Source organism: Variovorax sp. OV700, assembly GCF_900099805.1.
GTDB lineage: Bacteria > Pseudomonadota > Gammaproteobacteria > Burkholderiales > Burkholderiaceae_C > Variovorax.
The window spans coordinates 1-44,695 of the sequence record NZ_FNDR01000022.1; the positions used below are offsets into that span (position 1 = coordinate 1).

The 44,695-nt window shown below is 62.4% G+C and carries 38 protein-coding genes, 3 pseudogenes and 1 riboswitch; of the genes and pseudogenes, 24 read left to right on the forward strand and 17 right to left on the reverse strand.

Going from position 1 to position 44,695, the window contains the following annotated elements; genetic code table 11:
* Positions 1-723: pseudogene (locus BLR24_RS30835) on the forward strand (hypothetical protein); the annotation flags it as partial.
* Here the strand turns inward: BLR24_RS30835 and BLR24_RS29575 are convergent.
* Positions 707-1,936, reverse strand: a complete 1,230-nt coding sequence (locus BLR24_RS29575) for a diaminopropionate ammonia-lyase (protein WP_093024146.1) — start codon at positions 1,934-1,936, stop codon at positions 707-709. The pseudogene BLR24_RS30835 and the gene BLR24_RS29575 sit on opposite strands and share 17 nt — an antisense overlap.
* A 200-nt stretch (positions 1,937-2,136) precedes the next feature.
* Here BLR24_RS29575 and BLR24_RS29580 point away from each other — a divergent pair, with 200 nt between their 5' ends.
* The 6 genes from BLR24_RS29580 to BLR24_RS29605 all read left to right on the forward strand — a co-directional run bounded on the left by BLR24_RS29580 (position 2,137) and on the right by BLR24_RS29605 (position 9,496).
* Positions 2,137-2,604: an Lrp/AsnC family transcriptional regulator gene (locus BLR24_RS29580; RefSeq protein ID WP_093024210.1), complete on the forward strand. Its 468-nt coding sequence runs from the start codon at positions 2,137-2,139 to the stop codon at positions 2,602-2,604.
* Between the two features lie 247 nt (positions 2,605-2,851).
* Positions 2,852-3,964 carry an ABC transporter substrate-binding protein gene (locus tag BLR24_RS29585; RefSeq protein WP_093024148.1) on the forward strand — a complete coding sequence of 371 codons (1,113 nt, stop codon included), beginning with the start codon at positions 2,852-2,854 and terminating at the stop codon, positions 3,962-3,964.
* A 64-nt stretch (positions 3,965-4,028) separates the two neighbouring features.
* A complete protein-coding gene (locus BLR24_RS29590; RefSeq protein WP_093024150.1) occupies positions 4,029-5,783 on the forward strand; it encodes an ABC transporter permease subunit in 1,755 nt (584 codons plus the stop codon).
* Positions 5,784-5,785: 2 nt separating this feature from the next.
* Complete coding sequence (locus tag BLR24_RS29595) at positions 5,786-6,934, forward strand: M24 family metallopeptidase (protein WP_093024152.1); 1,149 nt, start codon at positions 5,786-5,788, stop codon at positions 6,932-6,934.
* Positions 6,931-8,049, forward strand: coding sequence for an ABC transporter ATP-binding protein (locus BLR24_RS29600; protein ID WP_217636354.1), 1,119 nt, complete (start codon positions 6,931-6,933; stop codon positions 8,047-8,049). The genes BLR24_RS29595 and BLR24_RS29600 overlap by 4 nt, the downstream gene beginning before the upstream one ends.
* A 13-nt stretch (positions 8,050-8,062) precedes the next feature.
* Positions 8,063-9,496 carry a M20 family metallopeptidase gene (locus BLR24_RS29605; protein ID WP_093024154.1) on the forward strand — a complete coding sequence of 478 codons (1,434 nt, stop codon included), beginning with the start codon at positions 8,063-8,065 and terminating at the stop codon, positions 9,494-9,496.
* On the opposite strand, the gene BLR24_RS29610 is transcribed toward BLR24_RS29605, so the two are convergent.
* Together BLR24_RS29610 and BLR24_RS29615 are read right to left on the reverse strand one after the other, a co-directional pair.
* Positions 9,493-10,566 (reverse strand): molybdopterin-dependent oxidoreductase, encoded by a 1,074-nt coding sequence (locus BLR24_RS29610; protein WP_093024156.1) that lies wholly within the window; start codon positions 10,564-10,566, stop codon positions 9,493-9,495. The two genes, BLR24_RS29605 and BLR24_RS29610, sit on opposite strands and share 4 nt — an antisense overlap.
* A complete protein-coding gene (locus BLR24_RS29615) occupies positions 10,559-11,599 on the reverse strand; it encodes a carbon-nitrogen hydrolase family protein (RefSeq protein WP_093024158.1) in 1,041 nt (346 codons plus the stop codon). Before BLR24_RS29615 ends, BLR24_RS29610 begins: the two co-directional genes overlap by 8 nt.
* Before the next feature lie 220 nt (positions 11,600-11,819).
* On the opposite strand from BLR24_RS29615, the gene BLR24_RS29620 reads away from it, so the two are divergent.
* The 4 genes from BLR24_RS29620 (at position 11,820) to BLR24_RS29635 (ending at position 16,113) form a co-directional block, all read left to right on the forward strand.
* Entirely contained in the window at positions 11,820-13,178 is a 1,359-nt protein-coding gene (locus BLR24_RS29620; RefSeq protein WP_093024161.1) for a CmpA/NrtA family ABC transporter substrate-binding protein, read from the forward strand.
* Between the two features lie 2 nt (positions 13,179-13,180).
* Positions 13,181-14,032 carry a nitrate ABC transporter permease gene (gene ntrB / locus BLR24_RS29625; protein WP_093024163.1) on the forward strand — a complete coding sequence of 284 codons (852 nt, stop codon included), beginning with the start codon at positions 13,181-13,183 and terminating at the stop codon, positions 14,030-14,032.
* Positions 14,033-14,043: 11 nt separating this feature from the next.
* On the forward strand, positions 14,044-14,886 hold the full coding sequence (locus BLR24_RS29630) for an ABC transporter ATP-binding protein (protein ID WP_093024214.1): 843 nt from the start codon (positions 14,044-14,046) through the stop codon (positions 14,884-14,886).
* 285 nt (positions 14,887-15,171) lie between these two features.
* Positions 15,172-16,113 (forward strand): LysR family transcriptional regulator, encoded by a 942-nt coding sequence (locus BLR24_RS29635; RefSeq protein WP_093024165.1) that lies wholly within the window; start codon positions 15,172-15,174, stop codon positions 16,111-16,113.
* A 128-nt stretch (positions 16,114-16,241) separates the two neighbouring features.
* Here BLR24_RS29635 and BLR24_RS29640 read toward each other — a convergent pair whose 3' ends face one another.
* From BLR24_RS29640 to BLR24_RS29665, 6 genes are read right to left on the reverse strand one after another with little or no spacing between them, the layout of a single operon-like run.
* Positions 16,242-17,330: a phenylacetaldoxime dehydratase family protein gene (locus BLR24_RS29640; protein WP_093024167.1), complete on the reverse strand. Its 1,089-nt coding sequence runs from the start codon at positions 17,328-17,330 to the stop codon at positions 16,242-16,244.
* Positions 17,331-17,353: 23 nt separating this feature from the next.
* Complete coding sequence (locus BLR24_RS29645) at positions 17,354-18,058, reverse strand: ABC transporter ATP-binding protein (protein WP_175543384.1); 705 nt, start codon at positions 18,056-18,058, stop codon at positions 17,354-17,356.
* A gap of 27 nt (positions 18,059-18,085) precedes the next feature.
* Complete coding sequence (locus tag BLR24_RS29650; protein ID WP_093024216.1) at positions 18,086-18,856, reverse strand: ABC transporter ATP-binding protein; 771 nt, start codon at positions 18,854-18,856, stop codon at positions 18,086-18,088.
* The gene (locus tag BLR24_RS29655; RefSeq protein ID WP_093024171.1) at positions 18,853-19,857 is read right to left on the reverse strand and encodes a branched-chain amino acid ABC transporter permease; all 1,005 of its coding nucleotides are present in this window, start codon (positions 19,855-19,857) and stop codon (positions 18,853-18,855) included. Before BLR24_RS29655 ends, BLR24_RS29650 begins: the two co-directional genes overlap by 4 nt.
* Before the next feature lie 22 nt (positions 19,858-19,879).
* Positions 19,880-20,761, reverse strand: coding sequence for a branched-chain amino acid ABC transporter permease (locus tag BLR24_RS29660; protein ID WP_093024173.1), 882 nt, complete (start codon positions 20,759-20,761; stop codon positions 19,880-19,882).
* A gap of 24 nt (positions 20,762-20,785) precedes the next feature.
* A complete protein-coding gene (locus BLR24_RS29665) occupies positions 20,786-21,979 on the reverse strand; it encodes an ABC transporter substrate-binding protein (protein WP_175543383.1) in 1,194 nt (397 codons plus the stop codon).
* A 437-nt stretch (positions 21,980-22,416) separates the two neighbouring features.
* Here BLR24_RS29665 and BLR24_RS29670 point away from each other — a divergent pair, with 437 nt between their 5' ends.
* From BLR24_RS29670 to BLR24_RS29710, 9 genes are all read left to right on the forward strand, one after another.
* On the forward strand, positions 22,417-23,895 hold the full coding sequence (locus BLR24_RS29670; protein WP_093024218.1) for an aldehyde dehydrogenase: 1,479 nt from the start codon (positions 22,417-22,419) through the stop codon (positions 23,893-23,895).
* 39 nt (positions 23,896-23,934) lie between these two features.
* Positions 23,935-25,398 carry an FAD-dependent oxidoreductase gene (locus BLR24_RS29675; protein WP_093024177.1) on the forward strand — a complete coding sequence of 488 codons (1,464 nt, stop codon included), beginning with the start codon at positions 23,935-23,937 and terminating at the stop codon, positions 25,396-25,398.
* Between the two features lie 52 nt (positions 25,399-25,450).
* Positions 25,451-26,650, forward strand: a complete 1,200-nt coding sequence (locus BLR24_RS29680) for an ABC transporter substrate-binding protein (protein WP_093024179.1) — start codon at positions 25,451-25,453, stop codon at positions 26,648-26,650.
* A gap of 7 nt (positions 26,651-26,657) precedes the next feature.
* Positions 26,658-27,515, forward strand: coding sequence for a branched-chain amino acid ABC transporter permease (locus BLR24_RS29685; protein WP_093024181.1), 858 nt, complete (start codon positions 26,658-26,660; stop codon positions 27,513-27,515).
* The gene (locus BLR24_RS29690) at positions 27,508-28,470 is read left to right on the forward strand and encodes a branched-chain amino acid ABC transporter permease (RefSeq protein WP_093024183.1); all 963 of its coding nucleotides are present in this window, start codon (positions 27,508-27,510) and stop codon (positions 28,468-28,470) included. The genes BLR24_RS29685 and BLR24_RS29690 overlap by 8 nt, the downstream gene beginning before the upstream one ends.
* On the forward strand, positions 28,467-29,225 hold the full coding sequence (locus tag BLR24_RS29695; protein ID WP_093024185.1) for an ABC transporter ATP-binding protein: 759 nt from the start codon (positions 28,467-28,469) through the stop codon (positions 29,223-29,225). The genes BLR24_RS29690 and BLR24_RS29695 overlap by 4 nt, the downstream gene beginning before the upstream one ends.
* Positions 29,222-29,938, forward strand: a complete 717-nt coding sequence (locus tag BLR24_RS29700) for an ABC transporter ATP-binding protein (protein ID WP_093024187.1) — start codon at positions 29,222-29,224, stop codon at positions 29,936-29,938. Before BLR24_RS29695 ends, BLR24_RS29700 begins: the two co-directional genes overlap by 4 nt.
* A gap of 73 nt (positions 29,939-30,011) precedes the next feature.
* Positions 30,012-30,725 (forward strand): IclR family transcriptional regulator, encoded by a 714-nt coding sequence (locus BLR24_RS29705; protein ID WP_254787654.1) that lies wholly within the window; start codon positions 30,012-30,014, stop codon positions 30,723-30,725.
* 138 nt (positions 30,726-30,863) lie between these two features.
* Positions 30,864-32,042, forward strand: coding sequence for a PLP-dependent transferase (locus BLR24_RS29710; protein ID WP_093024191.1), 1,179 nt, complete (start codon positions 30,864-30,866; stop codon positions 32,040-32,042).
* Positions 32,043-32,383: 341 nt separating this feature from the next.
* On the opposite strand, the gene adk is transcribed toward BLR24_RS29710, so the two are convergent.
* The 7 genes and pseudogenes from adk to BLR24_RS29735 all read right to left on the reverse strand — a co-directional run bounded on the left by adk (position 32,384) and on the right by BLR24_RS29735 (position 37,278).
* Positions 32,384-33,040, reverse strand: coding sequence for an adenylate kinase (gene adk / locus BLR24_RS29715; protein WP_093024193.1), 657 nt, complete (start codon positions 33,038-33,040; stop codon positions 32,384-32,386).
* Positions 33,037-33,141: a transporter permease gene (locus BLR24_RS30540; protein WP_254787656.1), complete on the reverse strand. Its 105-nt coding sequence runs from the start codon at positions 33,139-33,141 to the stop codon at positions 33,037-33,039. The genes adk and BLR24_RS30540 overlap by 4 nt, the downstream gene beginning before the upstream one ends.
* Positions 33,142-33,299: 158 nt before the next feature.
* Positions 33,300-33,434 (reverse strand): annotated as a pseudogene (locus tag BLR24_RS30545) (LysR family transcriptional regulator); the annotation flags it as partial.
* Between the two features lie 138 nt (positions 33,435-33,572).
* Complete coding sequence (locus BLR24_RS29720; RefSeq protein WP_093024195.1) at positions 33,573-34,508, reverse strand: transporter substrate-binding domain-containing protein; 936 nt, start codon at positions 34,506-34,508, stop codon at positions 33,573-33,575.
* 37 nt (positions 34,509-34,545) lie between these two features.
* Entirely contained in the window at positions 34,546-35,532 is a 987-nt protein-coding gene (locus BLR24_RS29725; protein WP_093024197.1) for a molybdopterin-dependent oxidoreductase, read from the reverse strand.
* Positions 35,529-36,254 carry a cyclase family protein gene (locus tag BLR24_RS29730; protein ID WP_093024199.1) on the reverse strand — a complete coding sequence of 242 codons (726 nt, stop codon included), beginning with the start codon at positions 36,252-36,254 and terminating at the stop codon, positions 35,529-35,531. The genes BLR24_RS29725 and BLR24_RS29730 overlap by 4 nt, the downstream gene beginning before the upstream one ends.
* A 124-nt stretch (positions 36,255-36,378) precedes the next feature.
* Entirely contained in the window at positions 36,379-37,278 is a 900-nt protein-coding gene (locus BLR24_RS29735) for a LysR family transcriptional regulator (RefSeq protein ID WP_093024201.1), read from the reverse strand.
* A gap of 106 nt (positions 37,279-37,384) precedes the next feature.
* On the opposite strand from BLR24_RS29735, the gene BLR24_RS29740 reads away from it, so the two are divergent.
* Both BLR24_RS29740 and BLR24_RS29745 read left to right on the forward strand, forming a co-directional pair.
* On the forward strand, positions 37,385-38,710 hold the full coding sequence (locus tag BLR24_RS29740) for an amidase (RefSeq protein ID WP_093024203.1): 1,326 nt from the start codon (positions 37,385-37,387) through the stop codon (positions 38,708-38,710).
* Positions 38,711-39,949, forward strand: coding sequence for a RidA family protein (locus BLR24_RS29745; RefSeq protein WP_093024204.1), 1,239 nt, complete (start codon positions 38,711-38,713; stop codon positions 39,947-39,949).
* Between the two features lie 78 nt (positions 39,950-40,027).
* On the opposite strand, the gene BLR24_RS29750 is transcribed toward BLR24_RS29745, so the two are convergent.
* Positions 40,028-41,305 carry a hypothetical protein gene (locus BLR24_RS29750; RefSeq protein ID WP_093024206.1) on the reverse strand — a complete coding sequence of 426 codons (1,278 nt, stop codon included), beginning with the start codon at positions 41,303-41,305 and terminating at the stop codon, positions 40,028-40,030.
* Between the two features lie 209 nt (positions 41,306-41,514).
* Positions 41,515-41,778: riboswitch (cobalamin riboswitch) on the forward strand.
* A gap of 241 nt (positions 41,779-42,019) precedes the next feature.
* On the opposite strand from BLR24_RS29750, the gene BLR24_RS29755 reads away from it, so the two are divergent.
* Both BLR24_RS29755 and BLR24_RS29760 read left to right on the forward strand, forming a co-directional pair.
* Positions 42,020-44,149: a TonB-dependent receptor gene (locus BLR24_RS29755; protein WP_254787658.1), complete on the forward strand. Its 2,130-nt coding sequence runs from the start codon at positions 42,020-42,022 to the stop codon at positions 44,147-44,149.
* 64 nt (positions 44,150-44,213) lie between these two features.
* Positions 44,214-44,695 (forward strand): annotated as a pseudogene (locus BLR24_RS29760) (hypothetical protein); the annotation flags it as partial.

Consider the following 44,695-nt stretch of genomic DNA (forward strand, 5'->3'; position numbering starts at 1 on the left):
GGCCTGATGTCGATGAATCCTTACGGAGTGTTCTCTTCACGGGGACTTTCGGCCGCCGAGCGCGACCGCTGGCTCGGTGCCGACCGGGGTGCCGTTGTGACGCCGCAGCTAGCCCTGGCTGCAGTCGCAAGCCGGGAGGCCGGTGCGCAGGCGTTGGAGCTGGAGCGGCTTCGAATCGACGGGCAAGTCTGGTACCGCATCCAGGGCACGCAACGGCGGTGGTGGGTGCGCGCGGACGATGCGAGCGCTGTGCCGGCGGTGGAATCGGTGCTGCCGGACGGATTGGTGTCGGGCACCCTGCAACGCCTACGCGGCATGGACCGCCCCCCTTCGAGCGTGACGCGGATCGATCGCTACGACGATGTCTACTACGCGAAGAATCCGGCCTCGGTGGAGGCGCTGGACACCCGGCCGCTGCCCGTCTGGCGCGCCCATTGGCCCGACGGCACGGACCTGTATGCCGACGCCACCTCGGGCAAAGTGCTGTTGCGAGTCAACCCGTCAGGCCGTTGGCAGCGGCTTCTTTACCAGGGATTGCACAGTCTCGACTTCGAGCCTCTGCGCACACGACCCTGGTTGCGCGAAGCGCTTGTGCTGATTCTTTCCCTGCTCGGCACGGCCCTGTGCATCACATCGTGCGTCATTGGATGGCGCGCTCTATCGAAATCGGCTACGCGCCCTCCGCCGGGCAGGATGCGGTACTCGATCAGGTGCCCTGGCTGAGCCTCACTCTGCTTCTTTGGCGTGCCAGCACTTGCGCTTCAGACTGTCCAACCAGCGCCTGATAGGCGGCAGGGGCAGTGGCACCTTCCGTACTGATCAGCAGCACGCGCGCATCGGGCCCCAGCCCAACCGTGGCAGCTTGTGCCGCGTGGCTTCGGAGTTCAACGAGGCCTGCGAGGCCGGCTGCGCCTGATTCACCAGAAACCACAGGGAGATCCGATGCATTGCCGATCGCCAGGAGCCGCATCGCAGCGACCGCATCGTCATCGGTGATGGTCATGAAGTAGTCAGCCCCGGACACAAGAAATCTCCATGCAAGTGGAGATGCTTCGCCGCAGGCCAGGCCAGCCATGACCGAGTCGACCGAGCCCGTTGCCTTGGACGCAACGCCGCGCAACGCACTTTGAAAAAGACAGTCAGCCTGTACCGGCTCGACGATTACCACCGTGGGGCGACGCTCCCCATAGCACTCCCAAAAGTAGCTCAGGATTCCTGCCGCGAGGCCGCCAACCCCACCCTGAAGAAAGACATGCGTGAACGGCACCGCTTGGTCGCTACCCGAGGCTTCAACAATTTCGGCAGCGACAGTCCCGTACCCTTGCATGACATCCCGCGGGACCTCTTCGTAGCCGTCGTATGAAGTGTCTGAAACAACATGCCAATCGTTGGCCTTGGCGAGACGAGCGGCTTCCTCGACAGAAGCGTCGTAGTTCCCCTGGACGCGCATTACCTTGGCGCCAAACTTGGCGATCGCCTGCTCCCGTTCCTCGCTCACATTCGCATGGAGGACGATCACGCAACGGCAGCCCATGGTCTGCGCTGCCGCCGCAAGGCCTTTGCCGTGATTGCCATCTGTCGCGCTGATCACCGTGAAGGCTTCCAGCAACGATCTGTAGCCGCCCTTGAAAAGCAGCTTCGGATCCAGGTTGTGATCCGGCCACAGGCGAAGAATCAGCCGAGCCAAAGCGATCGGCGCCCCAAGCGCCTTGAAACTCCCGAGATCGGATCGGACGGACTCATCCTTCAGATAAAGCTTTCCGATCCCGAGGCTGCGAGCCAGGCCATTGAGTTCGTACAACGGCGTGAACCCCGGATTCAAACTGTTCCATGACGAGATCCAGTCGCGGCTTTCCTGGGCCTTGGCGATGGACATCACAGACTGGAGGTCACTGGGATAGGCACTGCGCGTGACGCGCTCATTGGCAATCAGCATCTTGGATTCCGTTGGTTGTTTTTCGCCCCCTTGGCTTGAACGCCAGGAGTTCATGAATCCTAGGACCGCTTCTTGTGTTGCTTGGCGCGATCTGGACAGCAAAAACAGGACAACGAACCAGATTCAGGGAGAACAATGGAAGGCTGTTGCGTGCCCGGGCGCTCCTCGCCTTGGCCATTGCGGCGCAGATAATGGATGTCATGCACCTCGATAACTACGACGTCAAGATCTTGGGCTTGCTCCAGAGGGACAGCAAGATTTCCCAGCGCGAACTGTCGGAGGCCGTCAATCTGTCTCCATCGGCGGTCAATCGTCGAATTGCAGCTCTCGAATCTGCGGGGGTGATCGCCGGCACCGTGTGTATCGTTGATCCTTCGTCCGTCGGACATCCCATCACGATCGTCGTTGAAGTCAAGCTCGAGAGCGAGAGGCTTGACTTACTCGACGAGGTGAAGACACGTTTTGCCGACTGTCCGCAGGTACAGCAGGTTTACTACGTCACGGGGGAGTACGACTTCGTGCTCGTGATAGTCGTCAAGGACATGACGGAGTACGAGCAACTCACCCGCGACCTTTTCTTCAGCTCTGGGAACGTCAAGGGGTTCAGGACCTATGTCGCCATGCAGCGTGTCAAGGTCACGCTGAACGTTCCTCTCGCTGAGCAATGACCTAAACAGTGCGCTGAGTCGTTTTTATAACGGGCATGCTGCTCCAGGACGGTGCCTAGCACCATACGTGCAAATTACCGGGCCACAACGCGTCGATCTTCCGCAACCACAAGGGGGATCGGTGATTTTCTCCGCCCTGTGCCCACCAGAATTCTCCTCACCGATGGCGGCGATGGGCGTAAAACCTAATTCATCACACCGGGGGCCTACAAAGTTCAGCAGACTGACCATTTAGAGGAACAAGCTCATGACCATCAATCGCCGCCAAATTTTGAAGGGTGTGGCAGGAGCCGGGGGGGCAGCCATTGCTCCGTCGTTCCTCGCAGTACCGGCACTGGCCCAAAGTCTCAAGGGCACCGGTGAGGTCGTCGTGTACGACGGCGGGGGATCGTGGGGGGAGGCCAAGCGAGTAGCGCTTTTCGACCCCTTCGAGAAGGAGACCGGCATCAAGGTCATCGCGCAGCCGCGTACTGACCTGGGCGCTGTTCGCGCAAGCGCGTTGGCCGGTTCCCCGCGGTACGACGTAACCATCTTGACGGGCGGCAACACCACGGCCTTCGAGCGCGAGAACCTCCTGGTTCCGATCGACTACGGGTACTTCAACAAGGCCGATCTGGATGCCTTCAACCCTGTTGCTACAGGCAAGTTCACCGTCCCTCACATCATCTACTCCCTGCTGATTGCGTACGATCCCGCGAAGTTCGGCAGCAACTCGATCTCTTCCTGGGCCGATGTGTGGGACACGAAGAAGTTTCCGGGCGGGCGCACCCTGTGTACGGGGACACGCGGGCCGGACGGTGCTGTCTTCGAGGCGGCTCTGCTGGCAGACGGCGTGGACCCCGCCAAGATCTATCCGATCGATTGGGATCGCGCATTCAAGAGCCTTTCCCGCATCAAGCCCGAGATCGTGAAATGGTGGAACAGCGGTGCCGAGGGCCCTCAGCTGCTGATCGACAAGCAGGTGACCGCCGGCAGCGGATGGAACGGGCGAATCTACGCTGCCAATGAGAAGAGCCAGAAGATTGGCTTCACCTGGAACCAAGGCATCCTGCAATACGACAGCTGGGTGGTTCTCAAAGGTTCCAAGAACGTTGACAACGCGAACAAGCTGCTCGCTTTCATGTCGCGCGCAGAGGTGCAGGCGAACTTCTCCAAGCACATTTTGTACGCGCCGCCGAACTCGCGCGCCTACGACTACATCCCTGCGGAACGCGCAAAGATGCTGCCGACGTACGCCGAATTCAAAAAGCAGCAGATCGTTCAGGACTACGCCTTCTGGAACGCGCTGGGCAAGAACGGTCGCCCCAACAACCTTACCGCGGTGGCGGAATGGGAGCGGTGGCTGGTCGGTGCGCGCTGAACGGTCCATCTGGGCGCATCGAATCGTCGGTTGCACACGGCTCTAGAGCCATTCGGAAGTTCTCATGAAGCTTGGTTGGAAAAGCGCACGCCATAGCCGTGCGCCAATGATCCTGCTCTTGGTCGTGCCGGCATTGGCGATTTTCGCGGCGGGATATCTCTTTCCGGTGGCCCAACTGGTACTCAAGAGCTTTCGCAACGAGAGCACTTGGTCGCTGCTGCACTACCAGGAGATCGCGAGCTCAGGGGTTTTTGCCTGGGTCCTGTTTCAGACGCTGCTGCTGGCGGTCGTGGTGACACTGGCCTGCCTGATCCTGGCCTATCCGCTCGCATATTCAATCTCTCGGTGCCCTCCGTGGCTGGCAAGCCTCCTCTTGGTACTGGTCACTCTCCCGTACCTGACCAGTATCTTGATCCGGACATACGCATGGACCGTCCTGCTGAGCCCTGCCGGCCTGATCAACCAGTTGCTGCTGTACCTTGGGATCGTTTCGGAGCCGCTGCGACTGGTCTTCAACAAGATCGGCGTGTATATCGGAATGATCCAGGTGCAACTGCCACTGATGGTGTTTCCGCTGTATGCCGCACTCGCTCGTTTTGACCGAAAACTGAGCATCGCCGCGCAAAGCTTGGGAAGTTCTCCGGCAGATGCCTTCCTGCGCATCACGCTCCCCAGTTCGATGCCCGGTATTGTCAGCGGCTGCACCCTCGTGTTTCTCTCCTGCCTGGGCTTTTACATCACGCCCGCACTTCTTGGCGGTCCGAACGATTACATGATTGCGCAGGGCATCACCATCCGAGTCCTGACCCTCGGTGAGTTCGAGGCTGCTGCCGCTCAGGCGACAGTCTTGCTCGCCATGGTTGCAACGGTCTTCGTGATCTTTCGCACCAAGGTTGCGACGGAGCTGGAGGACGAATCTCAGTCAAGTCAATCGGTGAAGAAGGTTCGAGATCTTTCCGCAGTTCCCCGTATTCCTGCGCCTCTTGAAAAGGGGCTTCAACGCGCGCTTGAGGTGATCTCTTCGGTTCGTTCACCGCTGCTCGTGCTGCTGTCAGCATTCACGCTCGCCCTGCTTGTCCTTCCGTTTGTGGTGGTGATCCCACTTGCGTTCAGCGACGCCGCCTACTTGAGCTTTCCACCGCCCGGTTACTCGCTGCGATGGTTCACCAAGTTCTTCAGCAACTCGCAATGGCTGAGCGCGCTTTCGTTCAGCGGCCGTACGGCACTCCTGGCCTCTCTGCTGGCCATCACGATCGGCGTACCCATCGCATTTGCGCTCGTGCGGTTTCGCTTCGTTGGCCGGGTTCCGCTCTATCTTCTGCTGATTTCTCCGATGATCGTTCCCCATGTGGTCATGGCGGTGGCCTTCTTCTTCAGCTTTGCTCAGACCCCGCTCATCGGCACAGCGACTGCATTCGTGCTTGCATACACCATCATCGCAACGCCCTACGTGGTCGTCATCCTGATCGCAGGCCTCAAGAAGTTCGATCGGAGCCTGGAGCAGGCAGCTATCAGCCTCGGCGGGCATCCGCTCACCGCGTTGCGTACCGTGACGCTCCCGCTGCTGCTTCCCTCGTTGGCCAGTGCGCTCGTATTCGCGTTCATCACGGGATTCGACGACGTGGTCTACGGCCTGTTTGTGAGCGGTCCATCCTCAACGCCTCTGCCGATCCGCATGTGGGATGACATCCGCCTCGAAATCAGTCCGCAGATTGCCGTCGTAGCCGTGCTCTTTCTGGCGAGCCTGGCGGCGCTCGTCGCGGTCAAGACGTTTGTGTCGGCGGCTCTCCACCATCGCTCGCATCGGAAGGACATCTGAACATGAGCAGCATTGGACTCTTTGCTTTCTCCGTCGAGGAGTACCGTCGCCGCCTCTGCATGGTGCAAGACGTGATGCGCGCTCGTCATCTCGACTGGGCGATCCTTGACGAGCCCGAGACCATGGGCTGGGTCTCCGGCTACGCCGTGCAAGAAAATCTGTGGCGCGCATGCCTCGTCCCGGTGGTCGGTGACCCCTTTCTGCTGATCCGAAAACTCGACATGGCGCCTGCACGTGCGAAGAGCTGGCTGCAAGACATCGTTGCCTTCTCTGACTGGGAGGAGCCTGTCTCGGTTTTGGCCGCCGCGCTGAGGTCCCGGGGGGCACATGCGCGAATCGGTGTCGACTTCCAGTCCCACTCCTTTACCCGTCAGCGGCAAGACCTCCTCGCGCAGGCCCTTCCAGAGTCTATTTTTTGCGACCTGGAACGGGCAGTCTGGGACGCGCGTCGATGCAAGTCGAACGAGGAGGTCGAACACTTTCGAGTGGCTGCGAGCTTGCTGGATCGCGCAGTCTTGAAAGTGGCCGATGCCATTCGGCCGGACGCTTCGCAGCGCGACGTTGCCGCCGTTGCTGCCGCCGAGTACTACCGGCTGGGTTTCGACGATGGTTTCGTTGGCTACGTGACGGCTGGTTCGGACTGGGATTGTCTGCACAGCTCGATGAGTGACGAGCCGATTGGAGAGGGTGCACTGGTTCACGTCGAGCTTCTGCCGAAACTCAAGGGCTACTCGGTGCGGATCATGCGCACCGTGGCCGTGGGGCGGGCTACCGAAGACCAGAAGTCAACCTTCGCGGCCCTCTGTGCGCTTCAGGACGAGCAATTCAGTGCCATGCGCCCTGGCGCAGTAGCAGCCGATGTGGACGCCATCGTGCGGCAGGGCGTACTGTCGGCGGGCCTGAGACCCGACTATGAAAACATCACGGGCTATACCTTGGGATTTTCGGCACCCTCGTCTCAGCGCGTGAGCGATCTCTACAGGTCTTTCGTGCCGACCGCCACTTGGCTGCTCGAGAAGGGCATGGTGTTCCACATGTACACCTCCGCTCGCGGCCTGGCTGTCAGCGAGACGGTCCTGGTGACCGAATCCGGCGCCGAGCGATTGACTCGCACGCCCCGCAAGATTTTTGAAACTGGGGTGAAAGCATGATGACTGGCCGCATGGAATCGGTTCGGGACATTCCCGAGGCCCAGGTGGGGAGGCGAAGCGCTGGGGTCAGCGTTGCGAATGTCTCGAAGTCCTATGGAGCGTTCAAGGCGCTCGACGACGTCTCGCTCACTGTCGAACCGGGGGAGTTCGTCGCGCTTCTGGGCCCCAGTGGTTCCGGCAAGTCGACCTTGCTCATGATGATCGCGGGTTTCGAAACCCCGAGCTCGGGCGACCTTCTGGTGAAGGGGATACGCGTCAACGATCAGCCTGCATACAAACGCGGCTTCGGAGTGGTGTTCCAGCGCTATGCGCTGTTTCCACATATGACGGTCTCTGAAAATGTGGCGTACCCACTCTTTCGTCGCGGATTGAGGGGCAAGGAGGTTGAGGCAGAGGTCGCCAAGGCGTTGGACCTGGTGGCACTTGGGACCTTGAGGAACAGGCTTCCAGCCCAACTGTCCGGTGGCCAGCAGCAGCGGGTGGCTCTCGCGCGCGCCCTGGTATTCAAGCCGCCCCTCTTGCTCATGGACGAGCCCTTGGGAGCGCTGGACCGCAAGCTGCGCCAGCAATTGCAGCTGGAGATCAAGCAGATCCACAGGCAGATCGGAAGCACGATCATTTTCGTGACCCATGACCAGGAAGAAGCGCTGTCGATGGCAGACCGGGTCGCGGTTCTCGAAGGAGGCCGCTTACAGCAGTTTGGATCGCCTCGAGATCTTTATGAGAGCCCCGCGAGCGCGTTCGTGGCGGACTTCATCGGGGAAACCAGCTTTCTGCCCGTGGTGTTGTCGCCGGCTGGAGCGGAAATCAACGCAGAAATCGCCTCGCTGCGAATTCGCAGGTCGATACCCGTTGAACGGGTCCTCACCCGTTCAACCTCTGGCCGCCTTGCAATTCGCCCGGAGAACGTGCAACTGCGACTGTCGGAGGATGGTCCTGCTCGCGTCGTTGAATCCGCGTACGCCGGAACGACCCAGGTGGTGCTCGTCGAGGTCGGTGACGTTCGGCTTCTCTCCCGCTCGCAGATGACACCTGACAGGCAGTTGTTTCATGCCGGCCAGCGCGTTGAAGTCGATCTCGACACGACGCACGCGATGGTCTATCCGATCGAATAGGGGCTGACCTGAAATGCACCATCCCAACCACTCCACTCGAGAATCGGCGATCTCAGCGGCGCTGGAAACGTTCGACTCGGGCCGATTCCTCGCCGACTTGAATCGCCGTGTCTCGTACCGCACCGAAAGCCAGGTCGAAAGCAGCGCCTCGCAACTTCACGCGTATTTGCGGGATGAGATTGCCCCGACCCTTGGTCGCCTTGGCTTCACATCCCGGATCGTCGCCAACCCGGCGGGCGTCGACGCTCCGGTTCTTCTGGCAGAACGGATCGAAGGGGAGAGCCTCCCGACAGTCGTCACTTACGCGCACGGAGACGTTGTCCGTGGCTACGACGACCAATGGCGAAAAGGTCTTGAGCCTTGGAAGGTGGTCGTCGAAGGAGATCGCTGGTATGGACGCGGCACCGCCGACAACAAGGGGCAGCATTCGATCAACATCGCTGCACTTGAATCGGTGATCGCGGCACGCGAGGGAGAAGTGGGCTTCAACATCAAGCTGATTTTCGAAACCGGCGAGGAGATCGACTCGCCCGGGCTCGGTGCCCTTTGCGCAGCCGAGAAGGACTTTCTGGCGGGGGATCTCTTCCTGGCGTCCGACGGCCCCCGCGTTGCCGCGGACAGGCCGACCGTTTTTCTCGGCTCACGCGGCGAGCTCAACTTCCAGCTCGAGGTCGATCTTCGGGACGGCGCACATCACTCCGGCAACTGGGGAGGCGCGCTACGCAACCCCGCCGTCGTTCTGTCGCATGCGATTGCGACGCTGATCGACAAGGATGGCCGCATTCTTGTGAAAGGGCTCCTTCCTCCGCCCCTCTCTCCCGCTGTACGCGCCGCAATTTCGGATCTCGCGCTCGGAAGCGACGAGCATGCCCCCGCGGTAGATCCATCTTGGGGCGAGCCTGGGTTGACCCCCGCCGAAAGGGTCTGGGCATGGAACGCGTTGGAGGTGATCGCGTTCAAGGCGGGCAACCCTGACGCACCCGTCGGTGCGATCCCACCAACGGCACGGGCGCACTGCCAATTAAGGTACGTCGTCGGCACGGACTGGGAAAACGCGCACCGGTACCTCGAAGAGCACTTCGCCGCCAATGGGATCTCGTCCGTGAAGGTCACGGTGCAGCCCGCCGGAACCGCAACGCGCCTGGATCTGAAGGATCCCTGGGTCGAATGGACACTTCGCTCCATCGAAGCGACCACGGGGAAGAAGCCTGCACTGCTGCCGAATATTGGCGGCACCGTTCCCAATGCGATCTTCGCTGAAACCCTTGGCCTGCCTACGGTATGGGTTCCCCATTCCTATGCCGCGTGCTCGCAGCACGCGCCGAATGAACACCTCTTGGGCTCGGTGGCGCGTGAGGCCTTGGCCGTGATGGCCGGAATTTGGTGGGATCTTGGAGACGACGGGGCCGACGTCGCCGCATTGCGCAAATGCCGATCCGCAGCCTAGGTTCCAGTGTCCGCTGTTCCAGGGCCCGGTAGCAGCCGGTTAATCTGGACCGAATGGGCCGTGTTTCGTGTCCCGCTCAATGGCTGAATAGATCCATCGGCGTCACGGGCTCTTGCGACAATGCTCATCGGGCGGGACGTTCGCGGCAGCGGAAGCGTCGCCGCGAACTGCTGCCATTCGAATTCTCGGCGGGGCCGGACCTCGGCCTCTTGCCAGGTTCCCCCGCCATCGGCGCTGAGCGCCACGCCGCCGATGCCGTTGTTGCTCCAGGCCCAGCCCTTGACTTCCACAGCATCTGTGGAGATGGTGTCGCCGGGTGCCGGATGGGTGATCATCGAATTGGGCTCGACAGCCCACACCGGCTCTCGATCGACTTTGCCTTCATGCTCGCTGTCGCGGTTGTACCAAAGGGTCGTGAAGGGGGAGTCCGCACGCCTGCCTTGGACCGACAGCCGACAGAGCCACTTGGTCATGTTGGTGCCGAACCAGCCTGGAACCACCAGGCGAACAGGCCCGCCCCGCTCGCGGGTCAGTGGTGCGCCATTCATCTCGTAAGCAACGAGCACCTCGTGCGACAGCGCTTTCGAAATCGGCAGATCCTTGCGATACCGGTTCATCCTTCGGCCGCCGAACTCGCCGCTGTCCAAACCGTCCGACCAGACATGGGTGGCATTCGGCTCGAGCTGCGCTTGCTCGAGCAACACAGCCAGCGGCACACCCGTCCACTGGACGTTGCCTACCCGCCAGAGATTGCTATCGGCCGGTATCAGGGGGCTGCCAAAGCACTCGTGAAAGGCGGTGACGGTGACAGAAGGCAGCTGCCTGAGACCGTCCAGGTCGATCGAGAAAGACCTTCGGACGAGCCCGTCCACTTGCAGTCGCCAGCGCTTGGCATCGACTTCGACGGCGCCCATGTGGATGGTCTCGAAGAGCTGCGCATCGGACGTGATGAAGTCGCGCAGCGCCGCAGGGGCGGGTGGCGGCTTCAGATGGAATCCTGGAGACCGGCCAATGACGACCGAGCGCTCCGCTCCTTCAGGCAGCGGTGGCAGGAACGCGGAGCTATTCATCCAGAACCCTAGCGGTCATCTCATCGTCGAGCAGCCGCGGAAACTTCGGATCGGACGGCCCCGACCATGCGACCGGCTCGTGGCGGCGGCGTTCAACACCGAGCGAGAAGACGTCGAATCGGTTGTAGTAGCCCACCACGTCATGGAACTGCTTTGGCTCGATGCACTTGTTCAGGTCGAACTCGGCATAGGCGATCCCTTCTTCGTTCTGGAGCGTGTCGCCGATCTGCGTGCCGGTAGGGTCCACGAACATCGACGCGGCGCGCGAGGTGCCGTCGATCACTTCCGCCACCGCCGGATCGCGGTCTACCAGGAAGTCACGCATCTTCGTGTCCATGAAGCTCGCGCAGATGATTCCGAACGCCTTGGCTTCGAACGAATGAGCGGACGCCCGAATACGGTTTGCCGCAACGTTGTCGAAGTTTCCGCCGCCCGACGGCTTGCGCGTGGGCCACATCGGCGGCCAGCTGGAGATATGAATCTGCTCTGCCTGCGCCATGAGCGAAAAGCGCGCGAGCGGGTTGGTGTTCTCGCCGCAGATCAGGCCTCCGATGCGCCCGAAACGTGTCTCGGCGACCCGAAGCCCCTGTCCGTCTCCAGCCGCCCAGACCAGCTTCTCGTAGAAGGTCGGCACCAGCTTGCGATGGTGGTTGAGCAACTCGCCCGTCTCGCCGATCAGGAGGTTCGAGTTCCAGATGCAGCCGGCGCTGGCCGTGCTGCGTTCGCTGATGCCCATCGATACGCACACGCCAAAGCGCTTGGCGGCCGCGGCAATCAAGGCCACCTCGGGCCCCGGCACGTAGACGCTGTTCTCGACCATGGCCTCGAACAGATCGTGGTTGTAGATGGGCGCCCACAGGGCCGCCCACACCGGGAACGCCGGGATGTACGTCTCCGGGAACGCGATCACCTGCGCGCCATGAAGGGCGGCCTCCTTGATGATGGACACGGCCTTTTCGGTCGTGGCGGTCTTGTCGAGCAGCACCGGCGCTGCGTGGGCGGCGGCAACCTTCACCCGGGGCAATGAACTCATGTCAGGTACTCGCTGTGCGTTGCTGAGGCCCACAGGATAGTTGCCGGTACAGCCGCACAGATGCTCGAAAAACGCAACAAGAGGTGCGTTTTTGCGGGCTCCGCGGGTCCATGGGCATCTGCGCACAGCGGGTTGTGAATTTCCCGGCGGCTATTTGTGCGGAACTTGCTCACCATTGCCGTGTCGCGGACCTTGTCCGTTCAACCCACCTGGAGGGCCCATGGACCCATCACACGAGTATGTTCGCCTTTCCCGCACCGGCCCCTGCGCATGCGGCAGTACCCACGGTGACGATGAGGAGTGCCTCGCGGAGAACACGGCTGCGAACGCCGACGATGCGCTGGCTGGCGCCATGGCCCAGGGCATGCTGCACGGCCTCTTTCCCGAGCGCGGCCTGCGCCGAGCCTTCGTCAAGACGCTGGGGAGGGCAGGGGCGCTGGCCGCACTCACGGCGCTCACGCCGCTGACCCAGCTTGCCGCCGTCGCGCAGGAGCGCAGCAAGGGCGCGCCGGAGAAAAAGCGGCTCGCTGTCGGATTCCTGCCCATCACCTGTGCGACGCCTCTGATTTATGCGGAGCAGCTCGGACTTTTCCCGCGCGAGGGCCTGGAACTGAGCCTGCAGAAGATCGCCGGAATCGCGCTGATCCGAGACAAGATGGTCAACGGCGAACTGGACATCTCCCAGCAGGTGATGCCCGTTGCGCTGGCCATGTCGGCCGGCATCGGCGGCGCTCCCATTCCGACCCGTGTGATGACGGTGCTCAACCAGAACGGCAATTCGCTAGTCCTTGCGATGAAGCACAAGGACAACCGTGATCCGAAGAACTGGAAGGGTTTCAGGTTCGCCGTGCCGTTCGAGCAATCCCACCAGATGCTCCAGCTGCGCCACTACCTGGCATCGGCAGGGCTGGACGCGGACCGGGACGTTTCCTACCGCGTCGTTCCTCCGTCCGAGTACGTCTCCAACCTGCGCGTGGGCAACATCGACGGCTTCTTCGGCGGCGAGCCGGGCGGGCAACGGGCCGTGTATGAAGGTGCGGGTTTCATTCACCTGGTCTCGAGCGAGATCTGGCCGGAGCATCCTTGCTGCTCGGTGACGGCAACCGAGGCGTGGATCAAGGCCCATCCGAACAGCTTCATGGCCGCCTACCGCGCGATCATCGCGGCGAGCCTGCATGTGTCCGAGCCCGCCAATCGCGCGGGGATGGCCAAGATCCTTGCCCAGCCGCAGTATCTCAATCAACCCGAAACGGTCGTGGACCAGGTCCTCACCGGCCGGTATGCCGATGGCCTGGGCAATGTGAAGACGCTGCCGCGCCGCATCGACTTTCAGCCCTTTCCTCATTACTCGAGCGCGGTGTGGCTTCTGACCCAGATGCGCCGATGGAACATGATCAAGGAGGACCTGGACTACAAGGGACTCGCCCGCCAGATCATGCTGGCCACCGATGCAAAGCGTCTCATCGAGGAGCGCGGCGGCAGGGCGCCGGAGGTTGGATTCCGCAAGGAAACCATCCTGGGCAAGAGCTTCGACTCCGATCGTCCCGCCGACTATCTGAAGTCGCTTGGCAAGGCGTGATCATGCAGAGCGCGATCTCGACCTCACGCTCCTGGCTGGCCACCTTGGCAATCGGCTTGCTCTTGCTGGCGGTCTGGCAGGCGCTCGCCTCGAGCGGGGGCGGCAGCGCGCCGGCGGAGCTTTCCGACTACGACAAGTTGATGGGCAAGAGCCCCGGTGTGTCCGTGGAGCGCTCGGCCATTCCGACCCCAGTCGACGTGTTCAAGCGCGCCGGCGAACTGTTTGCGGATCCATTTCGCCGCAACGGTGAGAACGACCTGGGCATTGCCTGGCATCTGCTCGACTCGCTCAGGCGCGTGTTCAGCGGCTACGCGCTGGCGGTGCTGGTCGGCGTCCCCTTGGGCTTCTTGCTGGGGCTGGTTCCATGGCTGGGCCAGGCGCTGAATCCATTCATCCAGCTGCTGCGGCCCGTCTCCCCCATGGCCTGGATGCCGCTCGCGCTCTACACGCTGAAAGACAGCGGCGCCTCGGCGATCTTCATCATCTTCATCTGTTCGATCTGGCCCATCCTGATCAACACCCTGTACAGCACCGCGAGCGTGCGCCAGGACTGGACCAATGTCGGCCGCGTGATCGGCCTCACACCCTTGGAGCGCGCGCGCAAGATTGTCTTTCCGGCGGCGGTCCCGATGATCCTGACGGGCATGCGCATCTCGATCGGCATCGCCTGGCTGGTGATCGTCGCGGCGGAGATGGTGGTGGGCCAGAGCGGGATCGGCTTCTTCGTGTGGAACGAATGGAACAACCTGCAGATCTCCAGCATCATCGTCGCCATCGTGATGATCGGTGTCGTCGGCCTGGTGCTCGACCAGTTGCTCGGCGCATTGATGAAGCAGCTGAGCTTCCGCGAATGAAAGGGCAGACGATGTTGCGGCCAACTTTCTCCACTGCCACGACGGCTTCGAGCGCGACGCCCGGGTTCCTGCGGGTTTGCGGTGTGCAGCAGATCTTCAGCACGCCCAAGGGCGATTTTCCGGTGCTCAGCGAGATCAACCTGGAGATCCGAAGAGGCGAGTTCGTTGCGTTGATCGGTCACTCCGGTTGCGGCAAATCCACGCTGCTCAATCTGCTCGCCGGGCTGGCATCGCCGACCGCGGGAACCGTCTCGTGCGACGGGGAGGTCATCCGCGGGCCGGGACCTCGGCGCGCGATGGTGTTCCAGAACCATTCGCTCCTGCCTTGGCTCAGCTGCTTCGACAATGTGCGCATGGCCGTGCGCAGCGTGTTTCGGGCAGAGTCCGCTTCCGCGGTCGATCACCGTACCGAGGCGGCGCTTGCTATGGTCGGCTTGACTCAAGCCGCCCACAAGAAACCCAGCGAAATCTCCGGCGGCATGAAGCAGCGCGTCGGCATCGCCAGGGCACTGTCGATGGAACCGCAGGTCCTGCTGATGGACGAACCCTTCGGTGCGCTCGACGCGCTCACGCGTGCCAAGTTGCAGGACGAGCTGCTCGGCATCGTCGAGAAAACCGAAAGCACCGTCGTCATGGTCACGCACGACGTGGACGAGGCGGTGCTCCTTGCGGACCGCATCGTCATGATGACCAATGGTCCCGCGGCACGGATCGGGGAAATCTTGGACGTTCCCATTGGGCGCCCGCGCGATCGCGTCAGCCTGGCGACTGACCAGACCTACGCGGAGTGCAGACGCGCGCTTATGGATTTCCTGTATAGGCGCCAGGCCCACGTCGAGCAGCCCACGGGCTGAATTCCTCCCGGCCCCGTTCTCCAGCCCGACCCGCCAACCGCGGGCGGAGGACCCTCTTCGCCACAACAACGGCGGCTCGCGCCCCTCGCGCGCGAGCCCAGGCGTCAAATGCGATGGCCCGGCGACTGCCATGGCGCATTGTTGCTGGCGACGGAACGCAAATTGCTTTCCCATTCCCACTGTTGCTGTCCAAGCGCGGTGTTCGTCTGTATTGCGTATCACCATACAAACTGATATCTAAGCCCAAGGAGCAATATTGCATACGACCACGCACAAGAAGGCTGCATGACGACCAAGAAGGTACCCCTCACCAATCTCAATTGGGACGATGTGCGCCTGTTCCTGCATATCAATCGCACCGGCAGCCTGTCGCAGGCGGCCAGGCAGCTCCATATCGATCACTCGACGGTCAGCCGTCGGCTGTCACAGTTGGAGCTGTGCTTGGGCGGTCCCCTGTTCGAACGTCGCCGCGCCGGACTAAAGCCTACCGAGCTGGCTCATGTCCTCGCGCTTCAGGCAGACAACATGGAGCGCGCAGTCCTGTCGCTTCAGGAGGAACTCGGCGGAACCGACAGAGAGCCGTCGGGCAGCGTGCGCATCGCCATGATGGAGGGGATCGGCACCACCTTCGTGGCTCGCCACCTCGAGTCGCTGCTGTGCAAGCACGCCAAGTTGCGGGTGGAACTCGTGACTTCCCCCTCGGTCGTCAATGTCAGCCGCAGGGAAGCCGACGTCTTCGTTAGCTTTTTTAAACCGATAGGGCAAGGATTGGCATGCGAGACAGCGGGCTCGTTCGCGCTGTACCTGTATGCGTCGCCGAGCTATCTGGAGAACCACGGAACACCCGCCGGGCTCTCCGAACTTCCGAAACATCAGTTCGTTGGATATCTCGACGACCTGATCCAGCTCGACGCTGTACGCTGGCTCGATGAACTGATCACAAGACCTCACATGAGTTTCCAGTCCAACAGCATGCTGGCGCAAATGGCCGCCGCAGCCTCTGGACTGGGCCTGGTGTTGCTTCCCAAGTTCTCCGTGGTGAAAGAGGACACGCTGGTGCCGGTGCTTGCCGATACGGCGAGGGTGATGCGAACGCTCTGGGTGAGCGTCCACCATGATCTCCAGTACTCCGCCCGAATCCGGGCCGTGACCGAGTACCTGCAGCGACTCTTCGAGTCGAAGCAAGAATGGCTCAACGGCCCTCCCGACGTGGAGCCGCGCGGTTAGCCGACGCGCCCGTATCTGGCCTCGTCGGCGAGCATTCAGAATGCACCACCGGCAACGGCGATCCTCAGGACCGCGGCCGGTTCGCTGCACGCGGACTTTTCATCACGTGCATGGACGCGAACAAGCTTTCAGCCCACACGCTCGCCGTCGAACCATCGCAACAGACCGGTTTCCGGGCCGCAATGGATGTACTCGAAGAGCTGGTCGCCAGCGGGAAGCACATAGACCTCATGCCAGGTACGCAGCTGATTGTCCGTACCGTAGCGCTTGTACCGAGATATCGCGGCTGTGAAGATTGCCGCATGCGTCGCGTGGTTCTCCGCCCAGGCCTCCATGTGGCGCAGCGAAAGAAAATGCCCGAGCGCATGCTCCTCGGGCAGTGGACGCCCCTGCGTGTCGAACTTGCGCTGCATGCGCAACGAGGCACATCCGGTAGGCAACGGTGATTCGCGCAAGTAGGCCATGCCGTTGTCCAGCGGCTGCCTGAGATTCTTCTCGTAGTCGGCCAGTTGCTCCTCGTCCATGCGTCCCCACGTATTGGCTGAGCGGATCACGGCCAGATTGTGAGGCGGGGTGATACGCCAGCGTTCGCCGTACCCAGCACGCCCGGTCTGCTCAACAAGCCCGAAGTCGTCCGGCGCATCCAGGGGATCACGCGCGGCCAGCGGAATGCGGTCGCGCATCGCACCGTAGTAGCCACAGTAAGGGGTCGGATAGATCGCCACCTCGTCGCTCGACATCAGACCTGCCGGATAGTCCCGCCAGTAGATGCTCTCCTGGCGTTCACGCGGCACGCGCAATATCTCACGCCACACGCCCGTCTTGTCGTGCAGACGCTCATTCGAGGCCCACCACGACTGCAGCACGTCGTCAGAGCGCCAGCGTTCGAACCGACGCTCGTCAACCCAGTAGGCTGCAATCACGTGATTGCGCAATCCCTGCGCGTCGGTGAAGCGAGCGTGATCAAAGGTCGTCGGCCCGGCAGCATGCGACAGCGCACTTTGGGCCCATCGAAAAAAGGCGCTTTGCTCGAGCGCTGCATCGTCCAGGCCTTGCACCGCCAGGAAACCCACGCGCATCTGCATGCAGTCGGGCGGCAGTTGGAAGGACCAGCGCTGCACTTGGGGAATGAATCCCTCGCGCTTGCGCAAGGGGAATCTGCGATCTGAGGGGCCGTAGGCTTCCGCCGGCGCGTTCTCGGTGATCTTTGCTGTCATATGGTTTTCTTCAGTAGTGTGAATCAGTGCCCTACGCCAAGCAGCTTCTTCTGCAATGCAGCATCGCTCGAGAATGCGGAGGTTGTTCCGCTGTAGCGCACGTGTCCTTTCTCAAGCACAACGACCCGGTCAGACACTGCCAGGCAGAATGCCAGGCTCTGCTCGGCCAGCACCAGGGTCAGCCCAGACCGCTTGAGTTCCCGGATCTGGTCGCGCAGCCGCTGCACGACGATGGGGGCGATCCCTTCCGACGGCTCGTCGAGCAGCAGGAGGCGAGGGGATGTCATTAGCGAACGCGCAATGGTCAGCATCTGCTGCTGTCCGCCCGACAGCAGCCCGCCTTTGCGAGTCGCGAACTCCTGAAGCTCGGGAAAGAGCGCATATATGCGTGACAGCGTCCATTCTCCGCGCGCATCCGCGACTCGCAGATTTTCCTCGACGGTCAGATCAGCAAAGATGCGTCGGTCCTCTGGCACGAGGCTGATGCCCAGCCTCGCAACCTCGAAGCCCGATGTTCGGCCGAGATCGCGGCCGCGGAAGCGCACGCTGCCACCGAGGCGACGCGTCAGGCCGAGTACGCTGCGCATGGTGGTCGTCTTGCCCATCCCGTTACGGCCGAGCAGGCAGACACACTCACCGTCATAGACATTGAACGTAATGTCAAAGAGAATTTGGCTAGAGCCATAGCCCGCCTTGAGCGCAAGAACTTCGAGGATTGGTTCCATGATCAGGTAGGTTCGGAGAAGGCCTGTTGGTCACTGCAGTTCCGGTGCCTCGAGCGCGTCGCTCTGGCCGAGATAGACAGCCTGCACCCTCGCATCGGAACGGATCTGCGTCGCTGGCCCACTGGCGATCAAGCGCCCTTTGTCCAGAACCACGATCACGTCGGCGATCTCGAACACAACATCGATGTCATGTTCAGTGAACAGGAGCGTGATGCCGCGCTGGCGAACCTCGTCGACGATGGCTGCAACGGCTGTTCGTGTCTCCACCGGCGACATTCCTGCCAGAGGCTCGTCCAGCAACAGCACCTTGGGCGTCTGGGCGACGGCCATGGCCAGCTCGAGCTGCTTCTGATCGCCGTGCGACATGGTCTTGGCCTGCAGATCCAACGCGTCGCTGAGCTCGAAGCGCGACGCGAGCGCCTGGACGTCCGACTCGAAGAAAGCAGTTGCCGCGCGCCAGAACGACCAGACGTGACTTCCCTGGCACAACAGTGCGGTCCGGAGGTTCTCCCGCACACTCATTTCACCGAAAACACTTGTGCGCTGGAAAGTCCTTCCGAACCCGCTGCGTACCCGAGCCTCCGGTGGCAGCGTGGTGATATCGCGGCCCTGAAGGCGGATTGCCCCGCTGGTGGGCACAAGCTTGCCCGTGATGAGGTTGAACAAGGTCGACTTGCCCGCGCCGTTCGGACCAATCACCGCTGTGATCTTGCCTTCAGGGATGGCAAAGCCCACATCACTCAGTGCCTTGAAGCCGCTGAAGGTCTTGCTCAGGCCTTCGATCTCGATCAGCACGCTCATTGTGGCCTCCGGAGATCGGCTTCAATATCTGGCGCAGATTGGCCAACTTTGCTCGCACGCTTGCGCGTCACAACTTCAAGCAGTTGCTGCAGACCGCCTGCCAGGCCCCCGGGGGCGAAGAGGATCAGCGCACCGAGCATCACCCCGGTCACTGCGGACCAGTACTCAGTAAAGGCGGTAGCCTCCTGATTGATCAACAGCAGCATGGCAGCTCCGAGCACTGGTCCAAGCAACTGATTCATGCCGCCCAGAACGACCATGTTCAGCGCCTCGGCACCCTTTGTCCAGAACAGATAGTCGGGAAACAGTCCCCGTGCATGGAAAGCGAACAGCGCGCCAGCGAGTCCCGCCAGCGCACCGGCGATCACGAAGGCCACCAGCTGCACCCTCGGCACCGAGGTACCCAGAAACTGCACCCGCTCCGGATTGAGCTTCGCCGCATTGAGCAGGGTGCCAAATGGAGAGCGCGCCAGCCGATACAACAGGTACAGGACGGCGCACAGCAGCACGAAGCAGATCCAGTAGAACCAGCGCTGATTGGTCCACCCCAGCAGGTTCCCGAACTGCGGCATCGGCAAGCCATTGATTCCCTGATCGCCGCCAGTGAGGTCGTTCCATCGGAAGGCCACCGCCCACACCAGTTGACTGAATGCGAGCGTCAACATCGCAAAATAGACCTTCGATCGCCGCACGCACAGCATGCCGAACAGCAACGCGAAGAGCGCCGCCAAGCCCATGCCGATCAATGTGGCCGGAACGAGCCCGATGCCCCAGCGCATGGCGGCGAGCCCCGCGCCATAGGCGCCGAGGCCGAAGTAAGCGGCATGGCCGAACGACACCATACCGCCAAAGCCGACCAGGAGATTCAGACTGACGGCGAACAATGCCCAGATCGCCACCTCGGCACCAAAGTTCAACCAGAGACGGGAGCCGAAAACTCCGATGCCGAGCGCCAAAGGAAAAAGGATCAGCGCGAGCGTGGCTTCAATTTGACTCTTCATGATGCACCTGTTTGCGGGAGCACTAGCCAATCCGCCGACCGAGCAGGCCCTGCGGGCGCAAGGTGAGGGTGATCACCATGAGTGCTGCGACAACGAACAGAGCAAGCTGAGGGAAGAAGTACACGGTGAATGAGTAGGCGATGCCGTAGACGAGCGAACCCACAAGCGTGCCGGCCAGTGAGCCAAGCCCGCCGATCACCACGATGATGAACAGTACGATGATGATCTCGGAGTCCATGCCTGGAACGACCGACACCAGCGGCGCCATCAGCGCACCCGACAAGCCGGCGAGGAAGGCCCCCAGCGCGAAGACGCCGGTCTGAATCCAGCGCACGTTCTTGCCGAGCATCAGCAGCATTTCTCGATCCTGCGACGCAGCGCGAATCAGCTCCCCGATGCGGGTACGGTGCAGCAGGAACCACAAACCGAGCACGATGGTGAATCCCACCCCAATGAGCAAAAGGTTGTAGTGGGAAAGCGTCGCACCAGCGAGTTCGAAGGATCCGGACAGCATCGCCGGTCGCATCACAGATTGCTGGTTGACCCCCCACACCATCCGCACACAGTCGGCCATTACTAGCACCAGCGAATAGGTGAAGAGGAGCTGAAACAGCTCCTCCTTGCCGTACAGACGTGAGATGAGCCAGCGTTCCAGGGCTCCACCGATCACCCCTACTGCAACTGATGCGATGAACAGCGCGGCCACGAAGCCGACGCCCGACGCGCCAAGCAGCCGCGCCAGCGAGGCGAGCAGGAAAGCGCCCAGCATGAACAGACTGCCGTGAGCAAAGTTGAGAATCCCCATCACACCGAAGATGAGCGACAGGCCTGAGGCCGTGACGAACAGCGTCATAGCGGTTGTCAGTCCACTGACCAGCTGTGCTGGAACAAAAGAGAGGTCCATGGCTGCGCTTCCAAATCCAGCTGACTAGTCCATCAGGCCGCCGACGGCGATGCTGCGGATGTTGGTGAGAACCGGGATTTCCGAGCCGGCGACCTTGGCCGCCTGGCCCCACAAGTGCGACCGATCGGCCTGCTGATCCTTGGCGCGCATCGTGATCGGCCCTTGCGGCGAAGCAATGGTCAATCCCTTCATCGCTGCTGAAACCTTCAAGGCATCGACTGAGTTGGCCTTCTTGATCGCCTCGACCAGAAACTGCATGGAGATATAGCCCTGGATGACCCATGAAGAAGGAACGGCCTGCTTGGTGACTTCGCGCACGCGAGCGAGGTATGCCTTGTGCGCCGGCGATGACTCCCAGTTGTCGGCATCGTAGGTGTTACCCCAAATTCCCACCGGATATTCGTCACGCAGCGCTTTCAACATCTCCACGGATCCCGCCTCACCGACGGCTACCAGACGCGGCCCGAGTTGCTTGAAGTAGCCAAGCGCGTTGGCCTGTTTGACGAAAGCATCGAAGTTGCCGCAGCAAATCACCGAGAACACCGCCTCCGGCTTCGCCGCAAGCTGTGCGGTTACGAAGGCCGTGTAGTCGGACTCGTTGAGCTTGGGCCATTGTTGGTCCACGATCTGCACATCGGGCACCAGCTTCCGCAGATGCGCTACAAAGACCGTCACTGCGTCACGGCCGTAGGCAAAGTCCGGAGCGATCGTCGCTACTCGTTTGACTTTCATCGAGGCGACGATCTCCGCGGCCACTCGGCCCTCGGTGGTCGTGTTTCCGGACGTGCGGAAGATGTAGGGATGCAGCTGATCCGGCGCGGTGAGACGATCGGTCTTGGGTCCCGGAACGATCGTAACGATCTCGTTCTCTTTGGCGACCTGCGAGATCGCCGTTCCTTCGGCCGAAGTAAAGGTGCCGACGAGAAAATCCACCTTGTCGCGCAGGATCAGCTCCCGGGCCACCCGCACGGCTTCTTCGGGGCGGGACTTCGTGTCGCGCGGCACGAGTTCGATCTTGCGGCCAAGCACGCCACCACCGGCATTCACCTGATCTGCGTACAGGCGCGCACCATCCAGGATAGGGGCGCCGAACTGGGCGCCCGCTCCGGAAAGAATCATTGGAACGCCGACCTTGATGGGTTGGGCGGAGACTTGCGCTGTAGCAGCGGACAGCACGCCTGCTACCAAGAACAGGGACCTCAGAGATTTCGCGAGCATGTCTTCTCCAGCGTTTTCGCCGAATGCCACTGGTGGAGAGGCCCATCCTCTCCGCATCAGCAATCGAGCGCGGCGTCGCAGTATGTTGATCGGTGCAGGTTGCGCGCAATGCGAATCTGCGCAATGACACATGCAGCAAACGGCCAAGCGATACAGCGCCAGGTCAGCGCGAGAGGGAGCCTGTTTGGATCTTGCGCTTCGCTCCTGGCCCGAGAGCTTTGGCAAGGGTGCGAAGTTCGTGATGGACGGCTTAAATGGCTAAAGAGGTCGACGGTGCCAAACGGGGCCGATGGACCTCGAACTCTTGTCTTGATGACAACGACTAGGTTGAGCGCAGCCACGGTTGTCACGCTTTTGTCGTTCTACTGAACAGAATGCTTGCAGCTATTTTAGAATTGTCCTAGACTTTCAGCCATCGACACACAAGAGACATGCGCATGAAGCGATACCAGCTGTTCATCAACAACGAATGGATCGACCCGGCCTCCGGTGTCTGGTTCGAATCGACCGAGCCCTACTCTGGCAAAGCGTGGGCCGAGATTCCGAGGGGCGGGGTGGCGGATGTCGAACTCGCGGTACGCGCTGCGCATGACGCGCTTGAAGCACCCGCTTGGCGAGATCTGACAGCAACGCAGCGCGGCGCCTTGCTGCGCAAGCTTGCTGATCTGGTGAGCCAGAACGTCGAGGTTCTGGCTGAGACCGAGCAGCGCGACAACGGCAAGCTCATCGCAGAGGTCAGCGGGCAAGTCCAGAACGTTGCGCAGTGGTTCCACTATTACGCGGGCCTGGCAGACAAGGTCCAGGGCGCGGTGGTGCCAATCAACAAGACCGGCGTCTTCAACTACGTCAAGCACGAACCCCTTGGTGTGGTCGCGGCGATCACGCCTTGGAACTCTCCGCTCGCCCTGACGGTATGGAAGATCGCCCCGGCGCTCGCAGCGGGCAACACCATGGTGATCAAGCCTTCGGAGTACACCTCGAGCTCGTTGTTGGAACTGGCTGCCTTGGTGAAGTTGGCGGGCTTCCCGCCTGGCGTCTTCAACGTCATCACCGGCTTCGGCGCTGAAGTTGGGGAGCCGCTCGTGAGCCACCCCCTGGTGGCCAAGGTGGCCTTCACTGGGGGCGACGCCGCCGGCCAGAAGATCAACGAGATTGCCGCCAGGGACTTCAAGAAAGTCACGCTCGAACTCGGAGGCAAGTCTGCCAACATCGTGTTTGACGACGCGGACCTGGACCAGGCCGTGATGGGCGCGGTGGCTGGCATCTTCGGTGCAGCCGGGCAGACGTGCATGGCCGGCTCGCGGCTTCTGGTACAGCGCGGCATTCACGACCGCTTCGTTGCAATGCTCATCGATGTGGCAAGCAAAGCCATCGTGGGCGATCCGGCAAAGATGGATACCCAGGTCGGGCCCATCGCTACAAAAGCCCAGTTCCAGAAAATCCTGGACTACATCGAGATCGCCAAGGACGGCGGCGCCAAGTGCGCGCTCGGCGGCCATGCGCTCACCGGCGAGGGCTACGGACAAGGCCAGTTCGTGGCACCCACCATCTTCACCGGCGTCACCAACGACATGCGCATTGCGCAGGAAGAAGTCTTCGGGCCCGTGCTCTCGGTGATCCCTTTCGACGACGAGGCCGATGCGCTGCGCATTGCCAACGACACCCAATTTGGTCTCGCCGCCGGCGTATGGACACAGAACCTGCATCGCGCGTTCCACATGTCGGACCGGTTGAAGGCTGGCACGGTGTGGGTCAACAACTACCGCGCCACCAGTTTCACCACGCCTTTCGGGGGCTACAAGCGCAGCGGCATCGGGCGCGAGGGCGGCGTCGACGCGATCAAGGAATACCTGCAAAGCAAGAGCGTCTGGATCACCACGCAACCGTCGCGCACCAACGCGTTCGTGCTCGGCTGACCCCCAACCCGGCGCTTGAGCGCCACCCCCGGAGACAACATGAATTCAAAGATGGAAACCGATCTGCTGATCGTCGGCTGTGGCGTCGCGGGCCTCTCGGCCGCGGTCACCGCCCTGGAAGCGGGCCTCAAGGTCGTCAATCTCGAGCGCTCGGAGGAAGAGCACTTCGGCGGCAACTCGCGCTGGACCGAAGCCTACATGCGCATGAAGAATGACTCGGAAGTCTCGGACGACTTCGAAGAGCATTTCGCCCACAACGCTGGCTGGAATATCGATCCCAACGTGCTCAACGCACTGACGGACGACGCAGCGCTTCAGCCGGCATTCGCAAAGGCGCATTCGCTGCCCGATCCGGAAGTGATCTCGGCCTTCGCACAGTCGGTGCCATCGACGCTGGCGTGGCTGAAGGAGCTTGGAATGAAGTTCGGCCCGCAGCCAATCTATCTGTTGACGCAGAACACCACACGCATCGCGGCAATGGGCGGAGGATTGGCGCTGATAGAAACCCTGCGCGCGAAGGCACTCGCACTGGGTGGCGAGATTCGCTATCGGACCACTGCGATCGACCTGGTGCGCGGGGAGGAGGGCGCGGTGAATGGCGTGGTCGCGATCCGTCCCGACGGTGTGCGCGAGGTGCTGCACGCCAAGAGGGTGCTGCTCGCCAGCGGCGGCTTCCAGGGCAACCCCGAAATGATGACCCGCTACGTAGGGCTTCGCAGCAAGCACATCCGACCTGTGGCCATCGGCGGCTACTACAACAAGGGCGAAGGCATTCGCATGGCGCTGGATGCCGGCGCGGCGCCCGCCGGCGAGTACGGTTCGTACCACGCGGAGCCGGTGGATCCACGCTCGAAGATGGCCGAAGCAGTGGTCTTCATCTATCCCTACGGCATCCTGGTCGACAAGCACGGACACCGTTTCACCGACGAGGCCCCTGGCACGGTGGACGCCCATTACGACAACATCTCACGCTGCATTGCCGATCAACCCGACGGCATCAGCTACGTGATTTTCGACGCGAAGGTCGAGGACATCCCGCGCTGGCGAACCAGCATCCGTTCCGATCAGCCCTCCATCAGCGCTCCCACACTGGAAGCACTGGCCGCCCAGATCGGCGTGCCCGCGGACAGCCTCGCGCGCACCGTGCACGAGTTCAATGCGGCCTGTCCGAAAGACCAGGGCGACTTCGATCCGATGCACGTCGACCACCGCGCCACCACTGGTCTGGCGGTGCGAAAGAGCCACTGGTCGCGACCGATCGACAAGGGTCCGTTCCAGGCCTACCCGATCATTTCCACCAACTGCTTCACCTTCGGAGGCCTCAAGGTCAACAGCGACGCGCAGGTGCTCGACCAGGACGGCCGGGTCATCGCGGGGCTGTATGCCGCAGGCGAAACCATGGGCATCTATCACCAGGTCTACACAGGCTCGACCTCGGTGCTCCGAGGCTTGGTCTTCGGCCGCCGCGCGGGCCAGCATGCCGCGGCCACGCAGCCGGCCTGAGCCGCGCAGCGGCACGAAGATTCCTTACTAAAAAACCTAACGGAGACAAACCATGGACCGTCGTTCCTTCCTCACCGTCGCTGGCAGCGCCGCGACCGGCTCGTTGATGCTGCCGCGCTTTGCCATCGCCCAGGCCAGGCCTTTCAGCTACTACAGCGTCAACGCCTTCTCAGGCAACTTCGCCACCAGCGGCAAATACAGCGATCTTGGCGTGCGCGCGGCTGTCACGGCCTTCGGCAACGGGCTGGGCCGGCCCATCGACTACCGCAAGATCGACAGCGAAGGCAACCCCGCCATCGCGGTGCGCAAGGTGCAGCAGGCCATCGACCAGGACAAGGCGCGCCACTTCGGCAGCGCCGCGCTGTCGAACGAGGCCCTGGCGATCATGAAGGAGATCGACAAGAGCAAGGGCGTCTACATCACCTACGTCGGTGCCGACGAAGTGACCGGCAAGGACTGCAACCGCTCCACGTTCCGCTGGGGCCTGCCGACCTACGGCGCAGTCAACACGGTGATGCGGCCCCTGATCCAGCAGAACCCCAAGTGGAAGAAGGTCTACACCATCACCGGCCAATACGTGTTCGGCGAAGCGCTGCTGCGCAATGCGAAGGCGGTGATGCAGGAAACGAAGCTGGAACACGTGGGCAACAGCTACCACTCGCTGGCGGAGAAGGAGTTCTCGGGCTACCTCGGCAACGCGATGGGGTCTGGCGCCGACGTGCTGGTGGTACTGAACTTCGGTGCCAACACGCTCGACCTGTTGCGCCAGGCCGCGACCTTCGGCCTCAAGCAGCGCATGGCGGTGGTGGTCGTGTGGTTCTCGGGACTCGACACGTTCCAGGCCCTTGGCGCCGACGTGACCGACGGCATGTACTTCGGATTGCAGTACTGGCATACGCTGGACACCCCGGCTAACAAGGATTTTGTTCGCGTCTACAAGGGCGAGTTCAAGGAGAACCCGCGCTTCTACTCGGCCGCCGACTACCAGGTCGCCACGCTGATGTTCGACGCCGCCAAGCGAGCCGGCAGCGACGAGCCCGCCGCGATCGTGAAGGCGCTGGAAGGCCACAGCTACCAGGGTCTGACCGGCGACGAGCAGATCCGCCCCTTCGATCACCAAGTGTCCAAGAACTACCTGCTGGTGCGCGGCAAGAAGAAAGCGGCGATGAAAGACGCGGACGACTACGCCGACATCCTGTCCTCGTCGCGCGCGCTAATTCCCCAGGCCGAGTCCGATTGCAAGCTGGTGTGAGCGGGCCATGAACATCTACCTGTTCCAGGCGATCAATGGGCTCGGCGTCGGCATGGTTTACTTCCTGCTGTCCGTGGGCCTGAGCATCATCTTCGGGCTGCTGGGCTTCGTGAACTTCGCGCATGGTGCACTGTTCCTGATCGGGGCGTACACGGCGATGTTCGTCACTGCGCAGACCGGCAGCTTCCTGCTCGGGCTTGCCGCGTCGTTCGCGGCTGTGGCCGTCATCGGAGTGGTGGCGGAGCGCTGGCTGCTGCGGCGCACCTATCGCATGCCGCACGAGTCGCAGATACTCATCACGGTCGGCCTGACATTCATCCTGACCGAAGGCGTGGTGATGATCTTCGGACCCGAGTCGCAGCAGGTGCCCATGCCCGACATGCTCGCCGGGGTGTTCATGCTCGGCGCCTATCCGGTGCCGGTCTACCGAATCTTCATCTTCGGGGTCTGCGCAGTGGTGGGATTGGGGCTGTGGTTTCTCTTCGAGCGCACGCTGTTCGGCGCGCGGGTGCGTGCAGGCAACGAATCGTCCGAGATGCTCAATCTGCTCGGAATCAGGGTCAGCAGGGTCTATGCCTTGACCTTCGCACTGGGAACCGGCTTGGCCGGACTGGCGGGAGGCCTCGCCGCACCGCTGCGCGGCGCCGATCCCTCGATGGGTGCGGAGGCGATCGTGATCGCTTTCGTCGTCGTTGTCCTCGGCGGCATCGGCAGCTTCAGCGGGCCCTTGGTGGGCGGACTGATCATCGGCGTCACGCAAAGCATGATGAGCGCGATCTGGCCCGAGGGCGCGCGTCTCGCCATCTTCATCGTCATGGCGGGCATTCTCCTCGTCATGCCCAAGGGGTTATTCGGCCGTGCTTGAAAAGATCAAACATTCCTCCGGGCTGTTCTGCCTGGCGCTGGCCGCCTTTGCGCTGGCCATGCCGCTGGTGATGGGCTCGACGGCCACGGCCGGCGTGGTGCTGGTGTTCGCGATTGCGGCGGCCGCCTGCAACCTGTTGCTGGGCTATGCTGGCCTCTTGAGCTTCGCGCAGGGCAGCTTCTTCGGCGTGGGCTCCTATGCCGTCGGCATCGTGCTGAAGGCGGCACCGGGCGCGGGTATGGCGGCGCTGCTCGTGTGCATCGTGGCCGGCATGGTCGTGGCCCTGGCGATCGGCATGCTGAGCATTCGCCAGCGTGGCATCTATTTCGTGATGATCACGCTTGCGATGGCGCAGCTCGCTTACTTTGCCGCACTGTCGTTCCCTCAGCTCACCGGTGGCGAGAACGGATTGCTAGACATTCCGCGCCCCGCCACCGGCCTTGAGGGCATCGTCGGCGAAGGCGTTGGCCAGTATGCGTTGATCGCTGTGGTTTTCGTGCTTGCGATCGCGTTCTTGCGCCTCGTGGTGCGCTCGCCCTTCGGCCGCGCACTCGATGCGGTGCGCGAGAACGAGGTGCGCGCGCAGACCGCCGGCTACGACGTTCAGAAGCTCAAGCTGCTGGCTTTCTGCCTCTCCGGGGGCATCACCGCGCTGGCGGGCGCGCTCTATGCGCTGCAGCTGCGTTCGGCACCGCTGTCCAACATCGACCTCATGACGTCCGAGACCATCCTCATCATGGCGATCCTCGGCGGACGCCGGTCGCTTCTTGGCGCGGCCTTCGGCGCGCTCGCCATGACCTTGATGGCCGAGCAGCTGTCTCAGTGGTGGCCGCGCTGGCAGATGATCGTCGGCTTCGTGCTGATTGCCGTGGTGCTGTTCGCGCCCCGCGGGCTCGGCGATGTGTGGGGGCATTTGCGGGCTCGACGAAGCGCGCGCGCGGGAGATCACGCATGACCGCGGGTAACCCCTTCCTCAGCGCGCGCGGCCTCGGGCTCGACTATGGCCGCTTCACGGCGGTCGGAGAGATCGACCTTGAGCTGGGCACAACCGGCCTGCACTCGCTGATCGGCCCGAACGGTGCGGGCAAGACCTCATTCTTCAATATCGTGAGCGGCCGCCTGCCGGCCAGCCGCGGCAGCCTCGTGTTCGAGGGGCGGGACATCACGCGCTCCGGAGCGCATCGGCGAGCCCGGCTCGGCATGGCGCGCAGCTTCCAGGTGACGAGCCTGTTCGGCGAAAGCAGCGTGCTGCACAACCTGCAGATGGCGGCGATGGGCGTCGCCCCGTCGCGGTCCTACAGGTTCTGGAGCAACTGGACGCGCGAGACGCAGAGGCTCGACGTTGCCATGGAGGTTTTGCGCGAGCTGGAGCTGACCCGCCATGCCGCGACACCGGTCGCTTCACTCGCGCATGGCGTGCAGCGCGTGGTGGAGATCGGCATGTGCCTTGCTGCCCGACCCCGCCTGCTGCTGCTGGACGAGCCGCTGGCCGGACTCGGCCTTGCGGACGTGCCCCGCATCACCGAACTGCTGCAGCGACTCAAGGCCCGCTACGCGGTGCTGCTGGTGGAGCACAACATGCACGTGGTCATGGGAATCAGTGATCGCATCACCGTCATGTTCCAGGGCAACGTGATTGCCGAAGGTGCACCGGCGGCAATCCGCGAGAACGCCCAGGTGCGGCGGGTCTATCTGGGGAGCCAATCATGAGTGAAGCCATCCTGGTGCTGGAGGATGTGAATGCGTCCTACGGCAAGAGCCATGTGCTGCATGGCGTTTCGATGCACGTGAACACGGGCGAGATCGTGAGCGTTCTCGGGCGCAACGGGATGGGCAAGACGACGACGATGCGCACGATTGTCGGGCTGCTGCATGCGCATTCCGGCTCGGTGCGCTTCGAAGGCGTCGACCTCGTCGGCATGGCGGTCGACGACATCGCGCGCCGCGGCATCTCGCTGGTGCCCGCACACCGCGGTATCTTCACCTTGCTGTCGGTGCAGGAGAACCTGCAGATCGCACAGAGAAAGCACGCGGCATGGACACTGGAGCGCGTCTACGACGAGTTTCCGCGTCTGCGCGAGCGTCGCCGCAACCTCGGCGGTGCGCTCTCCGGCGGCGAGCAGCAGATGCTCGCCATCGCGCGCGCACTGGTACAGGGGCCCAGGTTGCTGCTGCTTGACGAACCGACGGAAGGCCTGGCGCCCGTGATCGTGGACGAGCTCACTGAACTGATTCGCGGCGTCGGTGCATCGGGTATTCCGATCGTACTGGTGGAACAGAGCTTTGCGGTCTGCCGCGCGCTCGCCCGGCGGCACTACATTCTCGAGGAGGGCGTGGTTGTCTACGAAGGCCGCACCGAAGATCTCGATGCCGATGCCTCGGTGCTTGAACGGTTCCTGGGCCTGGACGTCGACGCGTCTTGAGAGTGGTCAACGTGCGTGCGGTGTCCGGGAGGGTCGCGCTAAACTCGATCGATCTTCTTCTGGGTGGCATTCGATGGCTGATGATTCCGGGGTGAGCGCGGTGGAACGAGCGTTGAGCCTGCTCGACGCATTCAACGAGCTGGACTATGCGTTGACGCTCGCCGATCTTGCGCGCCGCACGGGGCTCTACAAGAGCACGATCCTGCGGTTGGCCGAGTCGTTGCAGCGCATGGGCTATCTCAAGCGCCTGGCCGATGGCTCTTTTCAGTTGGGTGCCGCGCCACTGCGGCTCGGTGCGATCTACCAGCGGCAGTGCCGCACTTCGGAACACGTCCCCGAGGTGCTGCGCGAAGTGGTCGAGGCCACTTACGAGTGCGCATCGTTCTATATCCGGGACGGTGAGCACGCGGTGTGTCTTCATCGGGTCGACTCGGCCCGCATGATCCGCGATGCCATCCGCGAAGGCGATCGCTTGCCAATCGACAAAGGGGCCGCTCCGCAGGTGCTTTTGGCTTTTGGTGAGAAAAAGACCGGAAAGAAATATGACCGCGTCCGCGCTGAAATGTCCTGTGCCTCGTTCGGCGAGTACGACGCGGAGATTGCGGCCTTGTCGGTGCCGGTGCTGAGCGTGAATCGGCAGTTGGTAGGCGCGCTGACGATTTCCGGGCCGCGCTATCGCTTCGAGAACGTCGACCAGGCGCCGATGCTTCAGGCGCTTTTTGCCGGGGCACGCAAGCTGACCGACCTTTTCGGTGGCGATGCCAAGTGGTTTGATGCCGCCTCCTAGCTGCGCAGTGCTGCGGGTCTGCATTGTCCTTGCCACATCGCCGCAATCCGATGTGCGATTTTGCCCAGAGCGCCGACGCGGCGGAGGCTTCATGTTCCGATACATTGGAGCTCCTGATCCTGCAGAAGAGTTCCCGCCATGTCTCAAGACATCAGCACCCGACTGATCCACCACGGCTACGTTCCACCGGTCGGCTACCAAGCGGTTCCCCCGGGCGTGTTCAAGGGGTCGACGGTCTTGTTCCCGAACGCGGCAACGGTGCGCGAACGTGCCAAGACCTTTGGCCACCGCGACGGGTACAGCTACGGTCTCTACGGCACGCCTACGACGTACACCCTTGAACAGCGCCTGTGTACGCTCGAAGGCGGTCGGCATTGCCTGCTCTGCCCGAGCGGGCAGGCCGCCATTGCCGCAGTCAACCTCGGTTTGCTGTCGAGCGGTGACGAGGTGCTTCTGCCCACCAACGTCTATGGACCTTCGCTGCGCCACGCGCGCGCGACGCTCTCGCAACTGGGCATCACCCATCAGTGCTACGACCCCCTGGACATTGCCGATCTGCAGGCCAAGCTCAGCGCGCGTACCAAGCTCGTCTGGGTCGAGGCGCCAGGCTCGATCACCATGGAATTTCCGGACCTTCGCTCATTGGTGACGACGGCCAAGAACGCCGGTGCGATCGTCGCGCTCGACAACACCTGGGGTGCAGGCATAGCTTTCGCCCCCTTCGAGATGGGCGTGGACGTCAGCGTCCACGCGCTGACAAAGTACCCTTCAGGCGGTGCCGATGTCTTGATGGGCTCGATCATCACGAATGACGACAGGCTGCATGACAAGCTCCGCATCGCCTACCTGGACCTGGGCATGGGCGTGGGCGCCAACGATGCAGAACTGGTGCTGCGGGGCTTGGCATCCATCAAGGCTCGCTATGACCTGCACGACGCCACGGCTCGAGCACTCGCCTCATGGTTGGCCAGGCAAGAGGGAGTTCGCCGGGTGCTGCACCCAGCCCTGGAATCATGCCCGGGGCACGAATACTGGGCGACACACTGCAGTGCAGCCGCCGGCCTCTTCTCGGTGCTCATCGACGAGTCCCGCACCCCCGCACAAGTCGATGCCTTCTGCGACCGTCTCAAACTGTTCGGCATTGGTCTGTCCTGGGGCGGTCCCATGAGTCTGGTCATGCCCTATGACATGGGAAGCATCCGAAGCGGCAAACAGAGCTATGCCGGACATCTGCTGCGGTTCTCGATCGGCCTGGAGGGCGTTGACGATCTGCGGGAAGATCTGGCGCAGGCCTTGTCCTGGGGGTTGGCCGCATAGCCACCCAGACGCAAAGCCAAAAGCACCTTCCCTGAAGGCCGGGTGTGTCGGCCGCAAGAACCAGACTGAAGGTGGAACGTGCCGGGCAATTCCATGCGACATCACCGGCGGCGTAGCCTCGTTGCTACTACCGGTGATCACCAGCGTAGGGCACACGATGCTACCGTTGCTACTATCGACGTCGACGTCGATGTCGATCGCGGATGCGGCGCCGCACGCGGCAACGTAGGACTCGGGTGAAGTGGAATGTGGTCAGCCGGCCTTGGCCGCGGAATTTCGAGTAGCGGCGGTTGTGATTCCGAGCGCAAGACGCATGAAGTTCGGACAGAGCTGCTGCGTAATCAGTTATTGAGCGCCGTCCGAACTAAGGACATGGTCCGGTCGATTGTGCCCACGCCCTTGATGGCGCGGTACTTCGGGGCGGTGGCCGGATCGGCCTTGGCCCAGGCCGAGTAGTACTCGACCAGCGGACGCGTCTGCTGGCTGTAGACCTCCAGCCGCTTGCGCACGGTTTCTTCCTCGTCGTCCTTGCGCTGGATCAGGTCTTCGCCGGTGACGTCGTCCTTGCCCTCGACCTTCGGCGGGTTGAACTTCAGGTGGTAGGTGCGGCCCGATGCGGGGTGCGAGCGCCGGCCGCTCATGCGTTCGATGATGTCGCTGAACGGCACATCGATTTCGAGCGCGTAGTCGAGCTTGACGCCGGCCGCCTTCATGGCGTCTGCCTGCGGAATGGTGCGCGGGAAGCCGTCGAACAGGAATCCATCGGCGCAATCGGGTTGCGCGATGCGTTCTTTCACGAGGTTGATGATCAGGTCATCGCTCACCAGGCCACCCGATTCCATCACGGCCTTGGCCTGCTGGCCAAGCGGCGTACCGGCCTTGACGGCGGCGCGCAGCATGTCGCCGGTCGAGATCTGAGGAATGCCGTACTTCTGGCAGATGAAAGCCGCTTGCGTGCCTTTGCCCGCCCCGGGCGCGCCCAGCAAAATTAGTCTCATGGTGTCCCCGGCATAGCGATCACGCCCATGTTGATGGGCAGCACCGTGGCGAGCACGAACATGCCGACCAGTGCGTAGATCGAAATCCAGTGTGAACTCATCGATGCGTCTCCGGTGTTTTAGGTGCGACGCACATGCACCGTGCGTCTGGGTCCGTACGGTACGCACCCCCTCCGGGACGATCAATGAAGCGGCGGCGTCGACCTTTACGCCTTGCGAAACGATCGAGGGTTAACCCTGAACGGGCCGATGCCGCACGCTAACCGAGTTCGGCCTTGGCCAGGCGGCACACCGACAGCAGCGCGAGCAGGTTGGGATCGCGCTCGCGTGTGCGCAGGAAGTTGAGCGCGATGGTCTGGCGCATCAGGTACCTGGGCCGCTGCGGGATCAGCTGCTCTCTTCGTCGACGCGGAGGAGCACGGGCGGCCTTCATCGGCAAACGAGGACTTCTTGGCGGGCAGGCGACGCTGTGCTCACCGGAAAGATGACTTCTCAATCTTGGCGCTTCACTGCATAAACGCAGACTCCCGAGTCACTGGCCTGGCGCTGGGGGCACGCACGAAGGCGGGCTGCACACATACGATTCAAGCGGCTTGTCGTTGGGGTCGGCCCACGCGGCCCGTGTCGCAGCACTGGCAGGGACATTCAGCTTGACGTTCTTCGGTGGAATGGGCTGCATGAACCAGCGGTCATACATCTTGGCCAACTCTCCTGTCTTGATCAGTTCGCGAATGGTGTTGTCGACCACCTTCTTGAATGCTGGATCGTCCTTGCGCAGCATGATCGCGATCGGCTCGATGCTGATCGGCTCGCCGACGATCCGGTAGTCGGCCGGGTTTCTTGAGGTGGCAATATTGCCGGCCAGCACCTGGCTGTCCATCACGAAAGCGTCCGCACGGCCCGACTCCAGCAGCAGGAAGCTGTCTGCCATATCTTTGCCGGATAGCACGTCCTTGAACTTGAGGTCCGCAGTACGGTTGTGCTTGCGCAGTAGTTGAACGGACGTCGTGCCTGTCGTGGTGACGATCACCTTGCCCCCCAGTTGCGTGAGCGAGTCAATGCCGGAGTTGGCCTTGACCGCAACGCGCACTTCTTCCACGTAGGTAGTGACCGCAAAGGCGACTTCCTTTTGACGGGTGAGGTTGTTGGTGGTCGAGCCGCACTCAAGGTCTACGGTGCCGTTCAGAACGAGCGGAATGCGATTCTGCGAGGTCACTGGCTGGTAACGAACGTCGAGCTTCGTGCCAAGTGTGCGTTCCAGGTTTGAAATGACGCGGTTGCAAACGTCCACGTGAAAGCCTGCGTACTTGCCGTCTCCAATCATGTACGAAAGGGCGCCCGACGACTCGCGCACGCCCAGGGTGATGGTGCCCGAAGCCTTGACTTTGGCGAGTGTGTCGCCCGTCTGTGCAAACACGCCTGCCGCTGTCATCGCGGTCAGTGCAACGGCCAATAGTTGTTTCATCATTCTGAAATCCTAGGGGGTGGAACGTGGTGAATGTCGACTACTCGACGGTGACGGAGATGGAGAAAACCGCATTGCGCACACCATGTTCGGGCTGACCGAGGCCGGTACTGTCGAACGCGCGGCAACGCAGCTGGTAGGTACCCGAAGATGGCGGCGTCCAGTCGAACTCGAATCGCTGCCATGCATGGTCTTTGCGCGCGTCAAGCTTTGCGTCGGCCCACCTTGTGCCTTCGTCGGTGCTGACCTCGACGCGCGTGATTGCATCGGCGCCCCATGCCCAACCGACGATCTTCTGTTTGCCGGAGGTTAGATGTGCTTGCTCAGATGGCTGCACCATCACCGCGTGAGGGGCCACCCTCCAGACGGGAGAAAGCTGCTCAACGCCGTCTTTGATGACGCGGTCGTTGTACATGACGGTCGTGAAGTAACCCGGAGATCTCGTGTCGCTCAGCGCGAGTCGTACCAACCATTTGGTCGAGTTCGTTCCGTAGAAGCCAGGCACGACGAGGCGCACCGGTCCACCATGCTTGTCACAGAGCGGCTCGGAGTTCATGTGCGTCGCGAGCATCGCCTCGCCATGCAGCTCAGAAACTGGCATGTCTTTGACATAGGCCGGAATATCGACGCCGTGGTAGTCACCCTTGTCGGCGCCGTACGACCAGACGAAACGCGCGGCAGGCGCCACGCAGGCCTGCTTCAGCACCTCGGACAAACGCACACCGCGCCAGACAACGTTCGCCACACGGCGCACCGGCACCGTGGGATGCAACGGATGCCCCGCGCATTCATGAACTGCACAGATCTCGGTCTGCGGCATGGATTCGAGGTCGGCAAGCGACAGCGACAACTCATGCTCCACCAGACCGCTGACAGCAAGTCGCCAGGTTGCCCTATCGATCTCAGGCATGGCCATGTGGCGCAGAAAGAAGACGTGCTCCAGCGGGGTGACAAAGTCGGTCAACCGCGCGAGGGCAGGTTGCTGCAGGTTCGGCAGGTCGACGCCGGTGGACCAATAGGCGCTCATGACAACTTCGCGCTGGCGCTCGCGGCGTTCTCGCGTAGCGGCCGTCCCCGTAGCTGAGCAAATGCGCGAACAGGGAAGGCCGCCGCGTCGCGTGCCTTGAGCGGAATCGAAAAGAAGTCGAACGACGCGCCATGCAGCTTTTCAAGCTGGGTCAGGTTCTCCACGATCAGGATGTCCTTCTCAAGAAACCATGTGTGGGCCGGGCGCTCCGGGTCTTTGGTCGAATCTGCGTTCGAGCAGTCGACGCCAAACAGCGCAATGCCTGCGTCGCGCAGGCGTGTCAGAACTTCGCGCGAGACGAAAGGGTGTGCACGGTATGCATCGGTTCCCCAGTGGCGGTCCCAGCCGAAATTGAACAATATTGCTTTGCCTGCGATGTCGTCCGGGATCTGCAGGTCTGCAAGACGCAGTGCCTGTTCCGGTGCTGCATTGCGCGCATCGATCACAACGCCTTCGAGCACGAGGCGGTCGAGCTCGATAGAGGCAATGTCGGCCGCGCCTTCGAAGCGATGGCGTGGTGCGTCCATCTTGGTTCCAACCGAGGTCTGAAAAGCCACATCGGTGATCTCGAAGGATGCCTTGCCCTCGTAATGCGCGCATGACTGAGCGTGGGTCATGAACGGGCGCATGCGAGCCGTGAGTTCCACCGGCTCGCCGGCTTCATTCTTGAAGCGCACGCCGGGCATCTGCTCGTGAAACACATGAGAGAGATCGACAATCATTTCGTGGACTCCTGTTCCTGGGGAAAGTGTAGGAGTGAGGATGAATGTCCACAAATGATCTATTGCACCACTTCCATGTGAAGTTGGTATACGCAAGCACCGGCGCGGAATCGCCGCGCGTACTTCAGCCTTTCATTGCCTTGAAGTGAGCCTTCAGACGCTCCACGAAATCGGTGGTGAGCTTCGACGGCGCTACGTTGGGCGCGTAGGCCATGTGTGTCTGCACTGCGATGGCCGGCGTGAACGGTGCGGCATGGACGAGGTTCGCAAACACCGAAGCCGCGTAGGTGCTAACCAAGCCGATGCCGGCGCTTTCGGCCGCGAGCGTGCATATCGTCGCCGAGTAGTTGGTCTCGATGATCGATGGCGGCACGACGCCATGCTTTGTCATGAGCTGCTGCAGCATCTGATGTTGCGCGTCGTCCGCGTGATGGGCGAGCAGAGGGTAGTGCCCCAGATCGCGCACATGCACACTCGACTTGCCCGCCAGCGGGTGCTTCTTGTGCATGACGCAGACCGATCGGTCCTGGTGCATCAGCACGGGGTCCAGGCCGGTCGTGCGGATGTCACTGGTCGACAGCGCGATGTCGTACATGCCGCTGAGCAAGCCGTCGCGCATGAGATGCGTTCCGATGGTGTGCAGTGTGATGTGCACGCCCGGGTAGTCGCGTTTGAAACCGTAGACCACCGAAGGCAGCACGGCCAGGCCCAGGACCGGCGTGCACGCAATGCGCAGCAGCCCTACACCGGAGTGCTTCAGCGACGCGATGGTCTGTTCGACCTTTTCAAGGCCGAGGAAGTGCCGCTGCACCGCGTCGAACAGTTCCTTTGCTTCTGGTGTCGGCAACAGCCGGCCGCGCTGGATCTCGAACAACCGGATGCCACTGGCGGACTGCAGTTGGGCCAGCGTGCGGCTGATCGCCGGCTGTGTGGTGTGCAAGATTTGCGCGGCGGCCGTGGTGGTGCCGCTGAGCATGACGGCACGAAAGGCTTCGATCTGGCGGGAATTCAAAGGGCGGCCCATGGCAACTCCGGTGGAATGGCGATGCGCCGAATGTATGTGAAATACGAATAGAGGTGTGGCGACAAATCATTTGTGGATATAGACCGAGATTTCTAGACTTCCTCGCATGTTCTCCGCTTCTTCTCCGTCATCTGGTGCCTTTGCCGCCACTGCCATTGACTGTGTGCGCGGCATCAGGTCCGGTCAATGGACTTCCGAGCAGGTCGTGCGAGCAAGCCTTGAAAGAGCAATGGCTCGAGAAGAGGAACTCCATGCCTGGGCCTGTCTCGGCGTGGAGGAGGCAATAGAGGAAGCGCGCCAACGTGATCGACAGCCGGCTCGCGGGCTGTTGCACGGTCTACCGATCGGCATCAAGGATCTGTCGGACACACAGGCATTGCCAACGACGTATGGGTCACCCGCCTATGCGGGCCATCGTCCGTTCATGGACGCCGCGTGCGTGGCCCTGGCGTGTGCGGCGGGCGCAGTGATTCTTGGCAAGACGGCTACCGTGGAGTTCGGTGCGACGCGCCCCTGTGGGACGACGAATCCGCACAACAAGCTGCACACACCCGGAGGGTCTTCAGCCGGTTCGGCTGCTGCTGTTGCTGACGGCCAGATTCTGCTGGCCACCGGCACACAGACAGGCGGGTCGATCATTCGTCCGGCTGCATTCTGTGGCGCGGTCGGTTTCAAGCCGACATTCGGCTCGCTCTCGCCCGTGGGCACCAAAGGCTATTCGTGGTCGCTCGATACGGTGGGCGCCTTCGCGACCTGCGTGGCTGATGTCGCCCTCTTTTTCGACGTGCTGCGAGGACGCGATGAATCGGCACCGCTGTCCTATGCCGGCCCCGCACCCCGCATCGGCTTTTTCCCTGGTCCGTTTGCGGACCGGGCGGACTCTGCCGCTGCGGCGGTGCTGGACCAGGTGGCCGCTCGATGCAGCCGCGCCGGTGCGACGGTTCGCAGCCTCGGGTGCCCGGTCGGATTTGAGCAGTCCCTCGGCTGGCATCGCACCATCTCCCGCTACGAAATGGGCCGATCGCTGCTGCCTGAGCGATGCAGCGCTCAAGCCGAGGAACTCGGCCCGACGTTGCTATCGGAGATCGAGCGCGGCCGGCATGTGGACGATGAAAGCTACCTGCTTGCAAAGGCTTGCGGACTCGACCTGGCCCTCAGTGTCGAGGCGCTGATGGCCGATCACGATGTGCTGCTGACGCTCGCCACTCCAGGCGAGGCGCCCTACGGACTCGAGTCGACTGGCGACGCGACCTTCAATCTGAGTTGGTCGCTGATCGGACTGCCTTGTATTTCGCTGCCCGTAGCCTGGGGGCCGCTTGGCCTGCCCCTGTCCATCCAACTCGTCGGTGCGCGGCATGGCGACCGGCAGCTGCTTGAAGCTGCGCACTGGATCGAACGAATTGCCTCTCTCCATCAACTCCAGGAACCTTGAATGAACTTTCCTCAAAGCCGCAACTTCGCGCACACCCGCAGCCACGAATCTCCGGCCCCCATCTGGCAAACCGAAGCCGTGCGGGCCGGCGCTTTCATTTTTACCTCGGCCGTGCTGGCCACCGACTGGGTTCATGCGATCGCACCTGAAGCCACCATCGATGCCCAGTTCCCATATTTCGATTCGGCGGCCGAACGCCAGACCGACTACATCTTGCGCACGCTCTCGCAAACGCTGCAGCAAGCCGGCAGCTCGCTCGACCGTGTGATCAAGGCCCATGTATTCCTGCTCGACAGCACGGACTTTCCCGGTTTCGACCGGGTGTGGAAGCGCTACTTTCCCAATCCGCCGACACGCACCACCGTCGGGGCTGCTGGGCTGCTGATTCCCGGCGCGCGACTGGAGATTGCGCTGATTGCCGTTGCATCCGATGCCGACATTCCGATTCGGCCCGCAGTTTCCGATGCACCCCGTCCGCTGACCAAGAAAGTCGAAGCGATGCGAGCGGGCGACTTTGTATTCACCTCGGGTCAACTGGCACACAATGCCGTGGCGGGTGTGCCGCCCGAGGCTGCAGGACCGGATGGGCAGGTCGACCTCGCCAAACAGACTGTCTATACCCTGCAGAACATGACGCGTTCGCTGGCTGCCGCCGGCGCCAAGCCCACGGACGTCATCAAGGGCCAGGCGCTTTTGCTCGACACCAGCAACGAAGACGAATTCCTTTGCGTGTGGCGCGAGACCTTCCCGCGCAAACCCGCGCTCGCGGTGACGGGGATCGGCTCACTGCTCGTGACAGGGACGATCATCGAGATCGACCTCACCGCGTACACCGGCGATGCACTGCGGCTGCCGCCGGAAATCGGCTCGCGGGGCCCCGAGGCCATCGGCTGCGGTGAGTTGGTATTTTCCGCCGGCATCTTCCCGGGTTTCGACACCGGTGAGATGCCACCGGAGTGCGTGGTGCATGCCGCATACCCGCACTATGCATCGTCCATCCAGCTGCAGACTGAATGGGTACTGGCTCGCCTGGACGCAGCGCTGCGCAAGGTCGGGAGTGACCTCGCACACGTTGCAAAGGCGCAGGTCTTCCTGACGGACCTGAACGACTTTGCCATCTTCGATGACGTGTGGCGTGCGCACTTTCAAATGGCGCCGGCGCGCTCGGTCGTCAAGGCTTCACCACTGCCCGTGCAGAGCGCAAAAATCGCAATCGAGGTAATTGCCTTGACGGCATAAGAGACAAGACCTCCGGCCCAAGTTGCGCCGGAGGTCTTTGCCTCAGAAGGACGGTGGAAACACCGTCTTGTGCTTGCTTCAGCAGGGTAGCCCGGGGTCGAGGATGTAGATGCGGCGTTCGCCATCGTGTATCGAGTCGATGCATACCTGACGGCCGTCACGGCTCCAGCGCGGATGCAAATCGCACCGATTCTCCTTGCTTAGATCTGGACTCGTGTAGAAGCGCCCTATATCGACCCGCTGGCCCGTCTGCATATCGTAGATAAATAGAGCGCGCTGGTGGGTGCGGGCGTCCGGGTATGTGTCGCTCAACAGCCATCGCGTACTTGCCGGCGAGAAGCTCATGTGACCGTTCTCGGTCAATACATCCTTGCCGATCACCTGCACGTCGCCGTCGGGCGCGTCGGTGTACAGGTGGTAGTGAATTTCGCCCAGGTGCGGTCCCCATACGACGATGTGCGTGTTGTCTTGCCAAAGCGGATGCGAGATCTGGTACTCCGATTTTTCGTAGTCGAAGGTGCCGACGGCGCTCGGGTCGAAATCATCTGCCAGTTGGGGCAGCGGATGGTCGGAGCACTCGAGCAGCCGCATGTCGGAGCCGTCCGGATTCATGGTGATGAGCCGGTGCAGGAAGCAGGTTTCATCGGCCACGCGTTCGGTCCAGCGATGCAAGAACAGGATGCGGCTCGACGCTGGATTGATCTCGATATGGCTTACCCAATGCAGTGCTTTCTCCATCGACTGGCGCGGCTGAAAGTCACGAAGGGCCTGATAGCTCACGACGAGCTCGGCAGCGCCGCCGGCCAAATCCATGCGGTAGATGCCGTCATCAGCCGGATGCTTCGCCAGATCGCCCTCCGGAGGGGTGTCTTGATCTGCGCTATACCCAATGGTCTGGTGCGTGACCCAAAGGCGCCGATAGTTGACGCACAGGGCCCACTTGCTGTTGGATGCGGTCACATACACAGGCATGGGCAGGCTGCGTTTTTCACCGGTCAGGATGTCGCAGATTTCGCTGCCGAAACCGGGGTAGCGCAATCCCGTTGCGGCGGTGCGCACGTTGTAGATGATTCTTTGCCCCGGAGCGTTGTCGAGCCACTGCAGCTGCGCGCCCATCTGCCAGTTCCAGGCACCTGTTTCGGCGACGCGCACGAAACGGTCCCCATCTTGCGTGTCGAAATAGCCAACACCGGCCACCAGGTCGGGCGTGAGTTCGCGGTCGGACCACGGCACTTGAAGCGCGAGCACCAGGCGGTTGGCGTGGTCCCAGTTGGACTTGTTGTAGTACCCGAAGAAGTAGTGCTGATCGTCGCTGCCGACACGCCGGCACGAAGGCGGATTGAAGATGGGGGTCATGTAGGAAGGGAAGGGGGATGTGCTGTCGCCGTGAGTCTAGGAGCCGACTTCCGATAGCGCCAATGGCGATTTATGGCAGAGCTATACAGCTCGGGTATAGGTTGGCGCGCAGTCCCACTCACAGGGGCCTGTTCAAACTCGGCTGTCTGCAAATCCGTCGGCGCTTCCTATAATCCGCCCGGTCGGCAGAACGCTCCTTGCGGGAGCGATCTCCGCCACGGTTCGAAGGTGCCCCCCATGCCGGAAATGGTTTGGGAGGTTAAACGGGAAGCAGGTGCGCGCGTCGATGACGCGCAATGCCTGCGCTGCCCCCGCAACGGTAAGCGGATAGAGAAGTTTCGAGCGAGCACCTGCGGGTGTTCGCAGCCACTGCGCTTGAATCGAGCGTGGGAAGGCGAGACTTCTGTCGTTGTGCGCAAGCGCATGACAACAACCCGCGAGCCCGGATACCGGCCTTCGCAATCGCCTTCGGACGCTGCGGGAGTGCGTTTGTCCGTGCTGCTCGGCACCTGCGTGCCGGGTTGGCATCGGCTCGTGCAATTGCAGCGTGTGTCTCTTGGAACAGCCCAGCGGGAATGCGGGCTAGAGGAACAGCATATGCGCAAGCCTGCCGAGCTCGGGATACGGCCCCGGGTTTCAGGTCCTTTCACGACCCTACACATCACGATCCCGGGCTTTGTCGCCCTGCTCGCCAGCACGTCTGCGCTGGCGCAAGTGAGCTTGCAACCGGTCGAGGTGACGGCCCCCCGGCAGGATCAGGCGCCGGCGCTTCAGGCAACAACGACCGAAGTTGCCGGCAGGCTGGGCCTGAGCGTCATGGAAACGCCGGCTTCGGTCGAGGTCATCAGCCAGGAGACCATGGAACGGCGTGGCGCACGGACTTTCGAAGAGGCCTTGCGCGGCGGCGTGGGCATCACTGCTGGTGGAGCGCCCGGATCGCCATCGGTGATCTCGACGCGCGGCTTCATCGGCGGTTTCATCACCTATCTGTTCGACGGCGATCGCATTGCAGTGCCGACGATGGTGAGCCGGCCCCAGGACACCTGGAACTATGAGCGAATCGAAGTCTTGAAGGGCCCCTCGTCGGTGCTCTACGGTGAAGGCGCCATCGGCGCGGCCGTCAACTTCGTGACCAGGCGACCCGATCGCGGCAACCCTGGCGCGGAGGCCATGATTTCCTATGGGAGCTTCGGCACGGCCAGGGCCGGCGTCGGCCTGGGTGTCAACGTGGGCGAGGCCAGCGCTTTCCGACTGGACTACAGCCACCAGGAGACCAACGGGTACATCGACCGCAACAAGCAGCGCTACGACAACCTCACCATGGGCTTCAGCACGGCATTGACGCGTGAGCTCACGCTCGATCTGTCGATGGACTACGCCAGGGACAGTGCGCTGTCCTACCAGGGCACGCCGCTCGTGCCGCGTGCCTATGCGCTCCAGCCGACGGACATCGTCAGCGACGCCAGCGGGCGAGTGGTCGATCGCGGCATCGCGTTTCGCAACTACAACTTCGACGATGCCGAGATGAGTGCGAACAGCCTCTGGACGCGCGCCAAGCTCAGCTGGCAGATCGCGCCGGAATGGAAGCTGCGCAACCAGCTTTCCTACTACACGGCGGACAGGGCGTGGCGCAATTCGGAGTCCTTTGCCTTCGCTGCGCCGGGCCGCATCGTGCGCGACCTGGTCGGCATCACGCACGACCACCAGATCCTGACGGATCGGCTCGATCTCACGAACACGTCGCCGATCGGGGGAATGAAGAACCGGTTCGTGGGGGGGCTTGAATACACGAAGACCCACTTTTCTTCCAACCGCGACTTCTCCAACGGATCGACCGCAGCCAACAATGCGCTCTCGGTGAGCGAGTTCGCCACCATCCCGGGACGCTACGGCAACTTTGCCGCGAACCCCGCCCTGTTCGCGGGTGCGGGCAATCGCACGATCTTCGACGCGCGGATTCCCACGGGGTCCATCTTCGTGGAAGATGCCCTGTCCGTCAGCGACCGATGGACCCTCGTGGGCGGCTTGCGGCAGGACCACGTGAAGGTGGAGCGTCAGAACATGGACCTCAACACCGGGGTCCGGGCATCGTTCGCGCAGCGATACAGGCCCACATCGGCGCGGCTGGGCGTGGTTTTTGCGATCGATCCCGACACTTCGGTCTACGCCCAGTACTCGAACGCGAGCGCGCCGGTCGGTACGGGCAACCTCCTGCTGCTCTCGGCGGCCAACGCCGCCTTCAGCCTCTCGACGGGCAAGCAGCTGGAGCTCGGCCTCAAGCAGTCGGCGATGGAGGGCCGCCTTGACTACACGCTGGCGGCCTACAGGATCGAACTCGACAACGTGCTGTCGCGCGATTTCAGCAACCCGACGCTCACAGTCAACAGCGGCAAGCAGTCCGCGCAGGGCCTGGAACTCGCCGCGGTCTGGAAGGCGACACGCGAGCTGACACTGAGCGGCAATCTCGCATGGGTCGATGCGAAATTCGACCGTCTCATCGAGGCCGGCAACGTCTCGCGCGCGGGCAACACCCCGCCGAACGTGCCGGGCGCGGTTGCCAACCTCTGGGTCGACTACAAGGTGCCGGGATTGCCGCTGCGCATCGGTGGCGGCGTCAACCGAACCGGGTACGCCTACGCCAACAACGCCAACACGGTCCGCATGAACGGGTTCACGACGGCGACCGCCTATGCGACCTGGAGCCTGAAGAAGGGCGAAATCACCTTTCGCGTTCGCAACTTGACCGACCAGTTCTACGCGTATTGGAGCGGCGCCAATGCGAACAATCAAGTCATGATCGGCGCGCCGCGCAGCTTCGAAGTCAGCTACCGGGCGGCCTTCTGATGAGCGCGCGCGGGGGAGCCCTCCCTGCATTCAGGCCGCGGCGCCATGGGCCGGTGGCACGGGCATGAAGCGCGCACTGATCTTCATCCACAAGTGGCTCGGCATCTCGTTGGCCTTGCTGTTCCTGATGTGGTTCGTCACCGGGATCGTGCTGTACTACGTGCCATTCCCGAACCTCTCGCAGGCCGAGCGGCGCGCGGGGTTGCAGCCTCTGGCGCTCGGCGCCGGTTGCTGCCTGACCGCCGAAGAGGCTGCCAGGCGGGCCGGCGTGAGCTTCACCGAGGCACGCCTGGGCATGGCCGACCCGGGAGGGCCGGTCTGGCGACTACTGGTCGATGCCGGGCAGGCGAAGGCCGCGCAGTGGCAAGCTCTCGATGCCCGCACCGGCACCGCGAAGACCCCGCTCGGCGCCGTGCAGGCCATGAAGGTGGCCGAGTCCTTCAGCGGCCGACGGGCGCTGCGGGCCGAGGGGCTCGAGCGTGACCAGTGGACGGTTCCGCAAGGATTGGACCCTTACCGTCCTCTTTTCAAAGTCAGCCTGGAAGG

Bases quoted from the DNA above. Each gene is read 5' to 3' on its own strand.
- BLR24_RS29710 (WP_093024191.1), top strand. From the start codon at position 30,864: ATGTCTCAAGACATCAGCACCCGACTGATCCACCACGGCTACGTTCCA.
- BLR24_RS29745 (WP_093024204.1), top strand. From the start codon at position 38,711: ATGAACTTTCCTCAAAGCCGCAACTTCGCGCACACCCGCAGCCACGAA.
- BLR24_RS29675 (WP_093024177.1), top strand. From the start codon at position 23,935: ATGAATTCAAAGATGGAAACCGATCTGCTGATCGTCGGCTGTGGCGTC.
- BLR24_RS29695 (WP_093024185.1), top strand. From the start codon at position 28,467: ATGACCGCGGGTAACCCCTTCCTCAGCGCGCGCGGCCTCGGGCTCGAC.
- BLR24_RS29585 (WP_093024148.1), top strand. From the start codon at position 2,852: ATGACCATCAATCGCCGCCAAATTTTGAAGGGTGTGGCAGGAGCCGGG.
- BLR24_RS29610 (WP_093024156.1), bottom strand. From the start codon at position 10,566: ATGAATAGCTCCGCGTTCCTGCCACCGCTGCCTGAAGGAGCGGAGCGC.
- BLR24_RS29575 (WP_093024146.1), bottom strand. From the start codon at position 1,936: ATGCTGATTGCCAATGAGCGCGTCACGCGCAGTGCCTATCCCAGTGAC.
- ntrB (WP_093024163.1), top strand. From the start codon at position 13,181: ATGCAGAGCGCGATCTCGACCTCACGCTCCTGGCTGGCCACCTTGGCA.
- BLR24_RS29595 (WP_093024152.1), top strand. From the start codon at position 5,786: ATGAGCAGCATTGGACTCTTTGCTTTCTCCGTCGAGGAGTACCGTCGC.
- BLR24_RS29630 (WP_093024214.1), top strand. From the start codon at position 14,044: ATGTTGCGGCCAACTTTCTCCACTGCCACGACGGCTTCGAGCGCGACG.
- BLR24_RS29660 (WP_093024173.1), bottom strand. From the start codon at position 20,761: ATGGACCTCTCTTTTGTTCCAGCACAGCTGGTCAGTGGACTGACAACC.
- BLR24_RS29590 (WP_093024150.1), top strand. From the start codon at position 4,029: ATGAAGCTTGGTTGGAAAAGCGCACGCCATAGCCGTGCGCCAATGATC.
- BLR24_RS29605 (WP_093024154.1), top strand. From the start codon at position 8,063: ATGCACCATCCCAACCACTCCACTCGAGAATCGGCGATCTCAGCGGCG.
- BLR24_RS29750 (WP_093024206.1), bottom strand. From the start codon at position 41,305: ATGACCCCCATCTTCAATCCGCCTTCGTGCCGGCGTGTCGGCAGCGAC.
- BLR24_RS29635 (WP_093024165.1), top strand. From the start codon at position 15,172: ATGACGACCAAGAAGGTACCCCTCACCAATCTCAATTGGGACGATGTG.
- BLR24_RS30540 (WP_254787656.1), bottom strand. From the start codon at position 33,141: ATGAGTTCACACTGGATTTCGATCTACGCACTGGTCGGCATGTTCGTG.
- BLR24_RS29700 (WP_093024187.1), top strand. From the start codon at position 29,222: ATGAGTGAAGCCATCCTGGTGCTGGAGGATGTGAATGCGTCCTACGGC.
- BLR24_RS29600 (WP_217636354.1), top strand. From the start codon at position 6,931: ATGATGACTGGCCGCATGGAATCGGTTCGGGACATTCCCGAGGCCCAG.
- BLR24_RS29640 (WP_093024167.1), bottom strand. From the start codon at position 17,330: ATGACAGCAAAGATCACCGAGAACGCGCCGGCGGAAGCCTACGGCCCC.
- BLR24_RS29665 (WP_175543383.1), bottom strand. From the start codon at position 21,979: ATGCTCGCGAAATCTCTGAGGTCCCTGTTCTTGGTAGCAGGCGTGCTG.
- BLR24_RS29655 (WP_093024171.1), bottom strand. From the start codon at position 19,857: ATGAAGAGTCAAATTGAAGCCACGCTCGCGCTGATCCTTTTTCCTTTG.
- BLR24_RS29620 (WP_093024161.1), top strand. From the start codon at position 11,820: ATGGACCCATCACACGAGTATGTTCGCCTTTCCCGCACCGGCCCCTGC.
- BLR24_RS29615 (WP_093024158.1), bottom strand. From the start codon at position 11,599: ATGAGTTCATTGCCCCGGGTGAAGGTTGCCGCCGCCCACGCAGCGCCG.
- BLR24_RS29735 (WP_093024201.1), bottom strand. From the start codon at position 37,278: ATGGGCCGCCCTTTGAATTCCCGCCAGATCGAAGCCTTTCGTGCCGTC.
- BLR24_RS29680 (WP_093024179.1), top strand. From the start codon at position 25,451: ATGGACCGTCGTTCCTTCCTCACCGTCGCTGGCAGCGCCGCGACCGGC.
- BLR24_RS29685 (WP_093024181.1), top strand. From the start codon at position 26,658: ATGAACATCTACCTGTTCCAGGCGATCAATGGGCTCGGCGTCGGCATG.
- BLR24_RS29650 (WP_093024216.1), bottom strand. From the start codon at position 18,856: ATGAGCGTGCTGATCGAGATCGAAGGCCTGAGCAAGACCTTCAGCGGC.
- BLR24_RS29720 (WP_093024195.1), bottom strand. From the start codon at position 34,508: ATGATGAAACAACTATTGGCCGTTGCACTGACCGCGATGACAGCGGCA.
- BLR24_RS29730 (WP_093024199.1), bottom strand. From the start codon at position 36,254: ATGATTGTCGATCTCTCTCATGTGTTTCACGAGCAGATGCCCGGCGTG.
- BLR24_RS29725 (WP_093024197.1), bottom strand. From the start codon at position 35,532: ATGAGCGCCTATTGGTCCACCGGCGTCGACCTGCCGAACCTGCAGCAA.
- BLR24_RS29705 (WP_254787654.1), top strand. From the start codon at position 30,012: ATGGCTGATGATTCCGGGGTGAGCGCGGTGGAACGAGCGTTGAGCCTG.
- adk (WP_093024193.1), bottom strand. From the start codon at position 33,040: ATGAGACTAATTTTGCTGGGCGCGCCCGGGGCGGGCAAAGGCACGCAA.
- BLR24_RS29670 (WP_093024218.1), top strand. From the start codon at position 22,417: ATGAAGCGATACCAGCTGTTCATCAACAACGAATGGATCGACCCGGCC.
- BLR24_RS29580 (WP_093024210.1), top strand. From the start codon at position 2,137: ATGCACCTCGATAACTACGACGTCAAGATCTTGGGCTTGCTCCAGAGG.
- BLR24_RS29740 (WP_093024203.1), top strand. From the start codon at position 37,385: ATGTTCTCCGCTTCTTCTCCGTCATCTGGTGCCTTTGCCGCCACTGCC.